Annotated in this window: 54 protein-coding genes; 22 read left to right on the top strand and 32 right to left on the bottom strand. The window is 62.9% G+C overall.

Annotation, left to right across the window (positions count from 1 at the left end; translation table 11 throughout):
• Nucleotides 1–57: 57 nt before the first annotated feature.
• The 17 genes from lipA to J4F42_02030 form a co-directional block, all read right to left on the bottom strand.
• A complete protein-coding gene (gene lipA, locus J4F42_02110; GenBank protein ID MCE2484281.1) occupies nt 58–954 on the bottom strand; it encodes a lipoyl synthase in 897 nt (298 codons plus the stop codon).
• Complete coding sequence (gene lipB / locus J4F42_02105) at nt 903–1,595, bottom strand: lipoyl(octanoyl) transferase LipB (protein ID MCE2484280.1); 693 nt, start codon at nt 1,593–1,595, stop codon at nt 903–905. The genes lipA and lipB overlap by 52 nt, the downstream gene beginning before the upstream one ends.
• A gap of 14 nt (nt 1,596–1,609) precedes the next feature.
• Nucleotides 1,610–3,001: a dihydrolipoyl dehydrogenase gene (gene lpdA, locus J4F42_02100; GenBank protein ID MCE2484279.1), complete on the bottom strand. Its 1,392-nt coding sequence runs from the start codon at nt 2,999–3,001 to the stop codon at nt 1,610–1,612.
• Between the two features lie 15 nt (nt 3,002–3,016).
• Nucleotides 3,017–3,907 carry a 2-oxo acid dehydrogenase subunit E2 gene (locus J4F42_02095; GenBank protein ID MCE2484278.1) on the bottom strand — a complete coding sequence of 297 codons (891 nt, stop codon included), beginning with the start codon at nt 3,905–3,907 and terminating at the stop codon, nt 3,017–3,019.
• Nucleotides 3,908–3,989: 82 nt separating this feature from the next.
• Nucleotides 3,990–4,337, bottom strand: coding sequence for a hypothetical protein (locus J4F42_02090; GenBank protein MCE2484277.1), 348 nt, complete (start codon nt 4,335–4,337; stop codon nt 3,990–3,992).
• Nucleotides 4,338–4,467: 130 nt separating this feature from the next.
• The gene (locus J4F42_02085) at nt 4,468–5,112 is read right to left on the bottom strand and encodes a ribonuclease HII (protein ID MCE2484276.1); all 645 of its coding nucleotides are present in this window, start codon (nt 5,110–5,112) and stop codon (nt 4,468–4,470) included.
• Nucleotides 5,113–5,126: 14 nt separating this feature from the next.
• Nucleotides 5,127–5,768 carry a class I SAM-dependent methyltransferase gene (locus J4F42_02080; protein MCE2484275.1) on the bottom strand — a complete coding sequence of 214 codons (642 nt, stop codon included), beginning with the start codon at nt 5,766–5,768 and terminating at the stop codon, nt 5,127–5,129.
• A gap of 12 nt (nt 5,769–5,780) precedes the next feature.
• Entirely contained in the window at nt 5,781–6,560 is a 780-nt protein-coding gene (locus J4F42_02075) for an alpha/beta fold hydrolase (GenBank protein MCE2484274.1), read from the bottom strand.
• A gap of 68 nt (nt 6,561–6,628) precedes the next feature.
• Nucleotides 6,629–7,534: a diacylglycerol kinase family lipid kinase gene (locus tag J4F42_02070; protein MCE2484273.1), complete on the bottom strand. Its 906-nt coding sequence runs from the start codon at nt 7,532–7,534 to the stop codon at nt 6,629–6,631.
• A gap of 51 nt (nt 7,535–7,585) precedes the next feature.
• Complete coding sequence (locus tag J4F42_02065; protein MCE2484272.1) at nt 7,586–8,878, bottom strand: hypothetical protein; 1,293 nt, start codon at nt 8,876–8,878, stop codon at nt 7,586–7,588.
• Nucleotides 8,875–9,639: a ferritin-like domain-containing protein gene (locus J4F42_02060; GenBank protein ID MCE2484271.1), complete on the bottom strand. Its 765-nt coding sequence runs from the start codon at nt 9,637–9,639 to the stop codon at nt 8,875–8,877. The genes J4F42_02065 and J4F42_02060 overlap by 4 nt, the downstream gene beginning before the upstream one ends.
• 127 nt (nt 9,640–9,766) lie before the next feature.
• Nucleotides 9,767–10,360 carry a CDP-alcohol phosphatidyltransferase family protein gene (locus tag J4F42_02055; protein ID MCE2484270.1) on the bottom strand — a complete coding sequence of 198 codons (594 nt, stop codon included), beginning with the start codon at nt 10,358–10,360 and terminating at the stop codon, nt 9,767–9,769.
• Nucleotides 10,357–11,733, bottom strand: coding sequence for a GTPase HflX (gene hflX / locus J4F42_02050; protein MCE2484269.1), 1,377 nt, complete (start codon nt 11,731–11,733; stop codon nt 10,357–10,359). The genes J4F42_02055 and hflX overlap by 4 nt, the downstream gene beginning before the upstream one ends.
• 21 nt (nt 11,734–11,754) lie before the next feature.
• Nucleotides 11,755–15,222 (bottom strand): DNA polymerase III subunit alpha, encoded by a 3,468-nt coding sequence (gene dnaE / locus J4F42_02045; GenBank protein ID MCE2484268.1) that lies wholly within the window; start codon nt 15,220–15,222, stop codon nt 11,755–11,757.
• A gap of 59 nt (nt 15,223–15,281) precedes the next feature.
• Nucleotides 15,282–16,808 carry a glutamine-hydrolyzing GMP synthase gene (guaA, locus tag J4F42_02040; GenBank protein ID MCE2484267.1) on the bottom strand — a complete coding sequence of 509 codons (1,527 nt, stop codon included), beginning with the start codon at nt 16,806–16,808 and terminating at the stop codon, nt 15,282–15,284.
• Nucleotides 16,809–16,835: 27 nt separating this feature from the next.
• A complete protein-coding gene (gene guaB / locus J4F42_02035) occupies nt 16,836–18,305 on the bottom strand; it encodes an IMP dehydrogenase (GenBank protein ID MCE2484266.1) in 1,470 nt (489 codons plus the stop codon).
• 175 nt (nt 18,306–18,480) lie between these two features.
• Entirely contained in the window at nt 18,481–18,834 is a 354-nt protein-coding gene (locus tag J4F42_02030; GenBank protein MCE2484265.1) for a 2Fe-2S iron-sulfur cluster binding domain-containing protein, read from the bottom strand.
• Nucleotides 18,835–18,954: 120 nt separating this feature from the next.
• Here J4F42_02030 and J4F42_02025 point away from each other — a divergent pair, with 120 nt between their 5' ends.
• Both J4F42_02025 and J4F42_02020 read left to right on the top strand, forming a co-directional pair.
• Nucleotides 18,955–19,149: a hypothetical protein gene (locus tag J4F42_02025; protein MCE2484264.1), complete on the top strand. Its 195-nt coding sequence runs from the start codon at nt 18,955–18,957 to the stop codon at nt 19,147–19,149.
• 50 nt (nt 19,150–19,199) lie between these two features.
• Complete coding sequence (locus J4F42_02020; protein ID MCE2484263.1) at nt 19,200–19,700, top strand: hypothetical protein; 501 nt, start codon at nt 19,200–19,202, stop codon at nt 19,698–19,700.
• A 38-nt stretch (nt 19,701–19,738) separates the two neighbouring features.
• Here J4F42_02020 and J4F42_02015 read toward each other — a convergent pair whose 3' ends face one another.
• A complete protein-coding gene (locus J4F42_02015; protein MCE2484262.1) occupies nt 19,739–20,392 on the bottom strand; it encodes a nitroreductase family protein in 654 nt (217 codons plus the stop codon).
• A gap of 152 nt (nt 20,393–20,544) precedes the next feature.
• Between J4F42_02015 and J4F42_02010 the strand changes: the two genes are divergently transcribed.
• The 8 genes from J4F42_02010 (at nt 20,545) to sufT (ending at nt 29,840) form a co-directional block, all read left to right on the top strand.
• Nucleotides 20,545–21,468: an alpha/beta hydrolase gene (locus J4F42_02010; GenBank protein ID MCE2484261.1), complete on the top strand. Its 924-nt coding sequence runs from the start codon at nt 20,545–20,547 to the stop codon at nt 21,466–21,468.
• 565 nt (nt 21,469–22,033) lie between these two features.
• Entirely contained in the window at nt 22,034–23,338 is a 1,305-nt protein-coding gene (locus J4F42_02005) for a TolC family protein (GenBank protein ID MCE2484260.1), read from the top strand.
• Nucleotides 23,335–24,657 carry an efflux RND transporter periplasmic adaptor subunit gene (locus tag J4F42_02000; protein MCE2484259.1) on the top strand — a complete coding sequence of 441 codons (1,323 nt, stop codon included), beginning with the start codon at nt 23,335–23,337 and terminating at the stop codon, nt 24,655–24,657. Before J4F42_02005 ends, J4F42_02000 begins: the two co-directional genes overlap by 4 nt.
• Before the next feature lie 23 nt (nt 24,658–24,680).
• Complete coding sequence (locus tag J4F42_01995; protein MCE2484258.1) at nt 24,681–27,797, top strand: efflux RND transporter permease subunit; 3,117 nt, start codon at nt 24,681–24,683, stop codon at nt 27,795–27,797.
• Between the two features lie 439 nt (nt 27,798–28,236).
• Nucleotides 28,237–28,482, top strand: a complete 246-nt coding sequence (locus tag J4F42_01990) for a type II toxin-antitoxin system prevent-host-death family antitoxin (protein MCE2484257.1) — start codon at nt 28,237–28,239, stop codon at nt 28,480–28,482.
• Nucleotides 28,479–28,886: a PIN domain-containing protein gene (locus J4F42_01985; GenBank protein ID MCE2484256.1), complete on the top strand. Its 408-nt coding sequence runs from the start codon at nt 28,479–28,481 to the stop codon at nt 28,884–28,886. The genes J4F42_01990 and J4F42_01985 overlap by 4 nt, the downstream gene beginning before the upstream one ends.
• 7 nt (nt 28,887–28,893) lie before the next feature.
• The gene (locus tag J4F42_01980; protein MCE2484255.1) at nt 28,894–29,118 is read left to right on the top strand and encodes a HigA family addiction module antidote protein; all 225 of its coding nucleotides are present in this window, start codon (nt 28,894–28,896) and stop codon (nt 29,116–29,118) included.
• Nucleotides 29,119–29,285: 167 nt separating this feature from the next.
• Nucleotides 29,286–29,840, top strand: a complete 555-nt coding sequence (gene sufT / locus J4F42_01975) for a putative Fe-S cluster assembly protein SufT (protein ID MCE2484254.1) — start codon at nt 29,286–29,288, stop codon at nt 29,838–29,840.
• Nucleotides 29,841–30,022: 182 nt separating this feature from the next.
• Here sufT and J4F42_01970 read toward each other — a convergent pair whose 3' ends face one another.
• From J4F42_01970 to metF, 3 genes are all read right to left on the bottom strand, one after another.
• Nucleotides 30,023–31,048 carry a methionine synthase gene (locus J4F42_01970; GenBank protein ID MCE2484253.1) on the bottom strand — a complete coding sequence of 342 codons (1,026 nt, stop codon included), beginning with the start codon at nt 31,046–31,048 and terminating at the stop codon, nt 30,023–30,025.
• 11 nt (nt 31,049–31,059) lie between these two features.
• Complete coding sequence (locus J4F42_01965) at nt 31,060–32,118, bottom strand: cupin domain-containing protein (GenBank protein ID MCE2484252.1); 1,059 nt, start codon at nt 32,116–32,118, stop codon at nt 31,060–31,062.
• An 83-nt stretch (nt 32,119–32,201) separates the two neighbouring features.
• A complete protein-coding gene (gene metF, locus J4F42_01960) occupies nt 32,202–33,095 on the bottom strand; it encodes a methylenetetrahydrofolate reductase [NAD(P)H] (GenBank protein ID MCE2484251.1) in 894 nt (297 codons plus the stop codon).
• A 144-nt stretch (nt 33,096–33,239) separates the two neighbouring features.
• Between metF and J4F42_01955 the strand changes: the two genes are divergently transcribed.
• The 4 genes from J4F42_01955 to J4F42_01940 are packed head-to-tail and all read left to right on the top strand — an operon-like array spanning nt 33,240 to nt 36,852.
• Nucleotides 33,240–34,418: a hypothetical protein gene (locus tag J4F42_01955; GenBank protein MCE2484250.1), complete on the top strand. Its 1,179-nt coding sequence runs from the start codon at nt 33,240–33,242 to the stop codon at nt 34,416–34,418.
• A gap of 2 nt (nt 34,419–34,420) precedes the next feature.
• Entirely contained in the window at nt 34,421–34,846 is a 426-nt protein-coding gene (locus tag J4F42_01950; GenBank protein MCE2484249.1) for an OB-fold domain-containing protein, read from the top strand.
• A gap of 32 nt (nt 34,847–34,878) precedes the next feature.
• Nucleotides 34,879–36,042, top strand: a complete 1,164-nt coding sequence (locus tag J4F42_01945) for an acyl-CoA dehydrogenase family protein (GenBank protein MCE2484248.1) — start codon at nt 34,879–34,881, stop codon at nt 36,040–36,042.
• Between the two features lie 21 nt (nt 36,043–36,063).
• A complete protein-coding gene (locus J4F42_01940; GenBank protein ID MCE2484247.1) occupies nt 36,064–36,852 on the top strand; it encodes an enoyl-CoA hydratase/isomerase family protein in 789 nt (262 codons plus the stop codon).
• A gap of 1 nt (nt 36,853) precedes the next feature.
• Here the strand turns inward: J4F42_01940 and J4F42_01935 are convergent, their stop codons facing one another.
• From J4F42_01935 to smc, 8 genes are all read right to left on the bottom strand, one after another.
• Nucleotides 36,854–38,224 (bottom strand): short-chain fatty acid transporter, encoded by a 1,371-nt coding sequence (locus tag J4F42_01935; protein MCE2484246.1) that lies wholly within the window; start codon nt 38,222–38,224, stop codon nt 36,854–36,856.
• A gap of 58 nt (nt 38,225–38,282) precedes the next feature.
• On the bottom strand, nt 38,283–39,215 hold the full coding sequence (gene era / locus J4F42_01930; protein MCE2484245.1) for a GTPase Era: 933 nt from the start codon (nt 39,213–39,215) through the stop codon (nt 38,283–38,285).
• 36 nt (nt 39,216–39,251) lie between these two features.
• Nucleotides 39,252–40,454 carry a tyrosine--tRNA ligase gene (locus J4F42_01925; GenBank protein ID MCE2484244.1) on the bottom strand — a complete coding sequence of 401 codons (1,203 nt, stop codon included), beginning with the start codon at nt 40,452–40,454 and terminating at the stop codon, nt 39,252–39,254.
• A 29-nt stretch (nt 40,455–40,483) separates the two neighbouring features.
• Nucleotides 40,484–42,046 carry a ribonuclease Y gene (gene rny, locus J4F42_01920; GenBank protein MCE2484243.1) on the bottom strand — a complete coding sequence of 521 codons (1,563 nt, stop codon included), beginning with the start codon at nt 42,044–42,046 and terminating at the stop codon, nt 40,484–40,486.
• Nucleotides 42,047–42,298: 252 nt separating this feature from the next.
• A complete protein-coding gene (locus tag J4F42_01915; GenBank protein MCE2484242.1) occupies nt 42,299–42,613 on the bottom strand; it encodes a cell division protein ZapA in 315 nt (104 codons plus the stop codon).
• Complete coding sequence (locus J4F42_01910) at nt 42,597–42,860, bottom strand: hypothetical protein (protein ID MCE2484241.1); 264 nt, start codon at nt 42,858–42,860, stop codon at nt 42,597–42,599. The genes J4F42_01915 and J4F42_01910 overlap by 17 nt, the downstream gene beginning before the upstream one ends.
• Before the next feature lie 68 nt (nt 42,861–42,928).
• Entirely contained in the window at nt 42,929–43,879 is a 951-nt protein-coding gene (gene ftsY, locus J4F42_01905) for a signal recognition particle-docking protein FtsY (GenBank protein ID MCE2484240.1), read from the bottom strand.
• Complete coding sequence (gene smc, locus J4F42_01900; protein ID MCE2484239.1) at nt 43,879–47,520, bottom strand: chromosome segregation protein SMC; 3,642 nt, start codon at nt 47,518–47,520, stop codon at nt 43,879–43,881. Before smc ends, ftsY begins: the two co-directional genes overlap by 1 nt.
• Before the next feature lie 196 nt (nt 47,521–47,716).
• Here smc and J4F42_01895 point away from each other — a divergent pair, with 196 nt between their 5' ends.
• From J4F42_01895 to rpmG, 7 genes are all read left to right on the top strand, one after another.
• Nucleotides 47,717–49,153, top strand: a complete 1,437-nt coding sequence (locus tag J4F42_01895) for a M20/M25/M40 family metallo-hydrolase (GenBank protein MCE2484238.1) — start codon at nt 47,717–47,719, stop codon at nt 49,151–49,153.
• The gene (locus J4F42_01890; GenBank protein ID MCE2484237.1) at nt 49,150–50,685 is read left to right on the top strand and encodes a hypothetical protein; all 1,536 of its coding nucleotides are present in this window, start codon (nt 49,150–49,152) and stop codon (nt 50,683–50,685) included. The genes J4F42_01895 and J4F42_01890 overlap by 4 nt, the downstream gene beginning before the upstream one ends.
• Nucleotides 50,675–51,991 (top strand): TldD/PmbA family protein, encoded by a 1,317-nt coding sequence (locus tag J4F42_01885; protein MCE2484236.1) that lies wholly within the window; start codon nt 50,675–50,677, stop codon nt 51,989–51,991. The genes J4F42_01890 and J4F42_01885 overlap by 11 nt, the downstream gene beginning before the upstream one ends.
• 124 nt (nt 51,992–52,115) lie before the next feature.
• Nucleotides 52,116–53,225, top strand: coding sequence for an S-(hydroxymethyl)glutathione dehydrogenase/class III alcohol dehydrogenase (locus tag J4F42_01880; protein ID MCE2484235.1), 1,110 nt, complete (start codon nt 52,116–52,118; stop codon nt 53,223–53,225).
• A 37-nt stretch (nt 53,226–53,262) separates the two neighbouring features.
• A complete protein-coding gene (locus tag J4F42_01875; GenBank protein ID MCE2484234.1) occupies nt 53,263–53,739 on the top strand; it encodes a Csp1 family four helix bundle copper storage protein in 477 nt (158 codons plus the stop codon).
• A 137-nt stretch (nt 53,740–53,876) separates the two neighbouring features.
• Nucleotides 53,877–54,113, top strand: a complete 237-nt coding sequence (rpmB, locus tag J4F42_01870) for a 50S ribosomal protein L28 (GenBank protein ID MCE2484233.1) — start codon at nt 53,877–53,879, stop codon at nt 54,111–54,113.
• Nucleotides 54,114–54,140: 27 nt separating this feature from the next.
• Complete coding sequence (gene rpmG, locus J4F42_01865) at nt 54,141–54,296, top strand: 50S ribosomal protein L33 (protein MCE2484232.1); 156 nt, start codon at nt 54,141–54,143, stop codon at nt 54,294–54,296.
• 75 nt (nt 54,297–54,371) lie between these two features.
• On the opposite strand, the gene rplX is transcribed toward rpmG, so the two are convergent.
• The 3 genes from rplX to J4F42_01850 all read right to left on the bottom strand — a co-directional run bounded on the left by rplX (nt 54,372) and on the right by J4F42_01850 (nt 56,213).
• Entirely contained in the window at nt 54,372–54,686 is a 315-nt protein-coding gene (gene rplX, locus J4F42_01860) for a 50S ribosomal protein L24 (GenBank protein ID MCE2484231.1), read from the bottom strand.
• Nucleotides 54,687–54,767: 81 nt separating this feature from the next.
• Nucleotides 54,768–55,217: a transcriptional repressor gene (locus tag J4F42_01855; protein ID MCE2484230.1), complete on the bottom strand. Its 450-nt coding sequence runs from the start codon at nt 55,215–55,217 to the stop codon at nt 54,768–54,770.
• 60 nt (nt 55,218–55,277) lie between these two features.
• On the bottom strand, nt 55,278–56,213 hold the full coding sequence (locus J4F42_01850) for a GTP-binding protein (GenBank protein MCE2484229.1): 936 nt from the start codon (nt 56,211–56,213) through the stop codon (nt 55,278–55,280).
• A 503-nt stretch (nt 56,214–56,716) separates the two neighbouring features.
• On the opposite strand from J4F42_01850, the gene J4F42_01845 reads away from it, so the two are divergent.
• The coding region (locus J4F42_01845; GenBank protein MCE2484228.1) for an alpha-hydroxy-acid oxidizing protein at nt 56,717–57,671 on the top strand (955 nt) is incomplete at its 3' end.

Here is a 57,671-nt window from a genome sequence, read left to right as displayed (position 1 = left end):
GCAAGTTGGACACGGCTGCTCGTGACACCCAGGAAGAGAGAGACCGGTCGATCCCGCTCACTCGACGTGCTTCCAGGCGTGGTAGGAGCTGCGCACCAGGGGACCCGACTCAACGTGCCGAAAACCAATCTCCCGGGCCTGCTGGCCCAGTGCCGTAAATTCGTCGGGGTGGACGTAGCGTTCGACCGGCAGCTGCTCCTTGGACGGTCGCAGATACTGGCCGAGGGTCAGGATGTCGCACCCGACCGCGCGCAAATCGCCAAACACGGCCATCAACTCCTCGTAGGTCTCGCCTAGGCCAAGCATCAGGCCGGTCTTGGTCCGCAGCTCCGGGCGGACCTCTTTGACCCGCTGTAAGACGCGCAGCGAGCGCTCGTATTTGGCGCCGGGCCGGACTTTCTTATACAGCCGGGGCACCGTTTCGGTGTTGTGGTTGTAGATGTCCAGGGGAGCCTCGGCAACGGTGGTTACCGCAGCTTCGTTGCCCTGGAAGTCGGGCGTCAGCACTTCAATCGTGCTGCCCGGGTTGGCTCGCTTCAGCTGGCGGACCGTCTCGGCAAAATGGGCGGCTCCGCCGTCGGGCAAATCGTCCCGATTCACCGACGTGACGACGATGTGAGACAGGCCCATCTTCAGCGCGGCGTCGGCCACGCGCCTCGGCTCGTCCGGGTCAAGCCTGGCCATATGCCCGTGCTTGACCGCGCAGAAACGACAGTTGCGGGTACACACGTCCCCCATCAACATGAACGTGGCCGTGCCGTGGCCCCAACATTCACCGATATTGGGACAGTGGGCTTCCTCGCACACCGTGTTGAGCTTGAGGCTCGACACGATCCCCTTGGTCCTGGTGTAGCCCGGTCCGCCGGGCATCCGCACCTTGATCCACGCGGGGTGGCGACGCCTCAGCGGCTGAGGCTGTTCGGACTGTCGGCCGTCAGGCCGCGCATATTCCATAGCGTTTCCTCCGAGAGCGTCCCGGCTTGATACCCAAAGGTGGCGGCAAAGATTTCAGCCAGCCGGCTCTTGACCGCCTGGACAGTCATCGGACGACCGAGCGCACGCGCCATTGAGGTCATCCGCACGTCGGCCAAGCCACACGGAATGATCTTGTCAAAATACGACAGATCGGGATCGACGTTGAGGGCAAAGCCGTGAAACGTCACCCAGCGGCGGATACCGATGCCGATTGAGGCGATCTTGTCCTCACCACACCACACGCCGGTCAGGCCCTCACGCCGCCGGGCCGGCAGACCGTAGCTGGCCAGAGTCTGCATCAACACGTCTTCGAGACGGCGGATATAGGCGTGGACATCCCGACGCCGACCGGACAGGGCCAGGATCGGATAGCCGACGAGCTGGCCCGGTCCGTGAAAGGTCACCTGCCCGCCCCGGCTGACCCGCCGGACCGGCACTTGGCCGGGGTTCAGCACAAAGCGCTCGTCCGCCCCGCGCCCCAGGGTGTACACGGGCGGATGTTCGAGCAGCAGCAGCGTGTCCTGGCCGTCTCCCCCACGCCGCTGCTCGACACACGCCTCTTGCAGCGCCAGGGCGCGCCCATATTCGACCAGACCCAGATCGCAACACCGCAGCCGCATGTGTACCCGCTCTCCTAAAAGTTGATCGGTCGTCCCTCGGCGCTTAAGGCTGCTTCCATAATGGCTTCGGACAGGGTCGGATGGGCGTGGACCGTGCCGGTCAACTCGGCGGTGGTCGCTTCCAGAGTGCGCGCCAGACCGACCTCGGCTATCAGATCCGTGGCTCCCCGGCCGATGATATGGCAACCCAGGATTTCGCCGTACTGCTTATCCACTACCAGCTTCACCAAGCCCTCGTCGTGGCCGGCGGCCAGGGCTTTGCCGGAGGCCAGGAAGGGGAATTTGCCGATCGAGACCTCATAGCCCTGGTCTCTGGCCTGCTGTTCGCTGAGGCCGATGACCGCAATCTGGGGCTGGCAGTAGATGCAGGCCGGAATCCGCAGCTGATCGACACCCTTTTCCCGCACGCCGCGCATGCACTCGACCGCAGCCACGCCCTCCTCTGAGGCGGCGTGGGCCAGCAGGGGCTGGCCGATGACATCCCCGATTGCGTAGACCGACTCACAGCTGGTTTGAAACTGTTCGTTGACCTTGATATAGCCCCGGTCGAATTCCACCCCCAGGGCTTCCAGACCCAGGTCGGCGCTCAGCGGCGCGCGGCCGACCGCAACCAGGACCTTGTTGGCGGTGCGTTCTTTCACTTCCCCCTGATTGTCGAGCTGGACATCGAGACGGGCCGGGAATTTTTCGATGCCGGCGAATTTGGTGCCGGTCAGCACCTCAATGCCCTTTTTCTTAAAGCTCTTCTCCAACTCCTGGGCAATCTCGGCATCAACCCCAGGCAACAGCTGTGGCTCCATCTCCACCACCGTCACCCGGCTGCCGAAGACGCTGTAGATATAGGCGAACTCGCAGCCAATCGCTCCGCCCCCGACAATCAGCACCGACTCCGGGATTTCACTGTCGGTCAGCGCCTCATAGCTGGTGATGACCTGGCCGGCGTCGATCTCCAGGCCGGGCAGACTGCGCTCCTTCGAGCCGGTTGCGATCAGCACCCGTTCGGCCTCGACCTGCTGCTCGGCCTGGCCGTCGGCGCGGACCGACACCCGGTGCGGGCTCTCCAGACGCCCGGCGCCTTGCAGCAGCGGAATCTTGTTCTTCTTGAGCAGAAACTCGACCCCTTTGGCCAGGCGGCCGGCGACCGTTCGGGAGCGTTTGATGACCTGGCCGTAGTCGCACGACAAACCCTGGACCTTGATACCAAAGTGTTCGCTCTCCTTGAGGTCCTCATACATCTCGGCCGAGGTCAGGATGGCCTTGGACGGAATACAGCCCCAGTTCAGACACACCCCGCCGGCGTGTTCTTTTTCCACAACCGCAACCGTCAGCCCAAGTTGGGCGGCCCGAATAGCGGCCACATAGCCGCCCGGACCGGCGCCTATCACAACCAGATCGTAGCGTTCCACGTCATCTCTCTTTCTCTACACCATCAGGCCCACCGGATTTTCCAGCAGGCTCTTCAGCTCTTGCAAAAACTGTCCGCCAGTCATGCCGTCAAGGATGCGGTGGTCGCACGACAGGGTCACCATCATGATCGACGCAATCGTGACCTGACCGTCCCGCACCACCGGCCGCTCCTTAATCGCCCCAACGGCCAGGATGGCCGCCTGGGGCTGGTTGATGATGGCCGTAAAATGTTCAATCGGCAGCATGCCGAGGTTGGAAATCGTAAACGTCCCGCCGCTCAAATCCTCGGCTCGGGGCTTGCCGCTGCGGGCGCGCTCGACCAGCGCCGTGGCCTGGGCCGCAATCTCGAGCAGCGACAGGCTGTCGCAGTCGTGCAAGACCGGCACGATCAAACCGTCGTCGAGCGAGACGGCCAGACCGATATTGATGTGCTCCTGATACTCGCGGGCATCGCCGCCAAAACTGGCGTTGAGACGCGGATGGCGAGCCAGGGCGACGGCAACCGCCTTCATCAGCAGATGGGTGTAGGTCACATCCTCGGTCACCCGGTTGCTGGCCTTGAGCGCGGTGCGTAACCGGACCGCCTCGGACATATTGATCTCGGCCGTGAGGTAAAAATGGGGCGCTTCGCGCATGCTCTCCGACATACGCTTGGCGATGGTCGCCCGCATACGTGAAAATGGCTCTCTGGTGGCCGTTGCCGGGCCGGCAGAAGCCCGCGCCGCAGCCTGGGGCTCAATTTGGGGTTCTGCTTGGGACTCGGCTTGGAGTTCTGTTCGGGACTTGGCTGTGGCATCAAGCGGAGCCTGGGCTGCGGTATAGGCTTCGAGATCGCGCTTGACAATCCGGCCGCCCGGGCCGCTGCCCGGCACCTGACTGAGATCGAGACTCAGTTCCTGGGCCATGCGTCTGACCACCGGCGAGGCGAGCAGCCGTCCGGTCTCTTCGGCCGGTGTCGGTTCACGCTGGGCACGGATCTCCCGCAGCTCACGGACCTTGGGGGGGCGGGCGGGCGCGCGGTTCCGGGGACGGCGTTTCGGCGATCCCGTTTTCTGCGGGCGGTTCCGGTGCGGCGCTGTCGGCGGCGACGATTTCGTCGGCAGCACCGAGGCGGGCCATTACCCCACCGACCGGGACCATCCCGCCCTCGGGAACGAGAATCTCGATCAGGACGCCCTCGTCGAGGGCTTCCATCTCCATATCGGCCTTGTCGGTTTCGACCTCGGCGATGATGTCGCCGATCTCAATCCGGTCCCCAGGCTGCTTGAGCCACTTGAGAATCCGGCCCTCCTCCATGGTATCACTGAGACGGGGCATACACACGTCGATGGCCATGCACTCCTCCTCTCCAGCACGCTGGGCGATGATGACCCCCTGGGCAAGAAGAGAGCATTATCCGCCTTTCCAGCGTCGGCGCCTTCCCGCACGCAGTATATCGCTCTTCAGACACCGGGTGAAGGGTAGGTCACACCAGACGAAACGACCGGCGGTGGACCGGACACGGGCCGAACTCGCGCAGGGCGGCTCGGTGGGCGGCCGTGGCATAGCCCTTATGCCGGGCGAAACCGTAGTGCGGATAGCGGGCGTCAAGCTCAATCATCAGCCGGTCGCGGTGGACCTTGGCGATAATCGAGGCGGCGGCAATGCTGAAAATGTCACGGTCGCCCTTGATGAAAGCGGTCTGGGGGCAGGCCAGCCCCGGGACCTGACGGCCGTCAACCAAGACCTGCTGGGGCGCGAGGTCCAGCCCCTCGACCGCCAGCCGCATGGCTTTGAGGCCAGTCTGATAGATATTGATGCGGTCAATCTCCTCGACCTCGACCAGCCCCAGCCCGATGGCGCGGGCGACCCGACGAATATCAGCGTCCAGGCGCTGGCGGGCTGTGGCGGTGAGGGTCTTGGAGTCCCGTACGCCTTGAGGCCAGGCGGCCGGAATGTCGATATCTGAGGCGGGCTGCTGGGCGGGGAACATCACCGCCGCGGCCACAACCGGGCCGGCCAGAGGCCCGATGCCGACCTCGTCAACCCCGGCAACCGCCCAAAACCCCTGTTGCCACAGCCGACGCTCCTGGCTGAGGGTCGGGCGCACCCGGCGCGTACCAGGAGCCATGGCTCGATCTGGTCTCAGTCGGCTGCAGATTTCGTGCGGGCGCACACCACGTACAGCGGATCGGACTGGCCGGGGTTGGGACTCAGGTCGTAGAACAGCGGCGCCTCAAAACCATCGGTGAGCTGAAAATACTTCTCGACCAGCTCGCGTCTGCCCGCGTCGCGGATCGTTTGCCAGATACGGACCGCCTTGGTCGGGAACATGCGGTTGGAGAAGAAGACGGCGAACGGCGCGCCCGGTTTGAGCACCCGCCCCACCTCGGCGAACACTTCGAGCGGTTTGACCATGTACTGGATGGAAACCGTGACCAGCGCGCCGTGAAACGTCTCGTCTTCAAACGGCAGGCTGGGATCGGTGTTCAGGTTATGCACGACATAGTCGTCCAGGTCCGGGTTATCGGCCATTTCCTCCATATTCAGGCCCAGGCCCACCAGGCGTTGCTTGGCAAAGCCCTGGGGCAGATGCGAACGCCAGCTGCTCATCAGGTCGAGCAAGACGCCGTTTGGCGCAAACGCGGTCTGGATGAAATCGCCCACCGCCGCAATCGCCGGCTCGTCAATATGGACGACCTTGCGCGCCATCTGGTAGAAGCGCTCATCCTCGGTTTCGTCGATCCGATCAAACATCTCGGCCTTAAACGGCTCGGGGTAGTCCACGGCGGTCCTCCCTCACTGCTCGAAAAACTGTACCAGCGCGGCCGTGGTCTCCTGCGGCTTCTCAAACGGCGGGGCGTGACCACAGTCGGGGATGGGCACCAACTGCGAGCCGGCGATACCGTCGCGATAGGCGTCGCCGTGTGCCCGGGGGACGAGACGGTCGGCCTCGCCCCACACGATCAACGTCGGCACCTGTACCCGATACAGACGCTCGCGGAGCTTTGGATTGCACAGATAAGGATTCCAGCCGACCCGAGCGGTGGCCGCCCGGGCTTTGAGGACATCAGACAAGACCTCGGGGCTAGGATTTTCAGGAATAAAAGTCTTGGCCAGACTGGAGTCCGGGTCGGCAAACAGCAGACGACGGGTTTCGGCCGGATTGGCGGCAAAAATATCGGCAATGGGATGGCCGGGCACCCGCAGGCCGACCGCGCTGACCAGCGCCAGTTTGCGCACACGCTGGGAATAGCGGACTGCCAGCTCGGCGGCCAGCCAGGCGCCCAGCGACAGCCCCACCACGTAGGGCTGGACCAGTTCAAGCTCGTCCATGAGATCGGTGTAGTGAAACACCAGATCTTCCATGCCGTCGATCTTGTCCAGGCCCTCAGACTGGCCAAAGCCGGGGTGGGCCGGAACGTACACGCGGTAGTGCCGGGCCAGCTGTTCAAAAAAGGGCAGCCAGCTGACCTCGCCGCCGGCACTGTGCAAATACAGCAGGGGCTCGCCGCTGCCGCCGCTGAGCAGCTGAATGCTTGTGCCCCGAACCGTCAGTCGTTGTTCCTGATAAGACATGGCTCTCTCGTTTCAGGCCCCCGTGTACCACATCGCTGCCGGACTGCAAGGGGGATATGCCGGCGAGCCTAGCAGCCTTCCCCCTGCCCGCGCTGAGGCGCGGCTGGCACGAAGACACTCAGCGCCTGCGGAATCGTCTCCAGTCTGGCCGGCAGGGGGCCGATCCGTTCCCCGTCGGCGTAGATATCGCCGGGCTGATCGGCATGAATCGTCATGGCGCGGCCACACAACGTCTCCACCCCGGTGTGGTAGACGTGCCGGCCCTTGAATACGCGGGGGAACACGGACAGCAGCTCAAGCCTGCCCACGCCGTTCACCACACACGCGTCCAGCTGGCCGTCGTCCGGCCGGGCGGCCGGCACCAGAGCCATCCCCCGGCCACTGCTCCAGGTATTGCCGACCGCGATCAGCCAGCTGTAGCAGCGGCGACGACCGCCTTCGTACTCCAGGCTGAAGAATTGGGGCTGAGAGCGGAAAACCGTGGCAAGCGTGAGCAGCGTATACACCCCATTCGTCCGCAGACGGGTCAGGGCGTTGGCCCGGCGATTGATCTCGGCGGCAAGGCCCATGACCGCCATTGAGAAAAAGTAGCGTCCGTTGGCTTGGCCGACATCGATCCGCCGCTGCCGGCCGGCGGCGAGCGTGGCGCAGGCGGTCGGGATATCGAGCGGGATGCCTAAGCCCCGCGCAAAATCGTTGCCCCGGCCGGCCGGAATGATGCCCAGCGGCGTCCGGGTTCCGACCAACTCGGCGGCGACCTGACTCACCAACCCGTCGCCGCCGATACCGACCACCGCAGCCGCCCCGTCGACGAGCGCCTGGCGGGCCAGTCGGGTAGGCTCGTGGGGCGAGACGCTGTAGCAGACCTCGTGGGTTACTCCATGGCCGGCCAGCAGCTGGGCGGCCTGCTTCGCCACCGCCCTCCCCCGCCCCCGGCCGGAGCTGGGATTAACAATGAGCCGGATGGCTGCCATTGCCCCGGACTGCCGGCGGCAAGCTTGCCCGCCCCGGCGGCTCTGGTTTGCTCATCTTTCGCCACCCCGCTCAGAATGGGCCTGCACAAAGTTCTGACTGCCGGCCGAGGCCATGCTGGCGGTGGCTGAAATCTCCAGGCACAGGGCAGTAGCGGCAATGAGCTGGGCAAAACGGTAGACTTTGCCCGGTCCCAAGCAGTCCATCAGACGGAGATACGCCTGGGCGTGGGGCAGACTCGTTCCGCCTCCAACCGTCCCGACTTCCAGGCCGGACAGACGGATCGTGATGTGGATGCCGTCTTCGGTCCGGGAGACCGAATCGTGGGCCATGCTGCTCGTGCCAACCATACCCAAATCCTGGCCGGTGGCGGCAAAGACGGCCGCCACGGCCGAGGCCGGCGTGAAGGCGAAGGACTGCATGCCGCTGGCGTGCGAGCCGTGCAGCCCGGCGTGTTCCAGGGCCAGCACGTCGTCGGCCCGCACGCGCAAGACCCGCCGCAACACAGCCTCGGGCAGCGTGGCCTCGGCCATGACCAGCTTGCCGTGGCCGGGGAACTGGAAAAAGGCGTGGCTGGGCTTCTTATCGCCACCCATATTCGTTTCGACAAAGACGTGCAGCGGTTCGAGACCGGTCTGGCGCGCAAAACGCTCGCGGATAAAGCCCTGATTCAGGGCGTAGGCGTTGCGCGTCATCATGTTCGGGCCGCAGGCGTCACCGGTTGTAAACCGATACAGCACGTGACACATGGGCCCGACCACATGCGTCTCCAGCCCGCGCAGGACGGCGTGCGAGCTGACAGGCGGAAGGGCGGCGGCGGGCGGGGCGTGCCGAGCCTGCCGCAGCCAGTCGGCCATCTCCGTTTGCCGGCCGGCCAGCCAGTCGGCCAGGCGCAGCGCCTCCCGGGTCGAGCCAAAGACAAAACACGAGTCTCGGGTCATGCGATCAGCCAACACATGGGTGCGGATGCCGCCGGCCAGCCCTGCGGCGCGCACGCCGCGCTGGACCGAGGCGGACAGGCCGCCCTCGGTATGGGCCAGGGGAACAAACACGTCTTCACCCGTTCGTCCCGACTCCCGAACGCAACCCGTCTCATCCAGCCTGTAGTCGCCCAGGTTTACGGCTAGCGGACCGACCACTCCGACGGGCAGCACCATATGGCCGCTCAGACACTCCTGAAAACGGCCCAGTACAGCCTCCGGGACCGGCCAGCTCAGCACATGGTGGTGGTCGGCCTCCCAGTGGGCCAGGGCTCGCAACTGGTCTTGTCGGTACTGAATGGTGGGGGGGCGATTGGCCCGTGGCCAGCGCAGGCCGGGCTGAGCGCGGGCGGGGCGTGCTTTCACGCCGGCTCGTCCTGCGGCGGCTCGTGGAGCTGCATGCGCCGGACCTTCTTCTCCACATCATAGACCACCGCGTCAAAGAGCAGCTTTTCGTCAAGGCCGATAAAGTCGGCCTCGTCTTTCAAGCCGGCGTGGATGGCCCGCATCAGTCCAATCAGCTCATCCCGCATCTTGAGAAAGTCGGACTTGAGCTCGGGTTTGCGCTTGAGTTCCTCGCCCAGGTACAGCTCGGCAAAGGCCAGGTGGCGGGCTTCGTCAATGATAATGCGCCTGGCAAACTCGGCGAACAAGGAGGTCGGATGGGCTTTGACCAGAATGCTGTAAAAATGACGGGCCAGGATATCGCTCAATAAAATGCCCCACAGCCACTCAACCTTGTCACGCGACTGAAACAGCCGGGCCTGATAGCGAAACATGACTTTCAGATCGCGAACCTCCAGCGGACGGAGGCCCATCTTGTTGTAAAAACGGGTGATCGTCTCGAAGTGGCGCGCTTCGTCAAGCAGAAAAGTCGAAAGATAGAGCTGAGCCTCGGTTTGATGGGTGGCGAAGAATTGCGGGATGACCGAACTCGCTCCGACCATCGCCGTCTGCTCGCCCAGGTAGACGGGGGTCAACACGTGGGCGAAAGCGCGCTGCTCAGCCTTGTCGAGGCCCAGCGGCTGGTCCCAGTCGATCACCGACGCCGACCACTGGCCCTCTACCCCCTTGCGGAAGAGTTCCATGAGTTTGGTATTCTCAACACACGGAAACACCCGAATCACGATCTCCCCCTATCCCTCATCCGACCCGGTCAGTCCCAACTCGTTACAGACCGTAGGGCAGCCCCCATATAGCAATCCTGAGGCTGGCGTACAAGCATGCGCAGCCGTGGAGGCGCCGCAACCCATCTCAGTCCTCCTCCCGGCCCCACAGCCAGGCGACAGTCCGCCAGCCGTACTGCACGCCCGAGACAACAGTCGCCCCTCCGGCCAGCCCCCAGACCGTCCAGACCAGCAGGCCAGGCAGCCAGTGCGGCGACAACAGTTCAACCAGCGCCATGCTGACCGTCACCAGCACGAAAAACGTCCCCCACTTGCCAACCCGGCTCGGCTTGGTGCGAATCGTTCGGCCCGTCCACAGAAAGATGAGGCCAAAGCCGCCGACCAGGGCCACATCCCGGCCCACCACCAGACAGGTCAGCCACATCGGTACGCCGCCGACCAGCGTGAGCATGACCAGGCTGCTGCCGGCCAGGGCTTTATCGGCCAGGGCGTCAAAGCGCTTGCCGAATTCTTCAGCGTCACTACCCACATAGCGCGCGACTTGTCCGTCCAGCCAGTCGGTCAGGCCGGCAAAGACAAAGGTGCTCAGCGCGGCCGCGTAGCGCTCGCGGATCAGCAAAAACAGCAGCACGGGAATGGCCAGGACACGCAGGGCGGTGATCAGATTGGGCAAGACCCGAGGGTGGCGCAGCTCTATGGAGAAGGACGAGCTTGTATTCACGCGTTCAGCTTCTGTCCGGCCAGCCCGGTTGCGGCCAGCCTCTTGCGGAGCTGTCCGGCCACCTTGGCCGACACCCGGACGGTCAGCCGGACGCTCGTGTTCGTATACGTTTGTTCCACCACCGTGCCATTTGTGTGCAGAAAATCCAGGAGCTGTCCAGCGTCCAGGGGCAGCTCCAGCCGCAGCACGCGCCGCTTCCGTTCCAGACGGCGCGCGATAGCCCCGAGCAGCGCCGCAGTACCGGCTCCCCTCAGGGCCGAGATGCCAAAGCAGGTCTCGCCTCCGACGCCACTGGCCGTCGGCGCCTGAGTCGCTCCAAACCCGGGCCACACCACGTCTTCGGGGGGCTCGGCCGGCAGCCGGTCCAGCTTATTCCAGACGGTCAAGGTCGGGATGTGGGCCACCCCGATCTCTTCCAGCACCCGCTCGGCGACCGTCTTTTGCTCCAGGCAGCGCGGGTGGCTGGCGTCAATCACGTGCAACAGGAGGTCGGCCGTCCGCACTTCTTCGAGGGTGGCCGTGAACGCGTCAATGAGCTGGTGGGGCAGCTTGTTGATAAAGCCAACCGTATCCGTCACCAGCACGGTCTGCCCGCCGGGCAGGTCGAGGCGGCGACTGGTCGGGTCCAGGGTGGCGAAGAGTTTGTCTTCGACCAATACCTGCGCCCGGGTCAGGGCGTTCATCAGGGTCGATTTTCCGGCGTTGGTATAGCCGACGAGGGCGAGACACGGAAAGGGCACACGGGCACGCTCGTGACGGTGGAGACCGCGCGTCCGCTCGACCTCCCGCAGACGCCGGCGCAGGGTGGCAATGCGCTCTCGAATCCGCCGCCGGTCAACCTCGAGTTGGGCTTCTCCCGGCCCCCGGCTGCCCAGCCCGCCACCGAGTCGCGAGAGGTGCGTCCACTGGCGGGTGAGGCGTGGGCGCAGATACTCGAGCTGGGCGAGTTCGACCTGCAACTTCCCGGCCTGGCTCTGGGCGCGCTGGGCAAAGATATCCAGAATCAGCTGGCTGCGGTCCACAACCTTGAGACGCAAGATTTTTTCGAGATTACGCTGCTGGGCCGGGGACAGGTCGTCGTCAAAAATGACGACAGTGGCGTTCGTGGCGACGCTCAGCTGCTGGACCTCGGCCAGCTTGCCGCTGCCGATATACGAGGCCGGCTGCACACCGTTGCGCAGCACCTGGCGCACCTGACCGGCCACCTCCAGGCCGGCCGTATGACTCAACCGGGTCAGTTCGTCCAAGGACTCGTCGAGTCGAAGGGTGCCGCCGGGCGCGCTCGTCCCCGCTTCAACACCGACCAGCACGGCGCGCTCGGGCCCGGCCACAGCCCGGTGTTGACGACGGTCAGCGTTGCGGATGCGCGCCATAGCCCGGACCAGTTCAGCGGTTCAGCGGAACGACGCCACCCCACTGCCAAAGACATCCTCGACCGCCGACAGCATGGCCCGGGTCGGGGCAACGCACAAGGCCTGGGGCAGGGCGATAACCGTCTCGCGGTGATCGGGCCGCAGCAGGTGTAAAAAGGCCGGACAGCCCCCCTGGTGCTGGGTCAGCACCGCCCGCAGGGCCAGCAGATCCTCTCTGGTCGTGACATCGGACGGGACCTGAATATGGACTTGGCTGACCTCGTCTTTGGCCACCGATTCCAGCGGCACCAGCTCATCGGCGATAATCTGACAGCGGTCTTCGTCCACATCGAGCGCACCGCTGAGACAGATCGGCTCGTCGGCGTGCAGACTTTGCTCATACTTGCGATAGGCTTCGGGCCAGACAATCACCTCCACCACCCCAGCCTTGTCTTCCAGCGTGAACGTGGCGTAACGGTCACCCTTTTTATTGTTCTTCAGCTTGAGCGTCTGGACCATCCCGGCCAGGCGCACCTTCTCCTGGTGGGCGCGGCCTTTTATCATGGCGGTGGTCAGCGACACCACCCCATGCAGGCGGCTCTCGTAGCGGTCAAGGGGATGGCCGGTAATGAAGAAGCCCAGGATTTCGCGCTCGTGGTTGAGTTGCTCGTCCTCCGACCACTCGACCACCTGCGGCAGCTCGGGCCGGGTCGGATCCTTGCCGCCACTGGCTGCAAATAAGCCCATCTGGGCGCTGTTCGCCCCCCGCGCCTCGTACTCGGCCCACTTCATGGCCGTCTCACAGCCGGCCAGCAGCTGGGCCCGTGGCAGACCGAAAGAGTCGAGCGCACCACATTTGATCAGGCTTTCCATGACCCGTTTATTGACCTGCGGTCCCTGCACCCGTCGGTTGAAGTCGTACCAGTCCTCAAACGGTCCGTCCTGGCGAGCCTGGCAGATGACCTCAATCGCCTTCGAGCCCACGCCCTTGACCGCCCCCAGGCCAAAGCGAATGCTGTCCTCGCCAACCGTAAAGCCCTCGTCGCTGACGTTGACGGCGGGCGGCAGGACCGGGATGTTTTGCAGGCGGCAGTCGGCGATATTCTTATACGTCTTGCTGGTATCGCCCATCTCGATGCTCATCAGCGCGGCCATGAACTCGTGGGGGAAGTGGGTTTTCAGATAGGCGGTCTGATACGACAGAAAGGCGTAGGCGGCGGCGTGGGACTTGTTGAAGCCGTAGGCCGCAAAGGTTTCCATGGCGTCAAAAATCTCGCTGGCCGTTTTTTCCGGGATCCGGTTGTGTTTGGCCCCGGCCAGAAACTTGCCGCGCTCCTCCTGCATGACCTCTTTTTTCTTTTTGCCCATGGCCCGGCGCAAGGAGTCGGCGTCGGCCAGGGAGTAGCCGGCCAGAACCTGGGCGATCTGCATCACCTGCTCCTGGTAGATGGTGACGCCGTAGGTTTCCTTCAACACCGGTTCGAGCAGCTTGTGGGGGTAGACTGTCTGCTCCTTGCCGTGTTTGCGACGGATGAACTGCTCGGCCGCCCCGCTGTCCAGGGGCCCGGGTCGGAACAGGGCGATGACGGCAATAATGTCTTCAAAGCAGCTGGGTTTCAGCTGGGTGATCAGCTTGCGGATGCCGCTGCCCTCCATCTGGAAGACCCCGACCGTGTCGCCGTGGGTCAGCCTGCGATAGGTGGCCGCATCGTCCAGCGGCAGGGTGCTCAGATTGATCTCACAGCCGCGGGTCTTTTTGATCCGGCTGACCGTATTGGCCAGCAGGGTCAGGGTCTTCAGGCCCAGAAAGTCGAACTTGATCAGCCCGATAGCGTCAACCTCAGGCCCGGCAAACTGGGTCAGCACGCTGCCCTCTTTATCCACAAACAGGGGCAGGTGATCGACCAGCGCGGTCGGCGAGATAACCAGACCGGCGGCGTGCTTGGAGGCGTGGCGGAGCAAGCCCTCGAGCTTCAGCGAGTAGGTGAACAGCTTCTCCTCGCGCTGGCCGGTGGTCCGAATCTCGCGCAGCCGCGGCTCCATCTCCAGCGCCGCCTCAAGCGGAAAATCCTTGCCCTGCTTGGGCGCCGGATAGAGCTTGGCCATCCGGTCGGTTTCGCCGAACGAGAACTCCAGGGCGCGGCCCACGTCCTTGATGGCCTGTTTGCCCTTGAGCGTGCCAAAGGTAATGATCTGGGCGACCTTGTCCGAGCCGTATTTGTCCTTGATGTACTGGATCACCTCGTCCCGGCGTTCAAAGCAGAAATCAACGTCGATATCCGGCATGCTCTTGCGGCCGGGGTTGAGAAAACGCTCGAACAGCAGCTGGTAGCGAATCGGATCGACATCGGTGATCTGCAGACAGTAGGCGACCAGACTGCCGGCCGCAGACCCCCGGCCGGGACCGACCGGAATGCCCTGGGATTTGGCGTACAGAATGAAGTCGGACACGATCAGGAAGTAGCCGGCAAAGCCCATATCCCCGATCACCTTGAGCTCGAAGGCCAGCCGCTCACGGTACTCCTGTTCGGCCTCCGAGCTGAATTCGGGATGGGCGTCCCGGATCGGCCCCAGGCGCTCCTCCAGTCCCTGCTGGGCGACGCGCTCCAGGTGCTGCTCCAGGGATTCATGCTCGGGAATGGCAAAGACCGGGAACTTGAACTCGCCGAACGACAGCTCCAGATTGCACCGCTCGGCAATATCAAGGGTCGCGTCAACGGCCTGGGGATGGTCGGCGAACTCGGCGCGCATCACCTCGGGCGACTTGACGTACAGCTGGTCGGTGCCCAGCCGCCAGCGTTTGTCGTCGGACATGACCTTACCGCTCTGGACGCACAGCAGTACCTCGTGGGCTTCGGCGTCCTCGGCGTTCAGGTAGTGGCAGTCATTGGTGGCCACCAGCGGCAGCGACAGCTCGCGGGCCAGCTCGATCAGGGCCGGGTTGAGCTGTTCCTGCTGGGGCAGGTGGTTGGCCTGGATCTCGATGTAGAATCGCTCGTCAAAAATGGCCGCATATTCCTCGGCTACCTCACGCGCCGACTTTTCGCGGTTCCCCAGCATGGTCCGCGCCAGCTCGCCGCTCAAGCAGCCCGACAGGGCGATGATCCCGCTGTTGAGTTCGCGCAGCAGAGCCTTGTCGATCCGGGGTTTGCGATAAAAGCCGTCGGTGTAGCCGGCCGTGACCAGACGGCACAGATTGCGGTAGCCGTCCAGATTCATGGCCAGCAGGACCAGATGAAAGTTGCCGCCGTGCTCCTGGTTGTCGGCTCCCGACAGGTTTTTGTCAAAGCGGCTGTGGGGGGCGACATACACCTCGCAGCCGATAATCGGCTTGACCCCGTGCTGGGCTGCGGTGCGATAAAAATCGACCGCACCGAACATATTGCCGTGGTCGGTCATGGCCACTGCCGGCATGTCATAGGCTGCCACCTGGGGCATCAGATTCGAGACCTTGTTGGCCCCGTCCAGCAGGCTGTACTGGGTATGCAAGTGCAGATGAACGAATCCCATTCCGACTTCCCCTCCGTCACCGCTCGGGCGTCGCTCGACAGACGTCACTCGGCGGTTCCTCATTCCCACTCGATGGTTGCCGGCGGCTTGGACGAAATATCCAGCACCACCCGGTTGATGCCTCGGACTTCGTTGATGATGCGGTTCGCTATGGTATTCAGCAGCTCGTGCGGCAGCCGGGCCCAGTCGGCGGTCATGCCGTCTACGCTCTCGACCGCCCGGATGGCGACCACGTTCTCATAGGTTCGCGCATCGCCCATCACCCCGACGCTTTTGACCGGCAGCAGGACGGCAAAGGTCTGCCACATCTTGTGGTAGAAATCCGCCACCCGGATTTCCTGATCGACGATGGCGTCGGCCCGGCGCAGGAGCGCCAGCTGCGATTCCTCGACTGCCCCGAGTATACGAATGGCCAGGCCCGGTCCGGGAAAAGGCTGACGACCAACAATCTCCTCGGACAGCTCCAGGATACGCCCCAGCACCCGGACCTCATCTTTGAACAGCTCGCGCAGGGGCTCGACCAGGGCCAGCCGCATACGCTCGGGCAGGCCGCCGACGTTGTGGTGGCTTTTGATGGTGGCCGACGGGCCCTTGAACGACACCGACTCGATCACGTCCGGGTACAGGGTGCCCTGGGCCAGAAAGTCGGCTCGCAGCGGGCGGGCGGCTTCCTCAAAGACATCGATGAAGGTGTGACCGATAATCCGGCGCTTGCGCTCCGGGTCTTCAACTCCGGCCAGGTTCTTGAGAAAGCGCTCGGCCGCATTGACACACCGCAGCCGGATTCCGAGACCGGAGAAGGTCTGCTCGACCTGCTCGGCCTCGCCCTGGCGCAGCAGACCGTTATCAACAAAGATACACGTCAGGCGCTCACCGATCGCCCGGCTGAGCAGGGCGGCTACGACTGCGGAATCGACCCCGCCGCTCAGCCCGCACACTACCCGACCGTCGCCGACCTGCTGGCGGATGCGCGCAATCTCGTGCTCCACAAAGCCTTCCATGGTCCAGTCGGGCCGACAGCCACACACCCGAAACAGGAAATTGTGCAAGACCTCGCGGCCACGCTCGGTATGCACCACCTCGGGATGAAACTGCACCCCGAACAGGCGGCCCGAGGTATCGCGGCAGGCTGCGATCGGCGAGTTTGGCGAATGGGCCAGCACCGACCAGCCGGCCGGCAGGCGCTCGGACTTATCGCCGTGGCTCATCCAGACCTGGCTGGAGTCGGTGCTGGAGAATCCGGCAAACAGGTCACGCGTATCATCGACAAACAGCCGAGCCGCCCCGAACTCCCGCCGCTCAGCCCTGACCATCTCGGCCCCGGCCAGCTGGTGCAGGACGCCCATGCCGTAGCAGATGCCCAGAAAAGGTACCGGCGTATCAACCACCGCCGCCGCCAGCCGGGGCGCGTCGGCCTCATACACGCTGGCCGGCCCACCCGACAGGATAATGCCCTGGGGTTGCAGCCGGCGGATGGCCTCGGCCGCCGCAGAGTAGGGATGAATTTCGCAATACACCTGGGCTTCCCGTACGCGGCGGGCGATCAGCTGGGTGTATTGGCTGCCAAAGTCAAGAATAAGAATCATATGACGCTGGAGGGCCGCTATCCGCCCCTACTCCATGCGGTAATTGGGCGCTTCCTTGGTAATAATCACGTCGTGCACATGGTTCTCGCGCAGACCGGCCGGGGTGACACGGACAAACTGAGCCTTGGTCCGTAGCTCGGCCAGGGTCCGGCAGCCGGTGTAGCCCATCCCGGCCTTGAGGCCGCCGACCATCTGGTCGATAATCATGCCCAGACCGCCCTTATACGGCACCCGGCCCTCAATGCCCTCGGGCACGAGCTTGGTGGCGCTCTCTTCGTCATCCTGGAAATAGCGGTTACGACTGCCCTCCCGTTCGCGCATGGCCTCCAAAGAGCCCATGCCGCGGTAGAGCTTGTAGGTCCGGCCCTGGTACAGAATCGTCTCGCCGGGACTCTCTTCGGTGCCGGCAAACAGGCTGCCGATCATGACCGCGTGGGCGCCGGCAGCCAGCGCCTTGACCATGTCGCCGGAGAAACGAATGCCGCCGTCGGAAATCACCGGCACGCCGGCGTCTTCGGCCACCCGGACGCTCTTGGTAATCGCCATCAGCTGCGGCACGCCAACGCCCGATACGACCCGGGTGGTACAGATTGAGGCCGGTCCCATACCGACCTTGACCGCGTCGGCGCCGGCTTCAATCAGATCGCGGGTGCCCTCTGCGGTGGCCACATTGCCGGCCACGACCTCTATCCCCGGAAAGGTCCGCTTGAGCATGCCGAGGGTCTCAATCACACTCCGGGTATGGCCGTGGGCCGTGTCGATGACCACCACGTCAACCCCGGCCGTCACCAGGGATTCGGCACGCGCCTCTCGATCCTCACCCGTTCCAATCGCCGCACCGACCCGCAGCCGGCCAAACGGGTCTTTACACGCCAGCGGGTGCTGGCTGGTCTTCTCGATATCCTTGACCGTGATCAGGCCCTTGAGGTGCATGTGCTCGTCAATGACCAGCAGCTTCTCAATCCGGTGGCGATGGAGGATCTCTTTGGCGTCTTCGAGGCTGATACCGGGTTTGGCCGTGACTAGGCGGTCCTTGGTCATGACCTCGGCCACCAGGCGGTCAAGGCGTTTCTCAAAACGCAGATCCCGGTTGGTCAGAATACCGACCAGGGTCTCGTTCTCGGTCACCGGCAGGCCCGAAATACGAAACCGCTCCATGATCTCCTGGGCCTGGGCGATCGGCTGGTCGGGGCGCACCGTAATCGGGTTGGTGATCATCCCGCTTTCGTGCTTTTTGACCTTGCCGACCTCTTCGGCCTGGGCATGGATGCTTAGATTGCGGTGGATGATGCCGATGCCGCCGGCCTGAGCCATGGCGATCGCCGCCCGCGACTCGGTCACGGTATCCATGGCCGCGCTGACCAGCGGGGCGTTGAGGCTGATCCGGCGGGTCAGTGCGGTCGAGACATCCGCGTCTTTGGGCATGAAGTCGGACGCCGCCGGCAACAGCAACACATCGTCAAAGGTGAGTCCTTCTGGAATCTCGGCAGGTAGCATAGCTGGGCTCCTCACAGGCTGGCGCATGCAAAAAAGCCCATCTCAGCAGAAGAGAGATGGGCTTTCGGTTCTGACTAGGCTTGCCGCTACGAGCATGGCTTTTCATATCAAAGCGCTATCCCTTTGACAAGGGAACCGACCAGCCCACAAGATGTAGTGGTTGGGGCTTGAGCACTCAGGCGCCTTGTTTCTTCATTGTGGCGTAGGTCGAATGGTCCATCCAGCCCCGAATGCGACGCGGACTGGTGACAACCGACACATCGTCGAGCACTTGCGACTGGCAGGCCAGGCGATAGGTTTTCCCCTCCCAGCCGTTCTTTTTTTCATCCGTTATGGTGCGTTCGGACAGAGCCCGATGGTCGTCGACCTGTACCCGGCAGGTGCCGCACAGGCCGCGCCCGCGGCAGTTGAGCAGGCTATCCGGGAACGCGTACAGGTCAATCTTGTTCTCCAGCGCGACGTCCCGCAGGTTCGCCCCTTCGGGCACCTCGATACTCAGCTCTTGCTTCACAAATGTGACCAACGGCATGCGCTTGCAGCCTCCTTTGGAGTCATGTAGGCAGTACTATGTATCTGGTTCAGGCCAGCAAATCCAGGGGAGCCTATGCACGTGGATATCAGTTGTCAAAAGTGTGGCCAGCGCAGGCGCATGGATATCGGGTCCCCCCCCGTCAGCAACGCAGCAGGGGACCCGACCGAGCAGGAGCTCGAGGACTATCTCCACCTGCTGCGCGAGCGCTTATCCCACCAACCCAGCTTTGCGTGCTTTGGCGGGCACTTCGAATTTTCCCCGCCCCTGCCCCAATTCTGGGAAATTCACTGGGACACCCTGGGCGAGGTCTAACACTCCTTGTATGGTAAGTATCTCCTACCACAAACATACAGAAAGTCTGCATGGCACAAAAACAAGAACCAGCTGAAGACTTTTTTGACGCCGCCACGGCCCCCCAGGCCTCGCAGGACGTGGCCCGCTGGCGGCAGGATCCGCACTACCGTCCACCGTTTGAAATCGTCCGCTGGCGCGTGGTTGACGAGGAATGGGAAGGGCGCCGGGCCATAGACGCGGTGGTTGTTATCGAGGTGAACGGCCAGGAGAAGATTGAAGCCGCTCAGGGCGTGGGCGGCGTCCAGGCCCTGGACTCGGCGCTGCGTCGGGTCTTGCTCCACTATTTTCCGATGATCAAGGGTGTACAGCTCGTTGAGTTGTACACCCATCGGGGTGGACAGGGCACCGCCGCCGAGGTGGTGTCGATCATGAAATTCAGCGACGGGCAACAGCGGTGGAGCACCATGCGCACGTCGCGCGACCTGCTCGCCTCGGCCTGGATGGCGCTAACCGACGGCTATGAGTGGGCGATTACCACCCTGCTGAGCCGGAACAACCAAGACGACTGATAAAACGGCTAACCGTTACCGGCCCGGCCAACCCCTCCTCAGCCCTTTTTGAGGGGCGTGCCCCACTGATCGACACAGGTCACCTCCTCAGCCGGCACACGCGTCACCGGCCCAAATCGGCCCATGGGATAGCCGATCGGCAGCAGGGCATAGGTCGAAATGTCCTCGGGCAGCTTCAAGACGGTCCTGATTTCTTCTTCGTGGAGCGAGGCAACTGTCGTCAGGGTGGCACCGAGTCCCAGGGCCCGACACGCCAGCAACATGTTCTGGACGGCAGGATAGATACTCGAACCGGACAGGCGGGCCAGTCTGGCCGCCAACTCCGGCGGCATGGGTCGTTCTTTGAGACAGGCGAACAGCAGGACCGGCACCTCGGCCATGTTCTGGGCCAGATAGGCGGCGGCGCTGATCAGCCGCCGAAATTTTGTGTCTTCCATGTGTTCGGGTCCGGGCCGGTCCGCGTACATGTCCTCAACCTGAGCCCAGCCTTTCTGGTAGACTGCGGCCACCTGTTTTTTGATGTCCGGGTCTTTGACCACCACGAAACGCCAGTTCTGGGTATTGGTGCCGCTCGGCGCCCGAATCCCGGCGTCCAGGATTTGGTAAATGAGCGCGTCGGGAACCGGATCGGGTTTCAGACGGCGCATGCTGCGGGTCGAGGCCATCATGTCAAACAGCTCGTGTTGGGCCATGTTTTCCTCCTTAATCAGTCTTGTCGAAATCCCTGCGCACGGCTACAGTGCGTGAAACTCGACCGGCGTCATTGTGCGCGTCCGGTTCGGGCGTGTCAAACTTCGGGACTACTGCCGGTTTTGAGGAAGCGACCGAGAAAGTGAGTAGACGTATGCAAGAGTTCATGTGGCTGAAGGCGGGGCTGTTAACCGTGACCGTGCTGCTGTCGGCCTGCGGCTCGCAGCCCAGCTTATCCGGCGCGGCGCTCCAGGATAAATACCCGGACAAAAAATACATCGACATCGACGGGGTAGCCCTGCACTACGATCAACAGGGCTTAGGCCGACCGATGGTCTTGTTACACGGGCTTGGCGCCTCGTCCTACGTGTGGCGCAATATCATCCCGGGCCTGACCTATGGTACGACCGTCTATACCCTCGACCTGATGGGCTTCGGCTATTCGGAAAAGCCCCAGGATCGGCGCTACGATATCGAGACCTATGTCTCCCAGCTCGACGCCTTTCTGCAAGAACTCAACCTGGAGAATCCCATCCTTGGGGGTCAGGGAGCCGGAGCCCTGATCGTCGCCCTGCACGCGGTCCGCAACCCGGGGGCAGTCCGCAAGCTGATTCTGGTCGGCGCCCCGCTGTACGACGCCAGCCCGACGCTCAACGTCCGTCTGCTGGGCTTGCCCGGGCTCGGCCAGCTGTTGACCGGCGACTGGTTTCTCAAACGTCTCTTCCGGGCCGGGGTGGAGGCTCAGGAAAAGATGAGCGATATCGCCCTCAGACCCTATCTGGCGCCCTATCAGGACGATCCCGGAGCGCGGCTCAGCCTGCGAAAGTTTATCCGGGAGTTTGACGCCGAGTCGGTCCTCGAAGGAGAAATCACCCCTCAACTGTCTCAAATGACCGTCCCCACCCTGCTGGTCTGGGGGCCACACGACGCCATCGTCCCGCTTGAGGTCGGCCGCCAGCTCGACGAAGACATCCCCAATTCGGACATCTCGGTCATTCTGCGCAGCGGCCACTATGTTCAGGAAGACCGTCCCGATCTGGTCCGGGTGGCCTTCAAGGAATTTCGGGACAAGAGCTGACTTGCGCCCGGAATCGGCATGGTGCTAGGCTTCTTAGTATCCTAAGAAACCGGAGCGGCAGACTACTGGTGAAGACACGGATTGCCATCAGGATCGTAGTTGTCTCACTCGCCCTGCTTGTGGGCGCCGTCCCCTGTGCGCCCATCACGCTCGGTGCGCAGGCCGAGGAAGCCCACGACTGCTGTGACGATTCGCGCACCCACGCCAGGAATCATACAACGCTGTGCGACCTGCTGTGTGTCTTGACCGGCACCCCGGCCACGCTTTCCCAGCAGCCTGCCGTTCAGCACTACCAACTCGTCTCCCCCTCCCCGTCAGCCGTCGCCGACCCACCTGCCAGCGACGGACCGGGAGTCGGCCTTCTCGCGCTTGCGCGCTGGCCTGACCGCAGCCCGCCCCTGTACGTCCGACACCAAACTTTCCTCATCTAGGCCGCCCTTCATCTGAGTCGGCTCGAACCACCCAGACTTCGTCCACCTGCGGTTCGAGTACGCCTGCCCACTTTCAGGCCACGCTCGGAGTCCCCAGGGACCCGGGCGAGTCCGTTCCACACTGGAGGAAGGGAATGAAGAAGGGAGTGCTGCTCTACTTTTGCACGTGGCTGTTCCTGCCGGCGCTCGGCCTGGCGCGGGCTGACACGCCGGCCTATGCGACCAATAACGATCCGACGCTGGCCGCTCTGGTCGAGCAAGCGCTTGAGAGCAATCCGCAGCTCCGCCAAGCCTTGCTGGACGCTCAGGCCGCCCAGTTGCGCGTTGCCCAGGTCACCGCCCTGCCGGATCCGAGCCTGGCGGTCACGCAACACGCGCGGTCCCCGGAGACCCGGGTCGGTCCGCAGACAACAGTCGTCGCGCTAAGCCAGAAGTTCCCCTGGTTCGGCAAGCTGTCGGACCGGGGCAAGATTGCTGCCAAGCAGGCCGGCGTCCGTGATACGCTCTACCAGCAAAACAGGGCCGAGTTGGTCCGCCAGATCAAACTGGCCTACTACGACCTCGGCTATATTGATCAAGCGCTCGGCATCACTGCCGAACAAGAGCAGCTCCTGCGCCATTATGAAACCCTGGCTCAGGCACGCTACGCTCAGGGGGTCGGCCTGCAGCAGGCGGTCGTCAAGCTCCAGGCTGAAATCACCCAGGTTCTGAACCGTCGGCAGGAACTTCTGCGCCAACGAGTTGAGCTTGAGGCTGGGCTGAATGCGCTGTGCGACCGACCGGTCCACACCTCGATTCCAACCGGCCGCCCCGTTGACCGGCCAGTCGTGCACATCGACAGCGACCGGCTGTCTGCAATCGGACGCGCCAACAGACCCGAAGTGAGGGAGGCCGTGCTGCGGATCGAGAGCAGGCAGAGCGGCGTGCAGCTGGCCCGACGCCAGTACTGGCCCGACTTCACCCTGGGCGCCAGTTGGGGAAACGTTCGCAGCCGGCCCAGAGCGGGACTGAATCGACCCCCCGGCAACGGCAAAGACGTGTACAGCCTGAGCCTCAGCCTCACCCTTCCCCTCTTCCGCTCGAAGTACGACGCAGGAGTGCAGGAGGCAAGCGAGCGGGTTGCGGCGGCAAAGGCCGTCTACCACAACGTGGTCAACACGGTTGACGCCGCTGTCCGTTCGGTTGGGGTCCGGCTGCGCATGACCGATGAACAGATCGCCCTCTTTGAGAGAGCCTTGCTGCCCCAGGCCGAACAGGCTTTGCGCTCGACCGAGGAGGCGTATGCCACCGGAACGACCGGGGTGCTCGAACTGCTGGACAGCGAGGAGGTCCTGCTTGAGGTTCGGCTCGGCTTGGCGCGTCTGGAAACCGATTACATGCAGGCCCTGGCCGAGATGGAACGTGCCATCGGGTCGGCCTTCCCGGAGGAAAGACCATGACAAGGCTTAGCGGTTTTGTATTGCTGCTCGTTGGTGTTGGCCTCGGAGTCGGCGCGTCGGCCCTGCTCGGCTGGGAGCGGCTTGACGCGCTGCGGGGTGCGCCCCCTCACACCGCACCGGCCCCAGGCGAGCGGAAGATTCTGTATTGGCGCGCCCCGATGGACCCGAACTACACCTCCGACCAACCGGGCAAGTCACCCATGGGCATGGACCTCGTTCCGGTCTATGAAGACCAAGCCCCACAAAATGGTGGGGTTCGGGTCAGCCGGGGCTTCTTGCAGAACTTTGCGGTGCGGACGACACCGGTCACGACCGGTGCGCTGCCGGTCTCGATTCGCACCGTCGGCGTCCTGGCCCACAACGAAGAAAAGCTCGTGTCCGTCAACACGAAATTCGAGGGCTGGATCGAGAAAGCGCGCGTCAACAACGTCGGTGAACTGGTCGAGAAAGGCGACCTGCTGTTCGAGATCTACAGCCCGCAGTTGCTCACGACGCAGCGTGAGTACCTGGCGGCCATGGACTATGTCGAGCGGCTGCGGCAAAACAGGGCCTACCCTGAGGCCGTCGCCCGCGCCGAGTCTCTGCTCGAAGCGGCCCGGGAACGCCTGCGCTACTGGGATATCACCGAGGAGCAGATCGACACGCTCGGAGCTTCGAGAGCGGTTACCCGCACGGTCCGCTTCTTCTCACCCTCTTCCGGGTTTATTGTCGACAAGATGGGCGATTCCCTGGAGGGCATGAAACTCAGCCCGGGCATGACCGTCCTCAAGATTGCCGACCACGCTACGCTGTGGGCCAAAGCCGAGTTCTACGAAAACGATGTACGCCATGTGCGTGAAGGCCAGCGGGTGCTGATCGAGGTCGACGCGTTTCCGGGGCGGCGCTGGGACGGCACGATTCTCTTCTTTCGTCCGGCCGTCAACCAGCACACGCGGACCCTGACCGCCTTTGTCGAGGTTGCCAACCCGGGCCTCCGCCTGAGGCCGATGATGTACGTCACGGTCTCCGCCCAGGCGGCCGGGTCGGCCCGGGCGGTGATAGCGCCGGCCGAGTCTGTCCTGCACAGCGGGGAACGAGCGGTCGTCATCGTCGCCAAGGGTGGCGGCGTGTTTGAGCCCCGTGAGGTCAAGCTGGGCATGGCGGGCGGTGACATGCAGGAGGTCACCGCCGGGCTCTCCCCCGGCGAGGCGGTCGTGGTCTCCTCACAGTTTCTGATTGACTCCGACAGCAATCTTAAGGCCGCTATCTCACAGCTGCTGAACGACGGCGCCCCCGAGCAGTCCGCACCGGCTTCGGCGCCGACTCAGCATCATCACTGAGGAGGTGGGCGATGTGTGGGCGCATCATTGACTGGTCAATCACCAACCGCTTCCTGGTGGTGCTCCTCGGTCTGCTTGTCGCGGCGGCCGGCGTCTCTGCGCTGTTACGAACGCCGCTCGACGCCCTGCCCGACCTGTCCGACGTCCAGGTCATCATCTACACCGAGTACCCGGGCCAGGCGCCGCGCATTGTCGAAGATCAGGTCACCTATCCACTGACGACGCAGATGCTCGCCGCGCCGTTCGCCAAAGTCGTGCGGGGCTATTCGTTCTTCGGCTTTTCCTTTGTCTACATCATCTTTGAGGACGGGACCGACCTGTACTGGGCCAGGAGCCGCGTCCTCGAATACCTGAATTCCGTCTCCGGGCAGCTGCCGCCGGGAGTCGCGCCACGGCTCGGTCCCGACGCCACGGGTGCCGGCTGGGCCTTCATGTATGCCTTGAAGTCTGACCGTCACGACCTGAGCGAGCTGCGTTCGATCCAGGACTGGTTCCTCAAGTATGAGTTGACCAGCGTCCCGGGCGTCTCAGAGGTCGCCAGCGTCGGAGGATTTGTCCGGCAGTACCAGATCAGCGTCGATCCGAACCGGCTTCGGGCCTACGACATCTCCATCTCCACGATTCGGACCGCGGTGCAACACAGCAACAGCGACGTGGGAGGACGCTTGCTCGAAGTAGCGGAGAAGGAGTTCATGATCCGCGGCCTCGGCTACCTTGAGTCTCAGGACGACCTGCGCAAAATCGCCCTGGGTGTGGACCGCAGCGGAACGCCGATCCTGCTGCAAGATGTGGCGCGGGTCGGTGTGGGCCCGGAGACGCGCCGCGGGCTGGCCGAATGGAACGGCGAGGGCGAGACCGTGGGCGGCATTATCGTCGTGCGTTACGGGGCAAGCACCCTGCGGGTCATCCGCGCCGTCAAGGCCAAGCTGGAGCAGCTCAAAGCCGGTCTGCCCCAGGGCGTTGAGATTGCGGTCGCCTATGACCGCACGGCGCTGATTGACCGCGCGGTCGCCAGCCTGCGGACCAGCCTCAGCCAGCAGTTCCTGATCGTCGGTCTGGTGTGCCTGCTCTTTCTGTTCCACATGCGGAGCGGACTTGTCGCCATCATCAGCCTGCCGGTCGGCATCCTGATCGCTTTCATCGCGATCTTCTTCCAGGGGCTCAGCGTCAACATCATGTCGCTCGGCGGCATCGCCGTTGCGATCGGCACCATGGTCGACGCCGGTATCGTGATGGTCGAGAATGCCCACGCCCACTTGGCACGAGACCGGGAGCGACGCCCTCACTGGCAGATTATTGCCGCCTCGGCCAAGGAAGTCGGTCCCTCGCTGTTCTTTGCCCTACTCGTGATCACGGTCTCCTTCATGCCCGTGTTCACCCTGGAGGCTCAGGAAGGACGGCTGTTCAAGCCGCTCGCCTTCACCAAGACCTACGCCATGGCGGCTGCGGCCCTGCTGTCGGTGACCCTGGTTCCTGTTCTGGTCGGCTACTGCGTGCGGGGCAGGATTCTGCCTCAGGACCTAAACCCGATCAGCCGCTTGCTCATCTACGTATACCGGCCGGTCCTGAGCTTCGTCTTACGTTTCAAGTCCTCCGCCCTGGCTGTCGCATTTGTGGCCTTGGCGGTGAGCTTTGTGCCCTTCTCCCGACTTGGTTCAGAGTTCATGCCCCGGCTGTGGGAAGGCGACCTGCTCTACATGCCAACGACGCTGCCGAGCATCTCGATCACCAAGGCCCGCGAACTCTTGCAGCAGACCGACCGCATCATCAAAACCTTCCCCGAGGTGGACAAGGTCTTCGGCAAGGTGGGCCGGGCCGACTCGGCAACCGATCCCGCGCCGCTGTCGATGATCGAAACCACGATCATGCTCAAGCCGCAGAGCGAGTGGCGGGCCGGCATGACTCCCGAAAAACTCACCCAGGAGTTGAATGCCGCGATCCAGGTCCCCGGGCTGACGAACGCCTGGACAATGCCGATTGAGGCCCGAATCGACATGCTCTCGACCGGCATCAAGACGCCGGTCGGGATCAAGATCGCCGGTCCTGACCTGGCCGAGCTGGAGCGGCTGGGCCAGGAGATTGAGGCCGTCATCCGGGAGCTGCCCGGAACACGCAGCGTGTACGCCGAGCGGGTGATGGGTGGCAACTATCTCGACTTCAAGATCGACCGCGGGGCCATCGCCCGCTACGGTCTGACGGTCGATGACGTGCAGCAGGTGATCCAGACCGCCATCGGCGGTATGAATATTACGACCACCGTCGAAGGGCTCGAGCGCTATCCGGTCAATTTGCGCTACAGCCGAGAGCTGCGGGATGACCTGCCGGCTCTGCGCTCAGTTTTGGTTCCGACCCCGGCCGGTCCGCAGATTCCGCTGGGACGCCTGGCCAGCCTGCGCTACACTGTCGGCCCGCCGAGTATCAAGACTGAGGGCGCCAGGCCGAACGCCTGGGTCTACATCGACATCCGCAATACCGATGTCGGGAGCTACGTCACGGCCGCCCGGCACGCCGTTGCCGACCGCATAGCGCTGCCTGTCGGCTACACTCTGGCCTGGAGCGGACAGTACGAGTACATGCAGCGCGCCCAGCAGCGCCTCGGCTATGTCATTCCGCTGACCCTGCTGCTGATCTTCATTCTCATCTACCTCAACACCAACTCCGCCACCGAAACGCTCTTCGTGCTGTTCGGCGTGCCGTTCGCCCTGACCGGGGCAATCTGGCTGCTGTACATCCTCGATTACAACCTCAGCATCGCCGTGTGGGTTGGCGTCATCGCCCTGGCCGGGCTCCACGCCGAGACCGCCATCGTACTGCTGCTGTACCTGGACCTTTCCTACACAGACTACCGCAAGCGCGGCTTGCTCACCGACCGCAGTGCTCTTGTCGAAGCCATCACGGACGGAGCGGTGAAACGGGTTCGACCGATTCTGATGACAATAGCGACCGATGTGATCGGGCTTCTGCCCATCATGTGGAGTGCTGGCGCGGGAGCTGATGTCATGAAGCGGATTGCAACGCCGCTGGTCGGCGGCATCGTCACCTCCGGCCTGGTCACCCTGCTCGTCTACCCGGTCGTGTACTACGTGTGGAAAGCCCGCGGCTTGTCACAGCCGTCGCAGGAGCCAGAGCCACGTAATTGAAACCTCTCCAGTTCAGACATTTCGATCATTGCGAGCGCTCTGGTAAAGGCAATTTTGCCGGTACCACTCGCAGAATACTGAGAGAATCCGAACTGGACAAGGACATCTACAGCGGCTATTTCCGGGGCGCTGGCGCTCCGGCCTCATTGAAGCCCCATGAACAGCAGTTGGCCTTGTTTGCCATCCTGGCTGTTTCCGGGGCAGCTGCGCTCCGGCCTCATTGAAGCGGGGAGGTCGACCGCGAAGAAGTCTATGCACGGCTCGGCCCATATATCCCAGGCGGACACGCCTGGGCCTCATTGAAGCCGGCCATTACCGCCGGCAAGTACCGTAACTGCACCGTGACTTCTCCAGCATGAGGACCAGCTGGCAATTCCTGGACACTTGTATCGCACTCAGGTAAAGATCATCTTGAGTCAAACTTGAAGGGGGCCTGACTATGCCTGAAATGATCAGTGCCAAACAGCTCCGAGGGCGCTTGCAGGACGTTGTCAAAAAAGTGCGACAGGGGGAGCGCTTCACCGTGTTGTACCGCAGTCGCCCGGCCTTCGACATCGTACCGGTTGGCAATCCCTCGCTTGACAGCACACCTCTGGAATCGGACCCGCTGTACCAGGCTCCGGCTGTTGGCGCGTCTGAATCGGGAGACGCCGCTACCCGGCATGACGAGGTGCTGTACCGGTGAGACAAATGTTCGTGGACACGGCCGCGTGGGTTGCGGCTGCGGATAGCCGCGATACTGCAGGTTCGGCTGTCCGGGAAGCGCGGGACCAATGGCTGTTGTCGGGAGGCGTGCTGACAACGACCGACTACGTGATTGACGAGACGCTGACCACCATCCGGTTTCGCCTCGGACTTGATGCGGCTGAAGCATGGTGGCTGCAAATCAACGGATCGACCCGCCTGCGGATTGAGTCCATTAACGAGCCGCGAAGAGAGCGGGCGCGAACGCTCTTCTTCCGGTATCGGGACAAAAACTTCTCCTTCACCGACTGCTGTAGCTTTGCAGTGATGCGAGAGTTGTGTATTCGGCGCGCATTGACGCTGGACCATCACTTCCGGCAGATACGCTGTGAGGTTGTTCCGTGAGTAAGTCCTGCGTTTCCTACTGACAGCACGGACACGCCCCAGACCTCGTGCGATCGTTCACGGCCAGCGATCCATCACCGCGGAGACGGCCCTGCTGTTCTCACGTTTCTTTGACAACTCGGCAGAGTTCTGGATGGGACTTCAGAGCCAGTACGATCTGGAGAGGGAACAGGATCGCCTGGCCGATAGGCTCGACCAGGTGCCGAAGCACCACGTCCAAATCACAGCCTGAGCCGCCTTCGCCGTGGAAAAGAGAGAAATCTGCCGCCGACTCTGCCCGACGCGTCGGCTTAAGCTTCCATAGCCAGAGCAGACCCCAGATGCACCTGAGCCGTCTGAATTGACATCATAGACCTTACCTGTCTAGATTAGACAACCTGCAGACGAAAGGAAGAGCCGATGAGCTACGAAGAAATCGAGTTTCAGAGAGAATGTGAAGTCGTACAGATCCCTCAGGGAACGACCGTCATCATCCCCAAGGGGACGCCGGGCGTGATTACCCAGGCCCTGGGCGACACCTATACCCTGCAGCTGCCGACCCTGGGCGGCTTATACCGGGTGTCTGACGCGGATGCCGACGCGATCGGCAAACAGCCCAACGCCAAAACAGAAACCAGTCAAGAGGCGGGTGACGGCACGCTCAGCGAAGAGCAGGTCTGGGCTGCCCTCAAGAATGTCTACGATCCGGAGATTCCGGTCAATATTGTGGACCTAGGGCTGGTGTACGACATGCAGCTGCAACCGCTGCCCAGTGGCGAGAACAAGGTCGAGGTCAAGATGACGCTGACCGCGCCTGGCTGTGGCATGGGCCCGGCCATTGCCATGGATGCCCAGCACCGGATTGAGGGTCTGCCAGGGGTCGAAGAGGCCGACGTGCAGGTCGTTTGGGAGCCGGCCTGGGGACCGGAGATGATCTCGGCCGAGGGCAAGCAACGGCTCGGCATTGAAGACTGATGCCCGTGTCCCTCTTCCCGGCCGGGGGGAGGGGCCGTGCCAACGGTCTGGCCTAGGAGCGCCCCCGCTCGGCAAAGAAAATAATCATTGCGGCAATGACGACGCCGAGAACCGCGCCCATCAGCAACGGGCTGCTGCCGAAAAGTTCACGTAAATAGCCCACTGTTTCCCTCGCCTGCCCTCTAGCCGCTCAGTTCCGAGCGGACCAGCCACGCCCCGTCTGCCAGAGCCTTCATCTTTCCCCGGGCTGCAATCCGCGAGCGCGGAATCATTCCGCAGTCGGTACACGGATAGAGGTGCTGTGGCTCGACATATTGCAGGGCGGTGCGAATGCGGGACGCGACGGTCTGCGGGGTTTCGATCTCTTCGGTCCCAACATCAATCACCCCAACCATCAGGTCCTTGCCCCGAGCCAGGGCCAGGACCGAGGGGTCGACCCCCGAAGCGGCGCACTCGACCGAGATCATGTCAATGGCGCTGGTCTGCAGCAGGGGCAGCGTCCGTCCGTAATGACTCCAGTCCGTGTTATGGCTCTTCCACTCGACCACCTGAGGAATGCCGTAGCCATAACAGATATGGACCGCGATTTTAGCCCTGACCCCCTGGGCCGCAGCCTCCAGGCTGCGGATGCCCCAGTCTTCAACCGCGTCGAGATAGATATTAAAACACGGTTCATCGAACTGGACGATATCGCAGCCGTTTTCGGCCAACTCCAACGCCTCCTCGTTGAGCACCCTGGCGATCTCGGCGGCCAGGGTCTGGCGGTCCCCGTAGTGCTCGTCGGCCAGGGTGTCGGCCGTGGTCATAGGGCCGGGGAGAGTTACCTTGACCGGCTTGCCGGTCTGGCGTTTGAGAAAGCGCAGAGCGTCAACAAGAATGGGCTTGGGCCGGCGGAGCGGTCCCACCACCCGGGCCGCATCGACCTGGATCCCGTAACGATTACCACGGGTCTCGATCTTGGCCAGACGCTCGAAATCGAGACCGCTCAGCCCCTCACAAAAACCCCAGATGTAATGCCGGCGACGCTGCTCGCCATCGGTCAGGATATGCAGTCCGGCCGACTCCTGATCGGCAACCGCCAGCACAACCGCGTCGTCGCAGCCCTCGGCCCGCTGCGCCTCATCGAGCTGCCAGGACACATACATGCGGTGGGGCGGCACGAGCCAGGTCGGGCGCGGCAGGCTGCCGACAATCATGGTTTGCAGCATGCTGGGCTCCTCTACAGCTCCTGCTCCCGATACCAGTCCAGCGCCCGCATCACCGGCGCATCGGTAAACGAAAACAGGATGGCATCCTGGCTGGCCGACACGTTTTCATGACAATGGGCCGCCCACAGAGGCAGGGCAAACACGTCGCCCGGAGCCCAGTCATAGACACGGCCGTCGATGACTGTTCGGCCGTGGCCCTGCACGGCCAGATATACCACGCTGGCACTGTGGCGATGCGCCTGGGTTTTTTGGCCGGGCCTGAGGCGTTGTAAAAAGCTGGCCATGGTCGGCAGCGACGGCCCGCCACTGACTGGATTCACATATTCGAGCAGGCTGCCGTCAAACGGACTTTCTTCATCCTTGCCCAGACTCATCAGCATCTCATGGGCGTCGGTCCAGGCGTATTTCAACAGCCCGGATCGGCCATGATCGGCCGACCGCTGCCAACTCGGCAGCAGCCCGCCCTTACCGTACACGGCCACAGAAGTGTTGAGCGGTTTGGTGACAGGCTGGGCTTCCTGGGAGAACGGCTGGGTGAAGATATTTTCCAGCAGAGAGGCCAGCGGGATGTCCAAGCCGTCCAGCCACACCACGGGCTGGTCACCCTGGCTGCCGTGATCGTGCCAGGTCCAGTTGGGGGTGAGGACAAAGTCACCCGGGGCCATGGTCATTTTATCGCCGTCAACGACCGTATAGGCGCCCTCGCCTTCCATAATGAAACGCAGGGCGTTGGGCGTATGACGGTGGGTGCGGGCGATTTCTCCGGGCAGGATGAGCTGCAAGCCGCCGTATAGGGTCGTGGTCGTGGCCACGCGGCCCTCCAAACCCGGGTTGAGGAGCATCAACACCCGCCGCTCGGCCTCGGCGGCCGTCACCACCTCGCCTGAGCGCAAGAGCTGGGGGCGCAGCTCTTGCCACCGCCACAGGTGGGGAACGGCCTGGGTGCGCGGCTCAGGAGTCAGGATCTGGCCCAGTACCTTCCATAACGGGCCGACATTGAACCGTGACAGGCCGTCAAGAAAGGCGTTGGCTTCGTTCGGGCTGACCGCTGGGGGGGCGTTGTGTGCCATACGCGGGCCTCCTGTTAGGCGGACCATAACCTGCCGGGGGCGGCCCGGTCAATGTCAGGTAGGGGCAGGCCCCCGTGCCTGCCCTACGCAAACGGCAGCAGGGTTTTGACCGGGCTGTGGCGCAGCTGCTCAAAGATGCGCCTGGTCGCATCAGAGCGGTTCAGCGTATAGAAGTGGATACCGGGGGCGCCGTTTTCGAGCAGTTCTTCACACTGCCGCCGCGCCCACTCAATCCCGATTTCGAGGGACGCTTCAGGATCGTCGGCAACCGGTTCTAGGCGGCTACTCAGTTCGGTCGGAATCGTTGCTCCACACAGGCGCGTGATGCGGACAATCTGGCGATAGTTCACAATCGGCATGATGCCCGGGATAATTCGGCACGGAATGCCGAGCCGACCGGCGCGGTCCACAAAGTCGAAATACTCCCGGTTGTCGTAAAAGAGCTGGGTGATAACGAAATCTGCGCCACAGTCCACCTTGTACTGGAGACGCAACAGATCGAGATCCCGGCTTTCGCTCTCAGGGTGGGGCTCCGGGTAGCCGGCAACACCGATACAGAAGTCCCCGTTGGCACGGGTGAGCGAGACCAGTTCATTAGCGTGGGAGAAGCCGCCGGGCACCGGCTCGAAGCTGGCTTGCCCACGGGGCGGGTCGCCCCGCAGACACATCACGTTCTCTATCCCCCGGGCCTGAAATTCCTGGAGAATGGCCCGCAGCTCGGCCTGCGTATGCCCCACGCAGGTCAGGTGAGCCATGCCGACAAGTCCGAGTTCATCCTGAAAGCGGCCCACCAGATCAATCGTATTTTTGCGGGTCGAACCGCCCGCTCCGTACGTCACCGAAACAAAGCTCGGTCCGAGCGGTTTCAGCTCACCGGCACGGACAAACAACTGCTCAACATCGGCCGGGTTTTTGGGCGGAAAAAACTCAAAGGAAAACGTTTGATCTTGGGTCTCAAAGAGGCGGCGAATTTTCATGCTGCCCAAAGATAGCCCAAAGCGCCCGGTCCCGAAAGCGAGGCTCCTGTCCTAATTAGGACAGTACCGTTCGCCGCTTTGGCTTTACAATCCGTCCCCGTCCGGTGTACCATCCGGCCCGGGAACCCTGCTGAAGGAGGAGCTATGCACGCACTGAAAGATCAAGCCTGTATTGTGGGGGTCGGCGAAACCGACTTTACCCGAGGCTCGGGCCGGACCGACCTGTCGCTCATGCTCGAAGCCTCAATGCGGGCCATCAGCGACGCCGGCCTCAGCCCGCACGATATTGACGGCATTATCCCGCCTCCCCTGCCGTCCACCGCCGAACATTTTGCGGCCAATCTGGGCATTGAGGACCTGCGCTACTCGGTCACCGTCCACATGGGCGGCGCCAGCCCGGTCACCTCTCTACAGAGCGCGGCCCTGGCCGTGGCCTGCGGGGTGGCCAATAACGTCCTGATTCCGCTCGGCTGGAACGGCTACTCGGCCATGCGGGTCCGCAATCTGGGGCGTCCCGATGGTGGCAGCGGCAGCGGAGCGCCGGGGGTCATGGCCACCACGATCGGCGAATACTACCTGCCCTACGGCGCCTCGGTGCCCGTCCAGTGGTACGCCTGGCTGGCTACCCGTCACAAAGAGCTGTACGGCACGCCGGACGAGGCCATGGGCTCGGTGGCGCTCGCCTCGCGCAAGCACGCCCAGCTGAACGACAAAGCCTATATGTGCGGCCGCCCGCTCAGCATGGACGACTATTTGAACGCCCGCTGGGTGGCCAAGCCGTTCCGGCTGTTCGACTGCTGCCTGGAAACCGACGGAGCGTGCGCGGTGGTCCTCTCCTCGCCGGAACGGGCCAGAGATCTCAAGCACGATCCGGTCTATATTGCAGGCGTGGCCGAGGGGCACCCCTACCCGGCCGACGATATTCCGTCGCGGCCCGACCCGTTCACCATCGGCCTGAGTTTTGCCGCGCCAAACGCCTTTCGGATGGCCGGCGTTGAGCACAAGGATATCGACTTCATCGAAATCTACGACTGTTTCTCCTACGTCGTCCTGCTCCAGCTCGAAGCCCTGGGTTTTTGTCAGCGTGGCGAGGTCGGCGATTTTGTCCAGGGCGGCCGTCTGGAACTCGGCGGGGAGCTGCCCATCAACACCCACGGCGGACTACACTCGGAAGCCCACGTGTGGGGCATGAACCACATCACCGAGGCCACCCGCCAGCTGCGCCGCGAGGCCGGCGAGCGCCAGGTCGAGGACGCCGAGCTGGGTCTGGTGACCGGCTGGGGAGACTTTGGGGATGGCAGCCTGGCTATCTTACGGAGGTAGACATGGCACAAGACACGAACGCCTACCCACGCCCGCTGCCCAAACTGCGCAACAGCATGGCGATCGAGTTCTACGACTACTGTAAGCAACACCAGCTGCGCTTTCAGCGCTGCACCGACTGTCGCGCCTGGCGTCACCTGCCGCGCGACATGTGTGCCAAGTGCGGGTCTTTCAACTGGGAGTGGGCCCAGTCCAGCGGCAGGGGCAAGGTCTTCTCGTGGACTACCGCAGTCCAGCCGATGCTGTCCCAGTTCGCCGATATGGTGCCCTACAGTCCGGTGGTGATTGAGATGGAAGAAGGCGTGCGGCTGGTCAGCTGGCTGACCGATGTCGAGCCCGACGATCTCAGGCTGGATTTACCGGTCGAGGTCGTTTTCGACGAGGTCACCCCAGAGGTGACCATGCCCAAGTTCAAGCGCGCAGACTAGCGGTCGGGCGACCGCTCCTCCGAGGTAGCGACATGGAAGCATTCCAGGGCTTCAGCCTCCCCCCCGAGTTGAGCCTGCTCCGGGATCAGGTTCGGCGCTTTATCCGCGAAGAAATCATTCCGCTCGAACAGCAGCTCGACCCGGACGCCCCGGATCTGCCCGAGGCCGACTATCAGCGCCTGATGGCCAAGAACAAGGCGGCCGGCCTGTGGTGCCTGGCCGCGCCCGAGCAGTTCGGGGGCGGGGGGGTCAATACTTTTGGCATGTCGGTGGTGCTGGAAGAAATGGCCCAACACCGCATGGGGCTGTACAACCCGGGCTGCGGAACCTTTGGCCGCTATCCACCGGCGCCGATCTACGCCGGCACCCCGGAGCAGATCCAGCGCTACGCCATCCCGACCCTGCGGGACGGCCTCAAGACCTTTTTCGCCATCACCGAACCCAGCGGCGGCTCGGACCCGGCCGGGGCCATTCAGTGTCGGGCCGTCAGAGACGGCGACTCGTGGGTCATTAACGGCACCAAGATTTTTATCTCCAACGCCCATCTGGCCGAGTGGGGGGTGGTCTTCGTGCGGACCGACCCAGACAAAGGCCGCAAGGGCATCAGCTGTTTTATTATCGACAAAGACACGCCGGGCTTCACCCCGCGCCCGTTCAAGACCATCCGCACGGTTTCGGTCCCCAACGAGGTTTCGTTTGAGGACTGTCGGGTGCCGGCCGACAAGATGATCGGGGAAGAAGGCCAGGGCCTGTTTCTGTGTTTCGATCTGCTGACCAAGGCCCGCTTTCCGTATTCGGCCGCCAACCTTGGCGTGGCGATCGCCGCCCATCGGATGGCCGTAGCACATGCCAAACAACGCGAAACCTTCGGGCAAGCGCTGAGTCAGCGCCAAGCCGTCCAGTGGATGCTGGCCGATGCCGAGGTCGAGCTGCGCGCCACCCGCTGGCTGATCTGGGAGGGCGCCTGGAAAGCCGACCGCGGAGAAGACGCCCGTCTTGAGGCCTCGATTGCCAAGCTGTACTCGAGCGAGGTCCTGGGCCGGGTGATCGACAGTGCGGTCCAGATCCACGGCGGCTACGGGGTGACCAAGGAGTTTCCCCTGGAGCGGTGGTATCGGGAAGCCCGGGTACGACGGATTGGCGAGGGTCCCTCGGAAGTCCACCGGATGGTCATTGCGCGGTCCTTATTCAGATAAGCCTCGCCCCAGGAGCCCACCATGGATATGGAAATCATCAAGACCGAAGTCAGCGATTTTGTCGCTACCGTCACCATTGACCGCCCGCCGGTCAACGCCATGAACCGCCAGATGTTCGACGAAATTCAGGCCGCGTTCGACGCCTTGAACAATCGCGCCGAGGTGCGGGCTGCGGTGTTCACCGGCGCCGGCAAGTGCTTTTGTGCCGGCGCCGACATGAAAGCCCGCTCATCCTCACTCGAGGGTCAGCAGAAACCCCGGCCCGGGGCGATGTGGGCACACTCACGGGCGGCCCGGGAGGCATTTCACGCCATCCTGGAGTGCTCGGTGCCGGTGATCGGGGCGATCAACGGCCCGGCGCTGGGCGGTGGATTAGCCCTGCTGGCCTCGTGCGACATGCTCATCGCCTCAGACAAAGCCCTGGTCGGCCTGCCCGAGATCGATGTCGGCCTGCTCGGCGGCGGACGCCACACCCAGCGCCTGTTCGGGGTGTATAAGGCGCGCAAGATGATGTACACCGGCGAGCGGATCGGCGCTCAGGAACTGTACCGGCGGGGCATTGTGGAGGCCGTGGTGCCCCCCGAGCAGCTCCTGCCCGCAGCCCAGACCCTGGCGCAGGAGATCGCCGCCAAAAGCCCATTGGCGATCCGCCTGGCCAAACACGCCATGAACAGCATCGAATTCATGGACCTGCGCGACGGCTATCGGTTTGAGCAGAACATGACCCACGAGCTGTCCGGCAGCCAGGACGCCAAAGAAGCCGCCCGGGCCTTTGTCGAGAAACGCAAGCCGGTGTTTCAGGGACGTTAGGCTACAGCTGGAGCGGAATCAGCAGCAGGGCCAGGACGTTGAACACCAGCATCAGGCCGGCAATGAGAAAGCAGTAGCCCATGATGTCGCCAAAGCGTAGGCCGGTGACGGTCAGGATGGGAATCGCCCAGAACGGCTGGATGAGGTTGGTCGTCATATCGCCGTAGGCATAGCTCAGCGTCACTGTTGGAATCGACAGCCCCAGGGCGTGCCCGGCTGGCAGGAGGTAGGACGCCTCGACAATCCACTTTGAGCCGCCGGACGGAATAAAGTAGTTCAGCACCGCCGAGTAGACATACACGATCAGCGGAAAGGCGCGCGGTGAGCTGGCGCTGACAAACAAGCCGGTCAGCGCCTGGCCCAGGTCGGTATACGCCATCAGACCGAAGATGCCGGCGTACAGAGGATACTGGATCACAATCCCCCAGGTATTTTTGATCCCGTCCTCACACGCGGCCAAAAACGACTTGGGATACCAGTGCAGCAACAGGCCCAGGGCCATGAACAACAGGTTGTAATTATCAATCGTCCAGGCTCGGCCAAACCCCAGGCTAGCGATCTGCGAGGCCAGATACAGCAGCATGGCTGCGCTGGCGATCAGCGACCAGCCCGGCCACCACTCCAGACGTTGGGCTGGAATCAGGCTGGACGGGCGGGTCTGGGCCACATGGCCCGAGTCCAGCCGCCGGGCCTGGGCCTCAGAGACGCTGACCGCCTCGGTCGCCGGGGGCACCAGGGCGGCGACAATCAGGATGCCGGCCAGTCCGGCCAGCAGCGCGTAGCCGAGATTGAACGGCGCAAACAGGGTCTGGGTGATGGGCACGGTCTCGGTCAGCACACCGGCCTGGATCAGAAAATTATCCGGTGTGGCAAGAATGAGCGGGGCCGAGCCGGACAGGCCGGTATGCCACACCGTGCCGACCCCCAGGTAGGCACAGGTGACCAGCAAACGGAAATCGACGCGGGGGTTGGCTCTGACCACAAAGGGCAGAAAGGCGGCGGTCACCACCAGGCTGAAGGCCCAGTTGAGCCAGGCGGTGAGGGTGGAAAAACACGCCATCAGGACAATCGCCTGACGGGGTCGAGCCGGATCGGGCTGGGCGGCCATCCACACGAAGGCGCGTTTCAGCGGCGGAGAGACCGCACAGGCATACGCCAAGACCATCATCAGGGTGAACTGCATGGCCAGGCTGAGCAAGGCCCACAAACCCTGGCCCCAGGCCTGCAGGGCGGCCGCCGGAGAGGCGCCCCCAACCGTCATCGCCAGGCCGGCGACGCACAGGCTCAGCATGACCGCAATCACCCATGAGTCGGGAATCCAGCGCTCCGTCCAGCGGGTCAAGGCCAATCCGGCCCGTGCCAGCATTCCCATACTCCCTCCCCTTCCCTCCTGACTTCCGGAATCCTTGACGCTGGGCCGCACGGCGCGGCTAAGCGCGGCGGGTGGGCGCCACGGACAGGCCCAGCTCGTGCAGCAAGCCCGGCCGGTTGGTCCAGCCCTTGGAGACTTTGACAAACAGCTCCAGAAAGACCTTGCAGCCGAAAAAGGCTTCCAATCGGCGTCGGGCGGCCTGACCGATTTTCTTGAGCCGGGCGCCGCCCCGGCCGATCACAATCGGCTTCTGCGAGGCGCGTTCGACGTGGATCGCGGCCCGAATAACGAGCAACGACTTGTCGGGTCGCTCGGTGAACTCTTCGACAATCGCCGCTGTCGCATACGGGATTTCCTGCTGGGTGTTGAAAAAGAGCTGCTCGCGGATCATCTCCTGGGCCAGCGTCCGTTCGCTCTGATCGGTCAGTTCATCGCTCGGATACAGGGCCGGCCCGACCGGTAAGAGCTGGATCAGGGTGGACAGCAGTTCGGCGGTATTGGTGTCGCGCAAGGCGCTGACCGGAACGACTTCTCGGCCGGGCAACAGGCCGGCCAGGCGGTCCAGCACCGGCAGCAGGGCCGGACGCGGGAGCAGATCGATCTTGTTGACCACCCCGATGACCGGCGTAGACAGGCCGCTGAGACGGGCGGCGATCTTTTCGTCGCCGTCCACAATCCCGCGCTGGGCATCGGCCAGGAACAGCACCATGTCGGTCTCTTGCAGCGCGCCCAAGGCCAACTCGACCATGTTGCGGTTGAGGAGGGAGCCGGCGTGCGTGTGGATGCCCGGCGTGTCAACAAAGATCAGCTGGGCCTGGGAGAGCGTCTTGACCCCCAGCAGCCGGGTCCGGGTCGTCTGCGGTTTGGGCGTGACAATGGCCAGCTTTTCCCCAATCAGGGTATTCAGCAGCGTCGACTTGCCGACATTGGGACGGCCGATCAGGGCAATAAAACCGCACCGGTACTGGCCAGGGGCAGCGGTGTCACTCACGGGACAGCTCCTCCGGTTTGGGCAGAACAGGACAGACTAGGCCGAAGCGCCAAAGACCACCTTGGCAATCCGCCGGCGTCCGACCTGGACCACCGTCGCGCCCCGGGTCGGGATTTTCAGATCCGGGTTGTCCAGCCGCTGGCCGTTGATGCGCACCGCTCCCTGTTGAATCATCCGCCGCGCCTCGCTGGCCGATTTTGTCAGACCGGTCTCGCGCAGCAGATGACAGATCCAGACCTCGGGCGCGGGGTCGGCCCAGGCGATCTCTTGCAGCTCGCTGGGCAGCTCGCGGCGCTGGAAGCGTTGGGCGAAGTCGGCCGCCGCCCGTTCCGCAGCGGGGCTGTCATGAAAGCGGCTGATCAGCTCGGCAGCCAGCTGCTTTTTGGCCTCCATCGGATGGACCTCAGCGCGCTGAATGGCCTCAAGCCGGTCGCTATCGACCGTGCTCAACAACTCGTAGTATCTGCCCATCATAGCGTCCGAGATCGACATGATTTTACCGTACATCTCGGTGGGAGGATCGGTGATGCCAATGGCGTTGCCGAGCGATTTGCTCATCTTCTGCACCCCATCGGTGCCTTCGAGCAGGGGCAGGGTCAGAATCACCTGCGGCTCCTGGCCGTGACCGCGCTGGAGTTCACGCCCGACCAGCAGGTTGAAGCGCTGATCCGTCCCCCCGACCTCGACATCGGCCTGGAGCGCAACCGAGTCGTAGCCCTGAACAAGCGGATACAGGAGTTCATGGACGTGGATGGGAACGCCATCCTTGTAGCGTTTCGAGAAATCGTCCCGTTCCAAAAGACGGGCGACCGTGTACTGGCCGCACAGACGGATAAAGTCGGGTGGGCTGAAACCGTCCATCCATTCGGAGTTGAAACGCAGCTCGGTTTTGTCTCGATCCAGGATCTTGAAAACCTGCTTGGTATAGGTTTCAGCGTTGTCCAGGACTTGCTCGCGGGTGAGCGCCTTGCGGGTCTCTGAGCGGCCGGTCGGATCGCCGATCATGCCGGTGAAATCGCCGATCAGAAAAATCACCACATGCCCCAGCTCCTGAAACTGGCGCAGCTTATTGACCACCACGGTGTGTCCGAGGTGCAGGTCCGGGGAAGTCGGATCAACCCCGAGCTTGATCCGCAGCCGACGACCCGTCTCCAGCTTCCGTTTCAGTTCCTCAAGCGGAATGATATCAACCGTGCCGCGCTGAATTTCCCGCAACTGGTCCGTAACCGACAGCGCCATGTCGTCTTCACTCTTTCCTTCTTTGCCACTCAGCGGGCAAACTCGGTGGCCCGCATCTCCCGAATCACGGTGATCTTGATCTGGCCCGGATAGGTCATCTCGTCTTCGATCCTGTGGGCCACCTCGCGGGCCAGGACCGCAGCCTCGCCGTCGGTCACCGAACCGGGACTGACAATGACCCGGACCTCGCGTCCGGCCTGCACCGCGAACGACTTTTCGACTCCGATGAAAGACCGCCCGATCCGCTCCAGATCCTCCAGACGACGGACATAGCTTTCGAGCACTTCCCGTCGCGCTCCGGGTCGGGCTCCGGACAGCGCATCCGCCGCATCGACCAGTGGAGCCAGCACGGTCTCGGCCTTGACCTCTTCGTGGTGAGCGGCAATGGCGTTGACGATCTTTGCCGACTCCCCGTATTTGCGAGCCACATCGCCGCCAATGATGGCGTGTGAGCCCTCAATTTCGTGCGATACCGCTTTGCCAATGTCGTGCAACAGCGCGGCTCGCCGGGCCTGTTTTTCATTCAGGCCCAGCTCAGCGGCCATGATCCCGCACACATAGGCGGTTTCAATCGAGTGCATCAGTACATTCTGGCCGTAGGAGTAGCGATATTTCAGCATACCGATGAGCTTGATAATCTCCGGGTGCACACCGTGGATACCCAGCTCCAGGACGGCCCGTTGACCAGCCTCGCGGACCGCCTCCTCGACCTCTTCTTCGGCCTTTTTGACCACTTCTTCAATCCGGCCTGGGTGTATCCGACCGTCTGAGATCAGCCGTCCGAGCCCGACCCGGGCAATTTCCCGGCGGATGGGGCTATGGCTCGAAATCAGCACCGCTTCCGGCGTATCGTCAACGATCAGGTCCACACCGGTGGCCGCTTCAATGGCGCGGATGTTGCGCCCCTCGCGGCCAATGATCCGGCCCTTCATATCGTCGCTGGGCAGGGGAATCACCGCAGTCGTGCGTTCCGACACAAACTCACCGGCCAGCCGCTCAACCGCAACGCTGATGATCTTCCTGGCTCGCCGCTCGGCCTCCTCACGGGCCTCTTCTTCGACCGTCATGATCTGGCGCGCCGCCTCAGTACGGGCGTCGCTCATCATTTTTTCCAGCAGCACGTTTTTGGCCTCCTCGCGGTTCATGCCCGCAATCTGCTCAAGCTGCTGGCGGGTCTCTTCGATCAAGCCCTGGTACTCCTGGGCCTTCTTGTCGATCACCTCTTCTTTGGTCTTGAACCCCTGCTCCCGATGCGACAGCTCGGTTTCCCGGTTGTCCAGGGTCACCGCTCGCTTCTCGATAGTTTCCTCACGGCTCTGTAAACGCCGCTCGCTCTGCTGAATTTCCTTTCTTCGTTCGCGCTGTTCCTTCTCAAACTCCGTTTTTGACTGCAAGAGCACGTCCTTGGCCTGGACCTCGGCTTCCTTCTTGATGACGGACGATTCTTTATGGGCCTCCTCCACAATAAGCTTCGCCGTTTCCTCGGCCTTGACGATCTTCTCGTGCTGCCAGCGTTGGCGCAGCAGCCCGAGCGCCCACGCCCCCGCACCGCCACACACCACTCCGATGAACCAATAGAGTACTGACCTCATCTGTCACTGACCTCCTTCCATCCCCAGGGTCGGAGGGCCTTTACATGTGAAAACCACCTCCCAGCGAGTTGTCAGCTGCATGAGGGGGGTTTTCGCCCTCCCTCAAACTGCCTGGCGGAAGAAGCTTCCACAAGGCCCTCATGGAGGAGGAAATCGGCCCGGAGGACTGGGGGAGCGTCTCAGTCGGGGTCAGCCGTTTGGCAAATCCCGCTGAGCGGACGTGGAGACCTGCGATGAGGAAGACACAGCGTATTACGAGACAACACGGCCATTGCTCACGTCTTCGTTCTGTTCACTCTGCTCGATCCGTTTAAGCAAAACCGTAGACAGGCGTTCCGTTTCTTCTTGGAGTTCTTGTTCTCGTTGACTGGCTTTGTGCCACTCATCTGCAATGCTCAGAGCCGCCATAATGGCAACCCGCAGGGGAACGACAGTTTTGGTATTGGCCGCGATCTGGCGCATACGCTGGTCAACAGAATCGGCCAGCTGCTTCACATAGTCGGCTTGCTCTTCACCGGCCACCGTGAAGGTCTGGCCAAAAATCTCGACCTCAACCAAGGCTTTCATCGCCTCCCCCCTCATCGCTCAGCGCTATTCCGAGCCCGTCGAACTGACCCAGAATCCGTTCCAGTTTAGTCCGAATTTCCTCTCGTTCCTGTTCGTACTGCTGAAGCTGTTCGCGCAGGCGACCGTTCGCCTCCTGTTGCTCGCTCAGGCGTTGGTTCAGCACCGCCTTCTCCCGGCAAATCCGCGCGTGGCGCTCCAGCATTCCATCAAGCTTTTCCTCAAGAAGTTTGAGGCTTGGTATAGCCATATCACCCAAAAGTAAAGGAAAAGTTCAAGCCGAGTGTATGGCTCTTCACGCTGTGAGTCAAGGGAACATCAGGAGTCCTCAGCAGAAAAAAGCGCCTCGACAAATGCGGTCGCCTCAAAGTCGTGCAGGTCTTCGGCGCCCTCGCCCAGGCCAATGCCCCGAATCGGGACGCCGAGTTGCTCGGTAACGGATAGCACCACTCCGCCTTTTCCCGAGCCGTCCATCTTGGTCAGAATGACACCGCTGAGCGGAAATGCGGCCTGAAAGGTCCGCGCCTGGCTCAGTGCGTTCTGGCCGGTGGCCGCGTCAAGGACCAACAGCACCTCGTGAGGCGCCCCCTGGAGTTCCTTGGCGATCACCCGGTGTACCTTTCTGAGTTCTTCCATGAGCGGCGTTCGGGTATGCAGCCGTCCGGCGGTGTCAATCAGCACCACATCAACCTTACGGGCGATACCGGCTCGAATCCCGTCAAAGGCCACCGCTGCGGGGGAGGCTCCGGTCTGATGTTTAATCACCTCCACGCCCAGCCGGTCGGCCCAGACTTCGAGCTGCTCAATGGCTGCAGCCCGGAAAGTATCCCCGGCCACCAGTAAAACCGTCTGGCCCTCCTGCCCAAAGCGGGCCGCCAGCTTGGCCAGGGTGGTCGTCTTGCCCACCCCATTGACACCGACCATCAGGATCACCCAGGGCCGGGCTTGGCCAATCGGCGGAGGGGCGGCGGTCGGCAGAAGCCGGAGCATCTCGTCTTTCAGGTAGCCCTTCAACTCCTCCCCGTCGGCCAGACGCTCGCGCCGGCAGCGTTCTCGCAGCCGCTCAATCAGGAGCAGAGTCTCCTGCACCCCGACATCCGCGCCAAGCAAGACCTCTTCCAAGTCGTCAAAAAGCGCGTCGTCAATCGGCCGACCGCGCAGGATTCGATCCAGGGGTACACGCAGAGCCTGGCGCAGACGGGACAAACCGCGTCGCCACACCGACTGTTTCTGCTCTGGAGAAGTTTTTTTTCGCCACGACAGAGCCATCAGGACAGACTCACCGAGACCACGGTTGAGATGCCCGGCTCCTGCATGGTCACGCCGTACAGGGTCGAAGCAGCTTCCATGGTCCGTTTGTTATGAGTGATTAAGATCACCTGGGTTGTTTGGCTGATTTCTCTGACCAACTGGTTAAAGCGCCCCACATTGGCATCGTCGAGCGGGGCATCGACCTCGTCCAGCACACAAAACGGACTGGGGCGGATCAGAAACAGGGCGAAGGTAAAACTCAGCGCGGCCAGCGCCCGCTCGCCGCCGGACAGCAGTTGCAGGGAACGCAGGCGTTTACCGGGCGGCTGGACCGAGATTTCTACCCCGCTGTGAGTGGGATCGTTTTCATCCGTCAGGCTGATCTGGGCGCTACCGCCCTCGACCAGACGTTCATAGACATGACGGAATTTCGCGTCAACCAATCCAAACGTCTCCCTGAAGCGGTCGCGCGACTCGCGGTTGAGCTTGGCAATCGTTCTCTGCAAGTCGGCAATCGAGGCCTGCAAGTCGGCCTCCTGTTCCTTCAGCGACATGTGACGCTGCTCGACCGCGACCAGTTCAACCGCCGCACCGGGGTTGACCTCGCCGAGCCGGCCGATCTTGTCACGCAGCTCTTGGCGCCGCGCTTCGGCTGTCTCAGTCTCAAGCCAGGCGCTCGCATACTGGGCCAGCACGCCAGGAATGGCAATCTCATAGCGCTCGTATCCGGCCGTATTGATGTGATCGCAGCTGACCCGTTTTTCAGCGCTCTTGACCTCAAGCCGAGTCTTCTCTTCCTGGAATTCGATCAGGCTGGCCCGGCACTGCTCAAGTTCCTCTTCATACGCACGACAACTCGCGCGCAGCCGGGTGCAGGCATCTTGCTGGCGCTCGTGTTCCTGGCCCACGCTGGCCAGTTCGGTCTGGTGCTGGGCGGTACGGGTGGCCTGCTCTGTCAGCTCAGTCTGAATCTGGTCTGCCTCGGCCTGGGCGGCGCGGTGTTCGGCCTGGCAGGTTGCAGCGCGCTCGGCCAGCTCAGTCTGCTGCTCTTGCAGCCGCGAGCGCTGGGTGCGCAACCCCTCCTGACGCTCACGACGCTCGGCTACCCGCACCCGCAGCTCGTCACACACCTCTCGCTGGTGTTCGAGGGCAAGTTTGGCCTGGGCGACCTGCTCCTGCCGTTCGGCCAGCCGGGCTTCTCGTTCTTGACGCTGGTCGTCCAGCTCAGACTCTCTGGTGGCCAGGCCGGCAATTTCGCTCCCGAGTCCGCTCTGCTCCTCCTCCAGAGTCTGGCGTTCGTAGCCGATACTCTCTTTCTTATCCAGCAGACGGCGCTGTTCGCCCTCCAGTTGGGCAGCCCGAGCGTGCAGGGCTTGTCTTTCTTCGCCCCAGGCACGGGCCTGGGCCTCTAAGCGGGCCAATTCACCCTCCAGCTCCTGACGGCTGCGTTTGGCTTCCTGGCGTCGTCGTATCAAGTCGGCCACCACACTGTCGTGCTGCTCGACCTGGTCGTGCAGGTCGCGGATTTCCCGGCGCCGCTCCAGCAAGCCCTCTTGGACGATGCCCTGACTGCCGCCGCTGACTACCCCCTGGGCGGTCAGTACCTCACCGCTTGGCGTCACAAAAGTCCGCGGCTGATGGTCACGCTGCCAGCACTCCAGGCCGGTCCGCAGGTCAGGGACCAGAAAAGTATCGGCCAGCAGTGACTCAACCACTTCACGGCCCTGGGGCGCAACCGACAGCAGGCTGAGCAGGGGAGTCAAGCCGTCCGGCTCGCTGGGCGCGGGCATGACCACCGCAAGCCCCTGGCCGACGGTCAGCGCATGGCCGTTGTGTTGGGACGCGGGCTGGGGACCGATCCGGGGTTGGAGCGGGATAAAGCTGCCGTGGCCGGCCTCGGCCTGGTGCAAGTACTCGACTGCGGTCAGTCCGTCACCAACCTCGGCAACCACGACATATTCGAGTTTCTCGCGCAGGACCGCAGCGACCGCCCGTTCATAGCTATGCGGTACCTCAAGCATCTGGGCAACCACACCGACCACCCGGGTCAGCGATTCAGCCTCAGCCATGATGGACTGCACCCCGGGCGCATAGCGCTCATAGCCCTGCTCCATCTCTTTGAGGGTAGACAGCCGGGTTCGCAACTCGGCCTGCTTGGCCCAGGCCCCGGCCAGCTCTTGTTCCAGCTGTTCCCCGACGCGCACCACCGCCTGTAAGCCGTCCGTCTTCTCGCCCCGCTCACGCTGGCCGAGCCGCAGGCATTCGTCCAGTTCGGCCGCCCGCGTGTGGGTCGTAGCCAGACTCTGCTCAGTCTCAGCCAGACTGGCCGACGCCTGTTCGGCCTCGGTCGCCAAGACCTGGAGGCGGTCTGCCAGTTCCTCCCCCCGGCGCCGGGCGTAGGCCAGCCCGTTCTGTACCTGGGCGTGCTGGGTCAGCACATCGACGATCTCGGTTTTCAACTCTTCGGCCGCCGCCTCATGGCTCAAAAGGGTGTCTTGCAGGCGGCCACCATCCTGCTCGTGGCCGCTGAGCACCGCTTCTTCCTCGGCCAGTTGGATCTGACTCTGGCGGGTTTGTTCGGCCAGACTCTCGACCTCGTTCTGCACCGCACTGCGACGCTCCTCCACCGCCGCCAGCTCGGTTTGGGCCGCGCCGGCTCGGTCGGCGGCCCGCTGTTCCTGGTGGAGGAGAAACTCCTTGCGCTGTTCGCCCTGTTGCAGGGTGCTCTGTATGGCGTGAACCCGCTCCTCACTGGCGTGCAGCGCAGCCTCCTGGTTTTCCAGGACCGTCTGCGCCTGGAGGCGCTCGGCCTGGAGCTGCTGCATCCGGTCTTCGAGGGCGGTTTCCTCGGCTAGGACCGCGGTCCGGCGCCGGTCGAGATCGACCAGTTCATCCAACAGGGTCTGGTAGGCGTGGCACAGCAGACTCAGATCCAGGGTTTGCAGTTCCTCTTGCAAGGCTTGGTATTGGGCAGCCTTTTTGGCCTGGCGCCGCAGCGTGCCCAGCTGCCGCTCCATTTCGGACAGCAGATCGGCCACCCGGGCCAGATTATCCTGGGTGCGCTCGAGCTTGCGCTCAGCGGCCAGCCGCCGACTGCGGTATAAGCTGACGCCTGCGGCTTCTTCGATCAGCACCCGGATATCGTCCGCTTTGGCGTTGATGAGATGTTCAACCCGGCCCTGTTCGATGATCGCATAGGCTTTGCTGCCAGCCCCGGTGCCGAGGAAGAATTCGACAATATCCCGCAGTCGGCACGGGATATTGTTCAAGAAATACTCGGACTCACCCGACCGGAAGTAGCGACGCGAAACCATCATCTCGGTCCAGCCGTTGCCGACCCGAGCCGTGACGGGGCTGCCATTTCCAGGCACTTCAGGCTGCGGGGCAACCGGGGTGTCGGTATTTTCGAGCAGCAGCTTGACCTCGGCCATGCCCAGCGGAGCATTGCCCTGGGTACCGGCAAAGACAACGTCGCTCATTTCGACGCCCCGCAGTTGACGCGAACTCTGCTCACCCAGGACCCAGCGCAGGGCGTCAACCACATTGGATTTGCCGCACCCGTTGGGGCCGACGATAGCCGTCACTCCGGCCGGAAACGTGAGTGTCGTCTTGTCTTTGAAGGATTTGAATCCAAGGAGTTCGATCTGTTTGATCCTCATGCCCCCACCTCCCCAGTCCGCCCCAAGCCCCCGTCCGGTTCATCCGCAAGGGAATGGGTCCAAGGATATATCGGCTCACTATATCTTGTATGAGGAAAAAATCCAGCGCGGGACGCGCTTGCCTTTTCGGCCTCCCGGGACTAGCCTGCGGCTTGGTGTTTCAGGCCGAACCTCAGTCTCCCAGCCCGGAGGAAGTGTGCGTACAACAGTCTCGTTTTTCCGCTGTCCTCGGCTCGCCTCCGCTCTCGGCCCGCTGCTTATGGCCCTGCTGCTCTCCCCCTCATCGGCAGCGGGACAGCCCGACTGGGGAGCGGTGGAGCGGGAGGCCGGCCAGTTGCTGAGCCGCTATATCCAGATCAACACCACGAATCCACCGGGCAATGAAGTCGCCGCAGCCCGCTTCTGGCAGGAACAATTAGCCCGGGAGGGAATTGAGGCCCAGGTACACGAGTCCCGGCCCGGCCGGGGCATTGTGTCCGCCCGGCTCAGCGGCAGCGGCGAAAAGAAAGCGCTCATTCTGCTCCACCATATGGACGTGGTGCCGGCCGAGGCCGAGCACTGGGATCTTGAGCCGTTCTCCGGCCTGATCAAAGACGGCCATGTCCACGGCCGCGGCGCGCTTGACTGCAAGGGCACGGCCGTCGTCCAGTTTCTGGCCCTGGCCCTGCTCAAGCGCCACGCCATCGGGCTCAAACGCGACATTATTTTTCTGGGCACCGGCGACGAAGAAACCGGCGGCCAGCACGGGGCGGGCTGGTTTCTTGACACCCATTTCGACCGCATTCAGGACGCCGAGTTTGTGTTGACTGAGGGCGGCGGGATCCGTCATGACGGAGAAGAAATCTCCTACACCGTCAGCGTGGCCGAAAAGTCGCCGTGCTGGATCCGCCTGACGGCCAAGGGCCAAGCCGGCCACGGCTCGGTGCCGCGACCCGATAGTGCGGTCACCCGTCTGCTGCGCGCCCTGAGCAATATCCAGAGCTACACCGCTCCAATCAGGATCGTACCGGCCGTCCAAGCCTATTTTTCATCCCTGGCCGAGCGTGAAGATGACGAAACCGCAGCCCACTACCGCGATCTTGAACGCGCCCTGACCGACCCGAATTTTCATCGGGCATTCATGGAGCAGCCCTACAACAACGCCCTGGTCCGCAACACGATTGCGCCAACGGTTCTCAGCGGCAGCCAAAAGACCAACTCGGTGCCCGCTCAGGCCACGGCCGAACTCGACTGCCGCCTGCTGCCGGGTGAGGATCCCCAGCAGTTTATCGCCACCCTGACCAAGGTCGTGAACGATCCCCAGGTTGAGCTGTTGGTCCTGCTCAACTTTCCTCCGGTCGCGTCAGCGGCCGATACGCCGCTGTTTCGGGCTATCAGCGCCGTGGCCGAGCGCCATCATCCCCAGGCGCTGGTCCTGCCGACCATGCTGGCCGGCTTTACCGACAGCCGCTATTTTCGTGAAAAAGGCATGGTCAGCTACGGTTTTTCGGGCATTGCGCTGCAAGCCGGGGAAAACTACGGGGTGCACGGCCCTAATGAGCGGGTTCCGCTGGCCAGCCTGGGTCAGGCCACCCGAATCCTGTTCGAGGTCTTGCAGGAGCTTGACGCAGACGCGGGGGAGACAGCGGGATGACGCGACGGACGTTTGTCCGCGGGATGGCGGCCGCCGGTGCGCTGGTGTCCATGCCGCATTTCTTGAAGCGCAGCGGAGTCAAGGCTGCCCACGACCTGAGTCAGCCTACACCGGCCCAGCCCTTTCTGGACTGGTTCGGGGTTGACCGAGCTCTGATTGAGCGGGTCTTGCGCGAGTTGGGAAGCGGCGGGGCGGATACAGCCGATCTCTATTTTCAGCATCAACGCCTGAATACCGTCGTGCTCGAAGACGGCACCATCAGCCGTGCCAGCTCCCATATTCAGCAGGGCGTCGGTCTACGCAGCGTGGTCGGGGATCAGACCGGCTACGCCTTCACCGAAGACATCAGCCCGCCGTCCATGCTGGCTGCGGCTCAGACCGCAGCGGCGATTGCCGGGCAGACCCGTACCGTGGCGCCCATTGCCTTGAACGATACACCCATGGGCGATCTGTACCGCGTCCGGGTCCCGTGGTCGGAGGTCGGCATCGACCACAAGCTACCCCTGCTGCGTCAGGTCGAAGCCCTGGCCAAGGCGGCCGACCCGGCCGTTGAAAAAGTGCGTATTTATTGGGTCGATGCCGACGAGCGGATCATGATCGCCCGCCTCGACGGCAGTATCGTCACCGACCATCGGCCCATGACCCGCATGTCGCTCCACTTGACCGCCCGGAAAAACGGCCAGATCCAGACCGGCGGGACCAATATCGCCGCCCGCCAAGACCTGGACTGGTATACCCAGCAGCGCCTCAGACAGCTGGTGTCCGAGGCGGTCGGACGCACCCTGATTCTGTTTGAGGCCGGCCACCCGCCGGCCGGGGAACTGCCGGTTGTTCTGGCCGCCGGGGCGAGCGGAATTCTGCTGCACGAGGCGATTGGGCACGGGCTGGAAGCCGACTTCAACCGCAAGGGCGCCAGCATCTACTCGGACATGTTGGGCCAGCAGGTTGCCGCCCCGTTCGTCACCGTTGTCGATCAGGCCACCCTGGCCCACGAACGTGGCGCCCTGAACTACGACGACGAGGGTCAGCCCTGCGGCCGAACGGTGCTGGTTGAAAACGGCATCTTGAACTCATATCTGCACGACGCGATCAGCGCGCGTCACTACAACACACCCCCGACCGGCTCCGGGCGGCGGCAGTCCTACAAGCACGCACCGCTGCCGCGTATGACGTGTACCTTTATGGAGAACGGCCCCCACAGCCGGGAGGAGATCATCCGGGCGGTCAAGCGCGGCATTATCGCCGAGACATATGCAAACGGCCAAGTTCGGATCGGGGCGGGCGATTTTACCTTTTTCATCAAAAACGGCTGGTTGATCGAAAACGGGAACATCACCGCTCCGATCAAAGACTGTAATATCATCGGCAACGGGCCCGAGGCACTGACCAGGATCAGCATGGTGGCAAACGACGGGCGACTAGATACCGGCGGCTGGACGTGTGGCAAAGACGGCCAGAGCGTGCCGGTGTCCCAGGGTATGCCGACCGCTCTGGTCTCCAGCCTGACCGTCGGTGGGGTCAATGCCGGCTGAACTGCTCAAGCGCGTCCAGCAGACCGTCGAGGTCGGCAAGCAGGCCGGGGCCGACGATGTCTTTGCCACCCTCGGCCGCAGCCGCACGGTTGAGTTCAGTTGGCGCGACGGTAAGCTCGAAAAAGTCAAAGACACCACCTCGCGCAGCTTGGGCGTGCGGCTGTTCGTCGAGGGCCGCTATTCGTCCCACACTACCACCGATCTCGATCCCGACCGTGTTACCGCTTTTGTGAATCAGGCGCTTGCCCTGACCCGCGCCCTGGAGTCGGACCGCCATCGCACCATCACCCCGCCCGCACTGTACGCCGGGCGGACCGAGCGCGATTTGCAATTGCTTGACCCCGACGTTCAAGCTATCAGCCGCGACCAACGCCTGGCCTGGTGTAGGGCCATGGATGCGGTCGCCCACAGCCACAGCCGCGTCATTTCGGCCACGGCTGTGGTGTCTGACGTCCACAGCCAGGAGGCTACGGCAAGCTCAAACGGCTTTAGCGCTGTCTACGCCACCAGCTTGTGCTGGCTGGGCAGCCAGGTCACCCTGCGGGATCAGGCCCAGCGTCGGGCCGAGGCCAGTTTTTACGCCGGCACCCGGCATCTGGCCGACCTGCCGGATGCCGAACAGGTGGCCCGGCAGGCTCTGGGACGGGCTGTCCTGCGCCTTGGGGCCGACAAAGGGCCGACCCAACGGACACACATGGTGGTTGACCCCAGCGCGGCAACAGCGCTGGTCAGCCGCCTGCTGAGCGCCGCCACCGCCCATAGCGTTCAGCAGGGCCAATCGTTTTGGGCCGATCTGCTCGGCCAGCAGGAGTTCAGCCACAAACTCACGCTCATCGACAATCCGCTCCGCGTCCGCGGGCTGGCCTCGCGCTATTACGACACCGAAGGCATCGCGGCCAAACCCTTCACCCTGGTCGAAAACGGGACCGTCCGTCAGCTGTATGTTGACACCTATTACGGACGCAAAATCGGTCTGCCGCCGACAACCATCTCCCCCTCCAATCAGGAAGTCCGGCTCGGCCAGCGCGGGCTTGACCGGATTGTGCCGGATGTCGGCAGCGGGGTGTATATCACCTCCTGGCTGGGCGGCAACGCCAACCCGACCAGCGGAGATTTTTCCTTTGGGCTGCGGGGCCATCTGATTGAAAACGGCACAATCGGCCGACCGATCCGTGAAATGAACGTCACAGGCAATCTGCGCCAGCTGTTTCAGAACATGGCCGAAATCGGCAATGACCCCTGGCCCTACTCCCCGGTTCAAGCGCCCACGCTGGTCTTCGAAGACGTCCAGTTCAGCGGAACCTAGCGGACCGGCGCCCGGCTCATCACTCCGGGCGTCGGCGCCCCTACCCTCCGCTTCCGCCTTGATTCCCGACAAGCCTGGGTGGTAAACATCGGAGTCAGTCTAGGCCAACCGAGGAGCAGTAGCTATGAAGACACGCGCGGCAGTCGCCTGGGAAGCAGGCAAACCCCTCGAAATTGAACAGGTGGACATCGCAGGCCCCCAAAAGGGCGAGGTCATGGTTCAGCTCAAGGCAACCGGCGTCTGTCATACCGACGCCTTCACCCTGTCCGGCGACGACCCCGAAGGCGTGTTTCCGGCCATCCTCGGCCATGAGGGGGCCGGCGTCGTGGTTGAGGTTGGCCCACAGGTCAGCAGCGTCAAGCCGGGCGACCATGTCATCCCGCTGTATACCCCCGAAGACCCCAACTGCCCGTTTATCAAATCCGGCAAGACCAACCTGTGCCAGACGATTCGCGGCACCCAGGGGCGTGGCCTGATGCCCGACGAGACCAGCCGCTTTTCCTCACGCGGCAAGACGATTTACCACTACATGGGCACCAGCACCTTCAGCGAATACACCGTCCTGCCCGAAATCGCCACTGCGGTGATCCAGAAGGAAGCCCCGCTGGAAAAGGTGTGTCTGCTGGGCTGCGGGGTCACGACCGGCATCGGGGCGGTGAAAAACACGGCCAAGGCCGAACCCGGCAGCACAATTGCCATCTTTGGCCTGGGCGGCATCGGGCTGGCCGTGGTGGTCGGCTCGGTCATGGCCAAGGCCGCGCGGATTATCGCCATCGACATCAATCCGGCCAAATTTGAGCTGGCCAAAAAGTTCGGGGCGACCGAGTGTGTCAATCCCCAGGACTACGACGCCCCGATTCAGGATGTAATCGTCGATATGACCGACGGCGGCGTGGACTACTCGTTTGAGTGCATCGGCAATGTGAACACCATGCGGGCCGCCCTGGAGTGCAGTCACAAGGGCTGGGGCGAATCGATCATTATCGGCGTGGCCGGTGCCGGCCAGGAGATCTCGACCCGCCCGTTCATGCTGGTCACCGGTCGGGTATGGCGCGGGACAGCCTTCGGTGGCGTAAAAGGCCGCTCGGAACTGCCTTGGTTTGTCGACAAAGCCATGGCCGGCGACATCCCGCTCGACAATTTCATCACCCACACCATGCCCTTGGACGAGGTCAACACAGCCTTCGATTTGATGCACCAGGGCAAGAGCATCCGCTCAGTCGTGCATTACTAAACACGGCTGCACCAGGAGGCGACTATGAAAAAAAATGGTGCCGTACAGACCGACCGATCATCCCCCACGCCTCAGCCGGCGCGACGCGTTGGTGGGAGCAAGTAGCCTGGGTCTGGCCGCGCTGGCCAGCCCAGCCTTTGCCGACACCGCTCATGAACACGCCGCTCCGGCGGCCAATCCGGCGACCCGCCACCGCTCCCTGGTCCTGACCGCGATCGAATGTGTCGGCATCGGACAGATGTGCCTCCAGCACTGTTTTCAGCAGTTTGCCGCAGGCGACACCTCGCTGGCCGTGTGTGCCATGCGTAACCAGGAGATGATCGCGGCCTGCCAGGCCCTGGCAACGCTGGCAGCGGCAAGTTCAGCCCAGCTGACCGACTTCGCCCAGGTCTGTAGTGCCATCTACAAAGCCTGTGAAGACGAATGCCGCAAGCATCACCACCATGCCATCTGTATTGAAACCGCAGAGGCGTGTGCGAAGACCATAGCCGAGTGTGAAAAGCTGACAGCCTGACAGTCCGCCACCCGGCGGGCAGCAGCGTCTATGCCGGCTTGTCCATCAGCAGATCCCCCCACCTTGGCCTCCCGCCATCGGCTATGCTATAAGGACGGCTCGCATCTGGCGACAAGACAACACGAGGAGACTTCTTCATGTCGAGACTGTGTCCAGTCACTGGCAAACGCCCACGCACCGGGAACAATGTGTCCCACGCCAACAACAGAACAAAACGGCGTTTTCTTCCAAACATGCAGACCCACAAGTTCTGGCTGGCGAGCGAAAAACGCTGGGTGCGTCTGCGTCTGAGCGCGCGTGGGATTCGGACGATTGATAAGCTGGGCATTGAGCGGGTGTTGAAAGACATGCGCCAGCGCGGCATCAAAGTGTAGACCGACTTGACAACGGGAGGACAAACGATGCGCGAAAAGATCAAACTGGAATCGTCAGCCGGAACCGGCCACTTTTACATTGCGACCAAGAACAAAAAGACCATGGCCGACAAACTCGAACTCAAAAAATACGATCCGGTGGCGCGTAAACACGTCATCTACAAAGAAACCCGCCTGAAATAGCGACGCTCCAAGCTGCAACAAAAAAGGCCGACGTGCTCTGTCGGCCTTTTTTCATGGTGTCGGCGGGGAGCCCGCTCAGTCGAGCACCTTGCCGGTCCGTTTGCTGACACGGACCTTCTTACCCTCAACAATCCTGAATCCGACCCGGGTCGGACGACCGTCCTCGGGGTCAAGCGGCATGACGTTGGAGATGTGCAGGGGAGCCTCTTTTTCAACAATGCCGCCCTGCTGCTGTTGCTGGTTCGGCTTGATGTGGCGTTTGACCATATTGAGACCCCGGACCGTGACCCGGTTCTGTGTGGGAAACACCTGAAGGATTTCGCCCGTCTTGCCCCGGTCCTTGCCGGCCATGACCTGGACGGTGTCGTTTTTGCGGATACGGCTTGCCATCGGTTTGTACTCCTTACCCAGTCGAAGCGGCTATCATACACGAAGAATCGAACAAGGGAAGTTCCCCTGTCGGGGTACGATTCAGGCGCACCTGTCGCACAGCCCCTTGAGCTGAACCTCGACCTGTTGGGCGCGCACCGAGCGGGGAACCGCTGCGGCCGGCTTGATCCGCACGCTCATCTCGGGCAGGCATGCCACCTCGCCGCAATCGGTGCACATGAAGTGCGGATGCTCGGTTTGTTGTTCGACCTGACCCATCCGGCGCAGTTCATAGCGCCACACGTGATCGCCGACATCCGTCCGCACCAGCAGGCCGACCTCAGTCAGATCAATCAGGTTGCGGTAGACCGTGGCCCGATCAAACCCCTGCTCTTCCAGGGCGTCAAAGATTTCGGCATGGCTCAGCGGAGTCGTCATCGATTGCAGATAGCTCAGCACGGCAATCCGAGGCATTGTGCCGCGCAGCCCGGCCGCACGAATACTGGCCCGTGTTTCGTTGACCGAAGGATGAGAAGGCTGAGATGACGTCATCGGTCTGCTCCTTGATTTTCATTGTATAAAGGCCGCCTCGGTTTGGCAATGAGAACCGCCTCAGGGCCGGGACCGCGCCACGTGACGCACAGCAACGGGAGGGTGGCACCTGGCGAGAGCGACTGCAAGGTCCTCGGGTGCGAAGCCGTTACCGATGAACACCAGATGGTCCGGCGGTTGGGGCTGGAGGCTGACCTCCCCGATGCCGACCTCTTCTCCATCGTAGTGAAACAGCCACTGCTTTGTCGGATCGGTGAAACGCACAAAGCCTTTAGCCCGCCAAATTGTTTCCGGCAAAGTCTGGAGAAGCTCCATGAACCGCTCGGGCAGGAGCGGGCCGGGGCAGGCGTAGGTATAGGAATGGAAATGGGCGTGGTCCGGCGCTGGCGTGTCCATGCCGGGAAGATGCAAGACCTCTCCCTGATGACCGACGAGCCGAGAAAAATCCATCCGTCCGTGTGTAGTCCGCACCACCACGGCGCGTGGATTCTGGCGGCGGACCCGCGTCTCCAAATCCACCAGCTCAGCCGTCGGGACGACATCTGCCTTGTTGAGCAGGACAAAATCGGCCAGCTGCAGATGCCGCTGGAAATGATAGCCCTCAGCCGTTGTTCGGCGCGCACTGCTGCGCGGGTCAATCACAGCGGTCAGGCTTGCCATACGGACGAGCGGCAGGAGTTCGGGATGCGTCAGCTGGTCGAGCAGCTGCAAGGGATCGGCCAAACCCGTTGTTTCAATGCAAACCGCCTGCGGCCGGTCTGCCAGCACCTCTCGGAGCGCCAGTGACAGGTCGGGCCGGAGGGTGCAGCAGATACACCCGTCGCTAAAAGCCCGGACCGTATAGCCCTGCCCGCGCAACAGCTCAGCGTCAATGTTGATCGCCCCGTAGTCGTTGATCAATACAGCCGGCCTCAGATTCTGCCCCGCCATGTAGGCGAGCAGGCCCTGCAAAAACGTCGTCTTGCCGCTACCCAGGAAGCCCCAGACAACATGCACCGGAACCCGCCGGGACTTGCTCAGGACAGTCTCCGTTTTTCCTTGACGGCTTTTCTCGCGTCTTGTCATACCCTTGGCCCGGGGCTTGTTGATACGCTGCCAACGCTCTCGCTCGTCACACAGCACTCATGGGTGAGCCACAACGCAGACTAGCATCGACATTCTATTTTTGCAATATAATTGCAAATGCACTTTAGAGGTATTGCCAACCGTCGGCGGTACGACCCAGACCCCAAGAGGAGCATTGTTCGCTCATTTGGTGTACAATCTTTCGGTCCCACACAGTACACCCATGGAGTAGCGCCGACATGGCCCAGCCACCTCCCCTCGATCAGGACCCCAGGCTTTTGCCCCCAACTGGGGCGCATGACAAGCTTGCCCCTGCTGAAGAGGCTCGACCGAACAGGCGAGGTGGTGGGCTGGACTGGCTTCGGCCCTACCTCCAGCGTGCTCATGCCAGGAGTACTGAGCGCTGGGCCACAGCGGTCGCCAAGTGCGTCACCGTGGATCACCTGCGTCAGGTCATGGAGAGGCGTGTCCCGCCAATTGTGAACGAATACTACCGCGGCGGCGCCGATAATGAAGTCACGCTCAGGGATAACGTCGAAGCCTTTCAACGCGAACGTTTTAAGCCGAGGTCCGGGGTGCAGCTCGACGCGGTGGAGATGCGGACTGAAATCCTCGGGCATACCATTGCCCTGCCCGTTATCGCCGGGCCAGTAGGCAGCCCAAGAATGCTCTGGCCACGTGGCGAGGCCGTGGCGGCCAAGGCGGTCGGTGAAGCGGGAACGATATGCACGCTGTCAACCCTGACAGGAACCGATCTGGAAGAGGTCAGAGCCACCTCTCAGGGACCGTGTTGGTATCAGCTGTATCTGGTCGGCGGCAGACAGGTGGCGGCCAGAGGCATTGAGCGGGCAAAAAACGCGGGCTACTCCGCCCTGGTTCTGACCATTGATACCGCCGTGCCCGGCAACCGCGCCCACCACGAATGGCTGGGCGCCCCGCAAGCCATCAACGGCACCCCTCTCCAGAAGCTGCAATTCGGACGCCATCTCTCCTGGCTGATGAGTTTTTATGCGGACGGCGGAATGATGCAGTTCCGGAACGTCATCCTGAACGATGGACAGCCCATGCCCTACGCCGATATTGGAACGCAACTGCGCGCTTCCGTCGTCACCTGGGAGCATCTCCCCTGGATTCGGCAAATCTGGGGCGAGGACAAGCCTATTATTGTCAAGGGAGTCCAGTGCGCCGAAGACGCCCGGCTGGCGGTCGAACACGGCGTGGACGCCATTGTCGTCTCCAACCACGGCGGACGCCAGATGGACCGAGTCTATCCGACCCTGTCCATGCTCAAAGACATTGCGCCGACTCTGCGCGGCTCGGAGATGACGATCCTGCTGGACGGCGGCATTCGTTCCGGCGCAGACGTCGTCATTGCCCTGGCCCATGGGG

This window comes from Desulfurellaceae bacterium, from assembly GCA_021296095.1.
Lineage (GTDB): Bacteria > Desulfobacterota > Binatia > Bin18 > Bin18 > JAAXHF01.
Note: the sequence above shows the minus strand (reverse complement) of the source record. Positions and strands in the feature narration are given on the sequence as shown.

What these genes read in the sequence shown, in the direction of transcription:
- J4F42_02095 (MCE2484278.1), bottom strand. Translation starts at nt 3,907, where the DNA reads ATGGCCCAGGAACTGAGTCTCGATCTCAGTCAGGTGCCGGGCAGCGGC.
- rpmB (MCE2484233.1), top strand. Translation starts at nt 53,877, where the DNA reads ATGTCGAGACTGTGTCCAGTCACTGGCAAACGCCCACGCACCGGGAAC.
- J4F42_02085 (MCE2484276.1), bottom strand. Translation starts at nt 5,112, where the DNA reads ATGGCTCCTGGTACGCGCCGGGTGCGCCCGACCCTCAGCCAGGAGCGT.
- J4F42_01945 (MCE2484248.1), top strand. Translation starts at nt 34,879, where the DNA reads ATGGAAGCATTCCAGGGCTTCAGCCTCCCCCCCGAGTTGAGCCTGCTC.
- J4F42_01955 (MCE2484250.1), top strand. Translation starts at nt 33,240, where the DNA reads ATGCACGCACTGAAAGATCAAGCCTGTATTGTGGGGGTCGGCGAAACC.
- sufT (MCE2484254.1), top strand. Translation starts at nt 29,286, where the DNA reads ATGAGCTACGAAGAAATCGAGTTTCAGAGAGAATGTGAAGTCGTACAG.
- J4F42_01855 (MCE2484230.1), bottom strand. Translation starts at nt 55,217, where the DNA reads ATGACGTCATCTCAGCCTTCTCATCCTTCGGTCAACGAAACACGGGCC.
- rny (MCE2484243.1), bottom strand. Translation starts at nt 42,046, where the DNA reads ATGAGGTCAGTACTCTATTGGTTCATCGGAGTGGTGTGTGGCGGTGCG.
- J4F42_01950 (MCE2484249.1), top strand. Translation starts at nt 34,421, where the DNA reads ATGGCACAAGACACGAACGCCTACCCACGCCCGCTGCCCAAACTGCGC.
- rpmG (MCE2484232.1), top strand. Translation starts at nt 54,141, where the DNA reads ATGCGCGAAAAGATCAAACTGGAATCGTCAGCCGGAACCGGCCACTTT.
- metF (MCE2484251.1), bottom strand. Translation starts at nt 33,095, where the DNA reads ATGAAAATTCGCCGCCTCTTTGAGACCCAAGATCAAACGTTTTCCTTT.
- J4F42_02025 (MCE2484264.1), top strand. Translation starts at nt 18,955, where the DNA reads ATGGATATCGGGTCCCCCCCCGTCAGCAACGCAGCAGGGGACCCGACC.
- J4F42_01890 (MCE2484237.1), top strand. Translation starts at nt 49,150, where the DNA reads ATGACGCGACGGACGTTTGTCCGCGGGATGGCGGCCGCCGGTGCGCTG.
- J4F42_02000 (MCE2484259.1), top strand. Translation starts at nt 23,335, where the DNA reads ATGACAAGGCTTAGCGGTTTTGTATTGCTGCTCGTTGGTGTTGGCCTC.
- smc (MCE2484239.1), bottom strand. Translation starts at nt 47,520, where the DNA reads ATGAGGATCAAACAGATCGAACTCCTTGGATTCAAATCCTTCAAAGAC.
- lipB (MCE2484280.1), bottom strand. Translation starts at nt 1,595, where the DNA reads ATGCGGCTGCGGTGTTGCGATCTGGGTCTGGTCGAATATGGGCGCGCC.
- lipA (MCE2484281.1), bottom strand. Translation starts at nt 954, where the DNA reads ATGGAATATGCGCGGCCTGACGGCCGACAGTCCGAACAGCCTCAGCCG.
- J4F42_01885 (MCE2484236.1), top strand. Translation starts at nt 50,675, where the DNA reads ATGCCGGCTGAACTGCTCAAGCGCGTCCAGCAGACCGTCGAGGTCGGC.
- J4F42_02070 (MCE2484273.1), bottom strand. Translation starts at nt 7,534, where the DNA reads ATGGCAGCCATCCGGCTCATTGTTAATCCCAGCTCCGGCCGGGGGCGG.
- J4F42_01925 (MCE2484244.1), bottom strand. Translation starts at nt 40,454, where the DNA reads ATGGCGCTGTCGGTTACGGACCAGTTGCGGGAAATTCAGCGCGGCACG.
- J4F42_01970 (MCE2484253.1), bottom strand. Translation starts at nt 31,048, where the DNA reads ATGCTGCAAACCATGATTGTCGGCAGCCTGCCGCGCCCGACCTGGCTC.
- J4F42_01880 (MCE2484235.1), top strand. Translation starts at nt 52,116, where the DNA reads ATGAAGACACGCGCGGCAGTCGCCTGGGAAGCAGGCAAACCCCTCGAA.
- guaB (MCE2484266.1), bottom strand. Translation starts at nt 18,305, where the DNA reads ATGCTACCTGCCGAGATTCCAGAAGGACTCACCTTTGACGATGTGTTG.
- J4F42_02020 (MCE2484263.1), top strand. Translation starts at nt 19,200, where the DNA reads ATGGCACAAAAACAAGAACCAGCTGAAGACTTTTTTGACGCCGCCACG.
- J4F42_01935 (MCE2484246.1), bottom strand. Translation starts at nt 38,224, where the DNA reads ATGGGAATGCTGGCACGGGCCGGATTGGCCTTGACCCGCTGGACGGAG.
- J4F42_01940 (MCE2484247.1), top strand. Translation starts at nt 36,064, where the DNA reads ATGGATATGGAAATCATCAAGACCGAAGTCAGCGATTTTGTCGCTACC.
- J4F42_02090 (MCE2484277.1), bottom strand. Translation starts at nt 4,337, where the DNA reads ATGGCCATCGACGTGTGTATGCCCCGTCTCAGTGATACCATGGAGGAG.
- hflX (MCE2484269.1), bottom strand. Translation starts at nt 11,733, where the DNA reads ATGGCGCGCATCCGCAACGCTGACCGTCGTCAACACCGGGCTGTGGCC.
- J4F42_02015 (MCE2484262.1), bottom strand. Translation starts at nt 20,392, where the DNA reads ATGGCCCAACACGAGCTGTTTGACATGATGGCCTCGACCCGCAGCATG.
- J4F42_01910 (MCE2484241.1), bottom strand. Translation starts at nt 42,860, where the DNA reads ATGGCTATACCAAGCCTCAAACTTCTTGAGGAAAAGCTTGATGGAATG.
- rplX (MCE2484231.1), bottom strand. Translation starts at nt 54,686, where the DNA reads ATGGCAAGCCGTATCCGCAAAAACGACACCGTCCAGGTCATGGCCGGC.
- ftsY (MCE2484240.1), bottom strand. Translation starts at nt 43,879, where the DNA reads ATGGCTCTGTCGTGGCGAAAAAAAACTTCTCCAGAGCAGAAACAGTCG.
- J4F42_01990 (MCE2484257.1), top strand. Translation starts at nt 28,237, where the DNA reads ATGCCTGAAATGATCAGTGCCAAACAGCTCCGAGGGCGCTTGCAGGAC.
- J4F42_01965 (MCE2484252.1), bottom strand. Translation starts at nt 32,118, where the DNA reads ATGGCACACAACGCCCCCCCAGCGGTCAGCCCGAACGAAGCCAACGCC.
- J4F42_02075 (MCE2484274.1), bottom strand. Translation starts at nt 6,560, where the DNA reads ATGTCTTATCAGGAACAACGACTGACGGTTCGGGGCACAAGCATTCAG.
- J4F42_01915 (MCE2484242.1), bottom strand. Translation starts at nt 42,613, where the DNA reads ATGAAAGCCTTGGTTGAGGTCGAGATTTTTGGCCAGACCTTCACGGTG.
- J4F42_02010 (MCE2484261.1), top strand. Translation starts at nt 20,545, where the DNA reads ATGCAAGAGTTCATGTGGCTGAAGGCGGGGCTGTTAACCGTGACCGTG.
- dnaE (MCE2484268.1), bottom strand. Translation starts at nt 15,222, where the DNA reads ATGGGATTCGTTCATCTGCACTTGCATACCCAGTACAGCCTGCTGGAC.
- J4F42_02030 (MCE2484265.1), bottom strand. Translation starts at nt 18,834, where the DNA reads ATGCCGTTGGTCACATTTGTGAAGCAAGAGCTGAGTATCGAGGTGCCC.
- J4F42_02005 (MCE2484260.1), top strand. Translation starts at nt 22,034, where the DNA reads ATGAAGAAGGGAGTGCTGCTCTACTTTTGCACGTGGCTGTTCCTGCCG.
- guaA (MCE2484267.1), bottom strand. Translation starts at nt 16,808, where the DNA reads ATGATTCTTATTCTTGACTTTGGCAGCCAATACACCCAGCTGATCGCC.